Source organism: Catenulispora sp. EB89, assembly GCF_041261445.1.
Taxonomy (GTDB): domain Bacteria; phylum Actinomycetota; class Actinomycetes; order Streptomycetales; family Catenulisporaceae; genus Catenulispora.
Window position 1 is genome coordinate 344,608 of sequence record NZ_JBGCCU010000002.1, and the last position, 56,971, is coordinate 401,578.

At 71.0% G+C, this 56,971-nt stretch carries 49 protein-coding genes and 1 tRNA gene (2 of these 50 running past the window's edge); 17 read left to right on the forward strand and 33 right to left on the reverse strand.

Annotated elements, in window-relative coordinates:
- The 13 genes from ABH920_RS05080 to ABH920_RS05140 form a co-directional block, all read right to left on the reverse strand.
- Positions 1 to 794, reverse strand: partial view of a 3-hydroxybutyrate dehydrogenase gene (locus tag ABH920_RS05080; protein ID WP_370347302.1) — the 5' portion only. Its footprint begins 16 nt before the window's first position; 794 of the gene's 810 nt are visible here — the first part of the coding sequence; its start codon is at positions 792 to 794; its stop codon lies beyond the left edge, outside the window.
- Between the two features lie 79 nt (positions 795 to 873).
- Positions 874 to 1,236: a nuclear transport factor 2 family protein gene (locus ABH920_RS05085; RefSeq protein WP_370347304.1), complete on the reverse strand. Its 363-nt coding sequence runs from the start codon at positions 1,234 to 1,236 to the stop codon at positions 874 to 876.
- 106 nt (positions 1,237 to 1,342) lie between these two features.
- A complete protein-coding gene (locus ABH920_RS05090) occupies positions 1,343 to 2,950 on the reverse strand; it encodes a ricin-type beta-trefoil lectin domain protein (RefSeq protein ID WP_370347306.1) in 1,608 nt (535 codons plus the stop codon).
- A gap of 9 nt (positions 2,951 to 2,959) precedes the next feature.
- Entirely contained in the window at positions 2,960 to 3,763 is an 804-nt protein-coding gene (locus ABH920_RS05095; protein WP_370347308.1) for a DeoR/GlpR family DNA-binding transcription regulator, read from the reverse strand.
- A gap of 67 nt (positions 3,764 to 3,830) precedes the next feature.
- A complete protein-coding gene (locus ABH920_RS05100; RefSeq protein WP_370347310.1) occupies positions 3,831 to 4,745 on the reverse strand; it encodes a carbohydrate ABC transporter permease in 915 nt (304 codons plus the stop codon).
- The gene (locus tag ABH920_RS05105; protein WP_370347312.1) at positions 4,742 to 5,746 is read right to left on the reverse strand and encodes a carbohydrate ABC transporter permease; all 1,005 of its coding nucleotides are present in this window, start codon (positions 5,744 to 5,746) and stop codon (positions 4,742 to 4,744) included. The genes ABH920_RS05100 and ABH920_RS05105 overlap by 4 nt, the downstream gene beginning before the upstream one ends.
- Positions 5,743 to 7,086, reverse strand: a complete 1,344-nt coding sequence (locus ABH920_RS05110) for an ABC transporter substrate-binding protein (RefSeq protein ID WP_370347314.1) — start codon at positions 7,084 to 7,086, stop codon at positions 5,743 to 5,745. The genes ABH920_RS05105 and ABH920_RS05110 overlap by 4 nt, the downstream gene beginning before the upstream one ends.
- Positions 7,087 to 7,496: 410 nt before the next feature.
- Positions 7,497 to 8,306, reverse strand: coding sequence for a sensor domain-containing protein (locus tag ABH920_RS05115; protein WP_370347316.1), 810 nt, complete (start codon positions 8,304 to 8,306; stop codon positions 7,497 to 7,499).
- Between the two features lie 86 nt (positions 8,307 to 8,392).
- A complete protein-coding gene (locus tag ABH920_RS05120; protein ID WP_370347318.1) occupies positions 8,393 to 10,801 on the reverse strand; it encodes an FtsX-like permease family protein in 2,409 nt (802 codons plus the stop codon).
- 11 nt (positions 10,802 to 10,812) lie between these two features.
- The gene (locus tag ABH920_RS05125; protein ID WP_370347320.1) at positions 10,813 to 11,499 is read right to left on the reverse strand and encodes an ABC transporter ATP-binding protein; all 687 of its coding nucleotides are present in this window, start codon (positions 11,497 to 11,499) and stop codon (positions 10,813 to 10,815) included.
- The gene (locus ABH920_RS05130; RefSeq protein ID WP_370347322.1) at positions 11,496 to 12,050 is read right to left on the reverse strand and encodes a PadR family transcriptional regulator; all 555 of its coding nucleotides are present in this window, start codon (positions 12,048 to 12,050) and stop codon (positions 11,496 to 11,498) included. The genes ABH920_RS05125 and ABH920_RS05130 overlap by 4 nt, the downstream gene beginning before the upstream one ends.
- Positions 12,051 to 12,263: 213 nt before the next feature.
- Positions 12,264 to 12,337, reverse strand: a tRNA-Met gene (locus ABH920_RS05135).
- 85 nt (positions 12,338 to 12,422) lie between these two features.
- Positions 12,423 to 15,398 carry a UPF0182 family protein gene (locus ABH920_RS05140; protein WP_370347324.1) on the reverse strand — a complete coding sequence of 992 codons (2,976 nt, stop codon included), beginning with the start codon at positions 15,396 to 15,398 and terminating at the stop codon, positions 12,423 to 12,425.
- A 247-nt stretch (positions 15,399 to 15,645) separates the two neighbouring features.
- On the opposite strand from ABH920_RS05140, the gene ABH920_RS05145 reads away from it, so the two are divergent.
- Entirely contained in the window at positions 15,646 to 16,194 is a 549-nt protein-coding gene (locus tag ABH920_RS05145; RefSeq protein WP_370347326.1) for a PPA1309 family protein, read from the forward strand.
- A gap of 154 nt (positions 16,195 to 16,348) precedes the next feature.
- Here ABH920_RS05145 and ABH920_RS05150 read toward each other — a convergent pair whose 3' ends face one another.
- The 4 genes from ABH920_RS05150 to ABH920_RS05165 form a co-directional block, all read right to left on the reverse strand.
- Positions 16,349 to 17,419 (reverse strand): PDZ domain-containing protein, encoded by a 1,071-nt coding sequence (locus ABH920_RS05150; protein ID WP_370347328.1) that lies wholly within the window; start codon positions 17,417 to 17,419, stop codon positions 16,349 to 16,351.
- 80 nt (positions 17,420 to 17,499) lie between these two features.
- Positions 17,500 to 17,688, reverse strand: a complete 189-nt coding sequence (locus ABH920_RS05155) for a hypothetical protein (RefSeq protein ID WP_194910167.1) — start codon at positions 17,686 to 17,688, stop codon at positions 17,500 to 17,502.
- A gap of 40 nt (positions 17,689 to 17,728) precedes the next feature.
- Positions 17,729 to 18,172, reverse strand: a complete 444-nt coding sequence (locus ABH920_RS05160) for a molybdenum cofactor biosynthesis protein MoaE (RefSeq protein ID WP_370347994.1) — start codon at positions 18,170 to 18,172, stop codon at positions 17,729 to 17,731.
- Between the two features lie 41 nt (positions 18,173 to 18,213).
- Positions 18,214 to 19,320 (reverse strand): NAD-dependent epimerase/dehydratase family protein, encoded by a 1,107-nt coding sequence (locus tag ABH920_RS05165; protein ID WP_370347330.1) that lies wholly within the window; start codon positions 19,318 to 19,320, stop codon positions 18,214 to 18,216.
- Positions 19,321 to 19,417: 97 nt separating this feature from the next.
- Here ABH920_RS05165 and ABH920_RS05170 point away from each other — a divergent pair, with 97 nt between their 5' ends.
- Positions 19,418 to 20,995, forward strand: a complete 1,578-nt coding sequence (locus ABH920_RS05170; RefSeq protein WP_370347332.1) for a zinc-dependent metalloprotease — start codon at positions 19,418 to 19,420, stop codon at positions 20,993 to 20,995.
- Positions 20,996 to 21,166: 171 nt separating this feature from the next.
- Here ABH920_RS05170 and ABH920_RS05175 read toward each other — a convergent pair whose 3' ends face one another.
- Together ABH920_RS05175 and ABH920_RS05180 are read right to left on the reverse strand one after the other, a co-directional pair.
- Positions 21,167 to 21,709 carry a M48 family metallopeptidase gene (locus ABH920_RS05175; RefSeq protein WP_370347334.1) on the reverse strand — a complete coding sequence of 181 codons (543 nt, stop codon included), beginning with the start codon at positions 21,707 to 21,709 and terminating at the stop codon, positions 21,167 to 21,169.
- A gap of 164 nt (positions 21,710 to 21,873) precedes the next feature.
- On the reverse strand, positions 21,874 to 22,677 hold the full coding sequence (locus ABH920_RS05180) for an enoyl-CoA hydratase/isomerase family protein (RefSeq protein WP_370347336.1): 804 nt from the start codon (positions 22,675 to 22,677) through the stop codon (positions 21,874 to 21,876).
- A 105-nt stretch (positions 22,678 to 22,782) separates the two neighbouring features.
- Here ABH920_RS05180 and ABH920_RS05185 point away from each other — a divergent pair, with 105 nt between their 5' ends.
- From ABH920_RS05185 to ABH920_RS05195, 3 genes are all read left to right on the forward strand, one after another.
- Positions 22,783 to 22,941 carry a DUF5679 domain-containing protein gene (locus ABH920_RS05185; RefSeq protein WP_015796484.1) on the forward strand — a complete coding sequence of 53 codons (159 nt, stop codon included), beginning with the start codon at positions 22,783 to 22,785 and terminating at the stop codon, positions 22,939 to 22,941.
- 157 nt (positions 22,942 to 23,098) lie between these two features.
- Positions 23,099 to 24,385, forward strand: a complete 1,287-nt coding sequence (locus tag ABH920_RS05190; protein WP_370347339.1) for a hypothetical protein — start codon at positions 23,099 to 23,101, stop codon at positions 24,383 to 24,385.
- Positions 24,386 to 24,523: 138 nt separating this feature from the next.
- Positions 24,524 to 26,674 (forward strand): hypothetical protein, encoded by a 2,151-nt coding sequence (locus ABH920_RS05195; RefSeq protein WP_370347341.1) that lies wholly within the window; start codon positions 24,524 to 24,526, stop codon positions 26,672 to 26,674.
- Between the two features lie 60 nt (positions 26,675 to 26,734).
- Here the strand turns inward: ABH920_RS05195 and ABH920_RS05200 are convergent, their stop codons facing one another.
- From ABH920_RS05200 to sigE, 5 genes are all read right to left on the reverse strand, one after another.
- Positions 26,735 to 27,895 (reverse strand): hypothetical protein, encoded by a 1,161-nt coding sequence (locus ABH920_RS05200; RefSeq protein ID WP_370347344.1) that lies wholly within the window; start codon positions 27,893 to 27,895, stop codon positions 26,735 to 26,737.
- Between the two features lie 159 nt (positions 27,896 to 28,054).
- The gene (locus tag ABH920_RS05205) at positions 28,055 to 28,795 is read right to left on the reverse strand and encodes a hypothetical protein (protein ID WP_370347346.1); all 741 of its coding nucleotides are present in this window, start codon (positions 28,793 to 28,795) and stop codon (positions 28,055 to 28,057) included.
- A 6-nt stretch (positions 28,796 to 28,801) separates the two neighbouring features.
- Positions 28,802 to 29,233 carry a sec-independent translocase gene (locus tag ABH920_RS05210; protein WP_194916008.1) on the reverse strand — a complete coding sequence of 144 codons (432 nt, stop codon included), beginning with the start codon at positions 29,231 to 29,233 and terminating at the stop codon, positions 28,802 to 28,804.
- Between the two features lie 199 nt (positions 29,234 to 29,432).
- Positions 29,433 to 29,975 (reverse strand): anti-sigma factor, encoded by a 543-nt coding sequence (locus ABH920_RS05215; RefSeq protein ID WP_370347348.1) that lies wholly within the window; start codon positions 29,973 to 29,975, stop codon positions 29,433 to 29,435.
- On the reverse strand, positions 29,972 to 30,775 hold the full coding sequence (sigE, locus tag ABH920_RS05220; protein WP_370347350.1) for an RNA polymerase sigma factor SigE: 804 nt from the start codon (positions 30,773 to 30,775) through the stop codon (positions 29,972 to 29,974). Before sigE ends, ABH920_RS05215 begins: the two co-directional genes overlap by 4 nt.
- Positions 30,776 to 31,133: 358 nt before the next feature.
- Here sigE and ABH920_RS05225 point away from each other — a divergent pair, with 358 nt between their 5' ends.
- Positions 31,134 to 31,769, forward strand: coding sequence for an O-methyltransferase (locus ABH920_RS05225; protein WP_370347996.1), 636 nt, complete (start codon positions 31,134 to 31,136; stop codon positions 31,767 to 31,769).
- 224 nt (positions 31,770 to 31,993) lie between these two features.
- Here ABH920_RS05225 and ABH920_RS05230 read toward each other — a convergent pair whose 3' ends face one another.
- A complete protein-coding gene (locus ABH920_RS05230; protein ID WP_015796491.1) occupies positions 31,994 to 32,161 on the reverse strand; it encodes a DUF3117 domain-containing protein in 168 nt (55 codons plus the stop codon).
- 187 nt (positions 32,162 to 32,348) lie between these two features.
- On the opposite strand from ABH920_RS05230, the gene ABH920_RS05235 reads away from it, so the two are divergent.
- The gene (locus tag ABH920_RS05235; RefSeq protein WP_370347353.1) at positions 32,349 to 33,134 is read left to right on the forward strand and encodes an enoyl-CoA hydratase-related protein; all 786 of its coding nucleotides are present in this window, start codon (positions 32,349 to 32,351) and stop codon (positions 33,132 to 33,134) included.
- 165 nt (positions 33,135 to 33,299) lie between these two features.
- Here the strand turns inward: ABH920_RS05235 and ABH920_RS05240 are convergent, their stop codons facing one another.
- On the reverse strand, positions 33,300 to 33,812 hold the full coding sequence (locus ABH920_RS05240) for a DivIVA domain-containing protein (RefSeq protein ID WP_370347355.1): 513 nt from the start codon (positions 33,810 to 33,812) through the stop codon (positions 33,300 to 33,302).
- Between the two features lie 175 nt (positions 33,813 to 33,987).
- On the opposite strand from ABH920_RS05240, the gene folP reads away from it, so the two are divergent.
- Entirely contained in the window at positions 33,988 to 34,803 is an 816-nt protein-coding gene (gene folP, locus ABH920_RS05245) for a dihydropteroate synthase (protein WP_370347998.1), read from the forward strand.
- Between the two features lie 279 nt (positions 34,804 to 35,082).
- The gene (locus ABH920_RS05250; protein ID WP_370347357.1) at positions 35,083 to 37,035 is read left to right on the forward strand and encodes a cell wall-binding repeat-containing protein; all 1,953 of its coding nucleotides are present in this window, start codon (positions 35,083 to 35,085) and stop codon (positions 37,033 to 37,035) included.
- Between the two features lie 225 nt (positions 37,036 to 37,260).
- Here the strand turns inward: ABH920_RS05250 and ABH920_RS05255 are convergent, their stop codons facing one another.
- The 4 genes from ABH920_RS05255 to ABH920_RS05270 all read right to left on the reverse strand — a co-directional run bounded on the left by ABH920_RS05255 (position 37,261) and on the right by ABH920_RS05270 (position 41,471).
- Positions 37,261 to 38,034 carry a TIGR00730 family Rossman fold protein gene (locus ABH920_RS05255; protein ID WP_370347359.1) on the reverse strand — a complete coding sequence of 258 codons (774 nt, stop codon included), beginning with the start codon at positions 38,032 to 38,034 and terminating at the stop codon, positions 37,261 to 37,263.
- A 104-nt stretch (positions 38,035 to 38,138) separates the two neighbouring features.
- A complete protein-coding gene (locus tag ABH920_RS05260) occupies positions 38,139 to 39,317 on the reverse strand; it encodes an alpha/beta hydrolase (RefSeq protein WP_370347361.1) in 1,179 nt (392 codons plus the stop codon).
- 166 nt (positions 39,318 to 39,483) lie between these two features.
- Positions 39,484 to 40,599, reverse strand: coding sequence for a succinyl-diaminopimelate desuccinylase (gene dapE / locus ABH920_RS05265; RefSeq protein ID WP_370347363.1), 1,116 nt, complete (start codon positions 40,597 to 40,599; stop codon positions 39,484 to 39,486).
- 20 nt (positions 40,600 to 40,619) lie between these two features.
- Positions 40,620 to 41,471, reverse strand: coding sequence for a 2,3,4,5-tetrahydropyridine-2,6-dicarboxylate N-succinyltransferase (locus tag ABH920_RS05270; protein WP_370347365.1), 852 nt, complete (start codon positions 41,469 to 41,471; stop codon positions 40,620 to 40,622).
- A gap of 91 nt (positions 41,472 to 41,562) precedes the next feature.
- Here ABH920_RS05270 and ABH920_RS05275 point away from each other — a divergent pair, with 91 nt between their 5' ends.
- From ABH920_RS05275 to fxsT, 7 genes are all read left to right on the forward strand, one after another.
- Positions 41,563 to 42,507 (forward strand): hypothetical protein, encoded by a 945-nt coding sequence (locus ABH920_RS05275; protein ID WP_370347367.1) that lies wholly within the window; start codon positions 41,563 to 41,565, stop codon positions 42,505 to 42,507.
- A 19-nt stretch (positions 42,508 to 42,526) separates the two neighbouring features.
- Entirely contained in the window at positions 42,527 to 43,147 is a 621-nt protein-coding gene (locus ABH920_RS05280) for an HAD family hydrolase (RefSeq protein ID WP_370347369.1), read from the forward strand.
- Positions 43,148 to 43,283: 136 nt separating this feature from the next.
- Positions 43,284 to 44,024, forward strand: a complete 741-nt coding sequence (locus ABH920_RS05285; protein WP_370347371.1) for a hypothetical protein — start codon at positions 43,284 to 43,286, stop codon at positions 44,022 to 44,024.
- 575 nt (positions 44,025 to 44,599) lie between these two features.
- Positions 44,600 to 44,797 carry a hypothetical protein gene (locus tag ABH920_RS05290; RefSeq protein ID WP_194915996.1) on the forward strand — a complete coding sequence of 66 codons (198 nt, stop codon included), beginning with the start codon at positions 44,600 to 44,602 and terminating at the stop codon, positions 44,795 to 44,797.
- A gap of 15 nt (positions 44,798 to 44,812) precedes the next feature.
- Positions 44,813 to 47,188, forward strand: a complete 2,376-nt coding sequence (locus tag ABH920_RS05295; protein ID WP_370347373.1) for an FxsB family cyclophane-forming radical SAM/SPASM peptide maturase — start codon at positions 44,813 to 44,815, stop codon at positions 47,186 to 47,188.
- Positions 47,189 to 47,298: 110 nt separating this feature from the next.
- Positions 47,299 to 48,465: a TIR-like protein FxsC gene (locus tag ABH920_RS05300; protein ID WP_370347375.1), complete on the forward strand. Its 1,167-nt coding sequence runs from the start codon at positions 47,299 to 47,301 to the stop codon at positions 48,463 to 48,465.
- Positions 48,455 to 52,438, forward strand: coding sequence for an FxSxx-COOH system tetratricopeptide repeat protein (gene fxsT / locus ABH920_RS05305; protein ID WP_370347377.1), 3,984 nt, complete (start codon positions 48,455 to 48,457; stop codon positions 52,436 to 52,438). Before ABH920_RS05300 ends, fxsT begins: the two co-directional genes overlap by 11 nt.
- Before the next feature lie 179 nt (positions 52,439 to 52,617).
- Here fxsT and ABH920_RS05310 read toward each other — a convergent pair whose 3' ends face one another.
- Positions 52,618 to 53,517 carry an alpha/beta fold hydrolase gene (locus tag ABH920_RS05310; protein WP_370347379.1) on the reverse strand — a complete coding sequence of 300 codons (900 nt, stop codon included), beginning with the start codon at positions 53,515 to 53,517 and terminating at the stop codon, positions 52,618 to 52,620.
- A gap of 97 nt (positions 53,518 to 53,614) precedes the next feature.
- On the opposite strand from ABH920_RS05310, the gene ABH920_RS05315 reads away from it, so the two are divergent.
- The gene (locus tag ABH920_RS05315; RefSeq protein WP_370347381.1) at positions 53,615 to 54,337 is read left to right on the forward strand and encodes a hypothetical protein; all 723 of its coding nucleotides are present in this window, start codon (positions 53,615 to 53,617) and stop codon (positions 54,335 to 54,337) included.
- A gap of 136 nt (positions 54,338 to 54,473) precedes the next feature.
- Here ABH920_RS05315 and ABH920_RS05320 read toward each other — a convergent pair whose 3' ends face one another.
- Positions 54,474 to 55,673 carry an ATP-grasp domain-containing protein gene (locus tag ABH920_RS05320; protein WP_370347383.1) on the reverse strand — a complete coding sequence of 400 codons (1,200 nt, stop codon included), beginning with the start codon at positions 55,671 to 55,673 and terminating at the stop codon, positions 54,474 to 54,476.
- Positions 55,674 to 55,908: 235 nt separating this feature from the next.
- Positions 55,909 to 56,971, reverse strand: the 3' portion of a protein-coding gene (gene dapC, locus ABH920_RS05325) for a succinyldiaminopimelate transaminase (RefSeq protein ID WP_370347385.1). It continues 35 nt past the right edge of the window; the window shows 1,063 of its 1,098 coding nt (coding positions 36-1,098); its start codon lies off the right edge, out of view — the gene reads right to left on this strand; it ends in the stop codon at positions 55,909 to 55,911.

Below are 56,971 nucleotides of genomic sequence, written 5' to 3' on the forward strand. Positions count from 1 at the left end.
CCGCCGTCCATGGCCAACGAGGCGCCGGAGACCGAGGCGGCGGCCGGTGAGCACAGGTAGGCCACGAGCTCGGCCACCTCGGCGGGCTCGATCAGACGCTTGATGGCCGAACGCTCCAACATGATCTTGGAGACCACCTCGTCCTCGGGGATGCCGTGCGCGGCGGCCTGGTCGGCGATCTGGTTCTCGACCAGCGGGGTGCGGACGTAGGCCGGGTTCACGCAGTTCGAGGTGACGCCGTACGGGGCGCCCTCCAGCGCCGTGACCTTCGACAGCCCCTCCAAGCCGTGCTTGGCCGTGACATAGGCGGCCTTGAACTCCGAGGCCCGCAGGCCGTGCGCCGAGGAGATGTTCACGACCCGGCCCCAGCCGCGCTCGTACATGTGCGGCAGCGACTCGCGGATCAGCCGGAACGGCGCCTCCAGCATCAGCCGCAGGATCAGTGAGAAACGCTCGACCGGGAACTCGTGAAGCGGCGCCACGTGCTGCAGTCCGGCGTTGTTCACCAGCACGTCCACGCCGCCGACCCGGTGCGGCAGCGCCGAAGCCTGGTCCAGGTCGCTCAGGTCGGCGACCAGCGCCACCCCGCCGATCCGCTCGGCGGCGGCGTGCGCGCCGTCGGCGCTGATGTCGGCCACCACCACCTTGGCCCCGGCCGCGGCCAGCCGCTCGGCGCAGGCCAGGCCGATGCCGCCGGCCGCGCCGGTGACCAGCGCGGTAAGGCCGGACAGGTCCAGGGGTGCCGGGGAGGCGGGGGAAGCCACGGAGGCGGCAGAAGTGGCGGCAGCGTCCATAGAAGGCGTCATACCCGATCACGCTAGAGAGCGGTCATCACGCTTCCCATGTCGGCCGCCGCCACATACCAGCGACGCCTCATGGCTGCCCCAGCCATGACGTGGGGTCGTACGGCGGTTCTCCCGCCTGACCGGTATCGAAGTGCGCGACCTTGCCGTCCACGACCTCGAAGTGCCAGCGGGTGTTCATGCCGCCCCACTGCTCGTTGGTGTACTCCGCGATCAGGTCGCGGCCGTCCGGGGACTGCACGATCACGTCCATCCGGCCGTGCGTGTCGTAGACCTCGCGCTGGAGCCAGTCCCCCAGCAGGCGCGGCGTCCCGTCGTCGGTCATCGTCGCGTTCCCGGTCATGGCGGCCTGCACGGCCGCCGGGTCGTTGGCGTTGAGCGCGTCGACGAACGTGCGCACCGCCGGGTCCACCAGCTCCGAGGTCGGCATCATGAGGCGATGATCGGACGCCTCGACGCCGCTCGCAACCGGGTGGACCCGGCGATGGGAACGCCTCAGGCGCTCACGCGCCGCGCGCTACCCCAGCCGGCAACCCCGGCTACCCCAGCTTCCACTGCTGGTTGGCGCCCCCGTTGCAGCCCCAGAGCTCGACCGGGGTGCCGTTGACGTTCCCGGAGGCCACGTTCCCGCCGGTCACATCCAGGCACAGGCCGGACTGCACGCCGGTGATCGTCCCGTCCGCGTTCGGGGTCCATCGTTGGTTGGTCTGGCCGTTGCAGGTCCAGATGATGACCTTGGTCCCGGCCGTCGTCCCCTGACCGCTCGCGTCCAGGCAGAGGCTGCCGTTGTAGACCCGCAGCTCGCCGGCCGCGGTCAGCGTGTACTCCTGGTTCGAGCCGGTGTTGCAGTCCCAGATGTCCAGCTGCGTGCCAGTCGTGGTGCTGTTGTTCGGCACGTCCAGGCATCGGCCGGACGACGCACCGACCAGCGGATGCGTGCTCCCGATGCTGCTCCCGCTCCCCGGCGACACGCGGTACATCACCGATCCGTGGGCCGGCACCGTGGCACTGATGGCACCGGTCGTCGAGCTGAGCTCCTTCGACCACAGGTTGTCCAGCGTGTACGAGGACGCCGACGCGATCCCGACGGCCGAGGTGGACGTCGAGATCGTCTGCGCCGAGGAGTTCTCGTTGAACAGCACGACCGCGACATCGCCGTTGGCCAGCGGCTTGGCCATCACGTCATTCCCGCCGGACGAGGCGATCTCGGTCCCGGCCTTGCCCAGCGAGTCCTGGTCGACGGCGATGACGTCCTTGTTCGTGTACAGCGACAGAGTCGCAGGCGTCGCGGTACGCAGATCGGTCCCGGAGATCAGCGGCGCGGCCATCTCCGCCCACAGCGACATCTCCGAGCGGTCCTCGGTGAACGACATCCCGTTGCCCACTTCGAGCATGTCCGGGTCGTTCCAGCCGCCCGGCCCGGCGTAGGACGCCAGCCCGACCGTGTTGTGGAAGTTGGACAGCATGCTGCTGAAGCCGGCGTTGATGTCGCCGGTGGTGCGCCACAGGTTGCCGACCCCGGCGCCCCACGTCCACACCGACTCCTGGCCCCAGTTGCACAGGCTGAAGACGATCTGCCGACCGGTTTTGGCCAGCGCGTCGCGCATCGCCGTGTACCGGGTCTGGGCCGGGATCCCCTGGTTGTTGCAGTTGTCGTACTTGAGGTAGTCCACGCCCCAGGACGCGAACGAGTTCGCGTCGGCCTGCTCGTGGTTCAGACTGCCGGGATAGCCGGCGCAGGTCGCGGTGCCGGCGCTCTCGTAGATCCCGAGCTTGAGGCCCTTGCTGTGCACGTACGCGGCGGTCCCCGAGATGCCGTCGGGGAACTTCGCGGGATCCGGGACGAGGTTGCCGTTCGCATCCCGGCTCGACGACATCCAGCAGTCGTCGATGTTCACGTACTGGTAGCCGGCATCCTTCATGCCGGACGAGACGATGAGGTCCGCCGTCTGCTCGACCAGGCTCTCCGAGACGTTGCACCCGAAGGAGTTCCAGTCGTTCCATCCCATCGGCGGGGTCAGCGCCAGACCGTTGCCGAGGGCGTGCGCGGGTGCCGATACCGCGACACCGAACACCGTCCCGGCGATGAGGGCGAGCGCTGCGAAGGCTGCGCGCAACTGTCGACTGCGCGGGGCCCGATCACGCATGGTGCCTCCCTAGTCTTCCTCCTCATTCGCCCCCGCCCCTTCGACGGGGACGACGATCAACTCCCCCACGGACTCGCGCAGCACCTGCCGCGCGCCCGAGCGCAGGCCGTCGTCGCTGACCAGCACCGAGGCGTCGTGCAGGGCGGCGATCTCGGACAGCCCGACCACGCCCCACTTCGTGTGGTCCGCCAGCACGACCAGCCGCCGCGCGGTGGACACCAGCATCCGGTTGGTCTCGGCCTCCATCAGGTTCGGACTGGTGAACCCGGCTTCGGCGTCGATGCCGTGCACGCCGATGAACACGCAGTCCAGGTGCAGGCGGCGGATCGCCTGGATCGCCACCGGCCCGACCAGCGCGTCGGAGATCGTGCGCACGCCGCCGGTGAGGATCACGGTCTGCGGCGGGCCGGGCAGCGCGTGGAGCAGGTCGGCCACCGGCGGCGAGTTGGTGACCACGGTCAGGTCCGGAACCCGGGCCAGTTGTTGCGCGAAGGCGTAGGTGGTCGACCCGGCCGACACCCCGATCGCCGTGCCCGGGCGCACCAGATCCGCGGCCGCCCGCGCGATCGCCTCCTTGGCCCGCCGCTGCCGGGCGGCCTTCACGCTGAACGCCGGCTCGTCGGTGGAGCTGCCGCCGCGCGCCGTGGCACCGCCGTGCACCTTGGTGACCAGGCCCTGCTCGGCCAGCGAGTCCAGGTCCCGGCGCACCGTCATGTCGGACACGCGCAGCGCCGAGACCAGCTCCGTGACCCGCACGGCACCGCGCTGCCGGACCTCCTGGAGGATCCACGCCTGCCGCTGAGCTGCCAGCATCCGCCGTCCCGCCCCTCGTGTCGCCCGCCCGCTGCGGGGGTGTCGCGATGTCGATCCCCAGACGAACTCAGCCCTTGCTGCTCCCCAGCGCCAGGCCGGCGATGAACTGCTTCTGCAGCAGCACGTACACGACCAGCGTCGGAATCGCGGCGATCATCGCGGCCGCGGCGATCAGGTTCTGGTTGCTCACGAACTGGCCCTGCAGGTTGGCCAGCGCGGAGGTGACGGGCCGCTTGTCGCCCGACGACATCAGGGTGATGGCCCAGAAGAAGTCGTTGTAGATCCAGGTCGTCAGCAGTGTCGCCAGGGCCGCCAGCGCCGGGCGGCACAGCGGGACCGTCAGCTTCCTGAACCGGGTCCACAGCCCCGCCCCGTCGACCAGCGCGGCCTCGTACATCTCGTCGGGGATCGACTTCATGTAGTTGCTCAGCACGAAGGTGCAGAACCCGAGCTGGAACGCGACGTTGATGACGATCAGGCCGGTGATCGAGTTGTACAGCAGCCCGCTGCCGGCCAGGAAGGTCGGCAGGTGGATCTGCAGGAAGATCCGGTACAGCGGCGTGATGATGACCTGCTGGGGCAGCAGGTTCCCGGCCGTGAACACGATCAGCAGAGCCACGTTGATCTTGACGTTCACCCGGGTCAGGACGAACGCGAGACCGGAGGCGAGCGCCAGGACGATGATCACCGAGGGCACGGTGATCAGCACCGAGTTCCAGAAGTAGTGCAGCATGTCCGACTGGGTCCACGCGTCGCTGAAGTTCTTCAGCGTCAGGTGGTGCGGCATCGACACATAGCCGTACTTCTGGGTCTCCGAATACGGACGCAGCGACACGTAGAGCGCGAAGGCGATCGGCAGCAGCCACAGCACACAAGCGCTGATCAGGAACGCCTGCGACGCGAGCTGTCCCCAGCGCGGCGCCTTCCGGCGGCCGCCGGCCGAGGCGCGGGGCGTCGTCCTGTGAATGGTCTGTGCAGTCATCGGGCGCCCTTGGGTTGGCTCTCGCGGCGGAACGTGAGGTACAGGAACGTACAAATCGGCACGAGGGAGATGACCAGCAGAACCACGCCGAGCGCCGACCCGAAGCCGACCCGCTGTGTCTCCCCGACGATGTTGGAGGTGACCAGAACCGACAACAGCTCCAGGCCGTTGATGCCCTTGTTGGTGATGTAGACCAGGTCGAAGGCACGCAGCGACTCGATGACGGTCACCACCATGACCACGATGTTGATCGGCCGCATGACCGGGAAGACCACTTTCCAGAAGGTCTGCCAGGCGTTGGTGCCGTCCATGACCGCCGCCTCACGGAGCTGCGGGTCCACGGCTTTGAGGCCGGCCAGATAGAGCACCATCACGTAGCCGGCCTGCCGCCACGTGGCCTCGACCAGCACCGACCAAAGATTCAGCTTCGGATTGCCGAGCCAGTCGATGGCGTTGCCGTTGTGGTTGTGCCCGATGACGGTGTTGATCAGGCCGTAGTTCTGGGAGTACATGAACTCCCAGATGATGCCGACCAGCGCCAGCGAGAGCATCACCGGCAGGAACAGGATGCTCTGGTACATCCGGCTGCCCTTGATGCCGCGGTCGATGAGGACGGCGAAGAGCATGCCGAGCGGGGTCGCGAAGAACACGAACACCGCCAGCCAGATCAGGTTGTGCCGGACCGCCGGCCAGAACTCGGGGTAGATCGTGGCGGCCTGGTGGTAGTTCTGGACGCCGTACAGGCATCCGTTGTTCAGGATCGAGGGGACGTTCGGCTGGCAGGTCTTCGTCGACAGACCGCCCACGCCGTTCCACTTCGTGAACGACAGGCCGATGGTGCCCAGCGTCGGGCCCCAGATGAACACGAGATCTATGAGGATGGGCAGGCCCAGCAGCACGGCCACCACGGCCTTGTCCCGGCCGCTGAGCCTGCCCAGCCGGCGACGGCGGGGCGCGCGGGGCGCCCCGACCGTCGCCGGGTCGAGTTCGTGATCGGTCATGACGTGTAGATCGACTTCGCCTGCTGCTCGGCGCTGCTCTGCAGACTGGTGATGTTGCCGGTGCTCGGGTCGTCGATGAACTTCTGGATGATCGAGATCATCGCGGTGGCCATCGCCGGGTCGGCGTCCCGGTCCATGAACTGCGCCACGGCCTTGCAGCTCGAGATCGCGGCCACCGACTTGGTCTGGATGGCGTCGTAGGACGGCGCCTGGAGCCCGGTGGCGACGCCGACGTCCCACTGGTCGGTCTTGAGGAAGGTCGACTCGGCGGCGGCCGTGCCTATGTACTCCAGGATCGCCTTGGCGCCGGCCGGGTTCTTCGCCTTCTTGCTGATCATGAAGCCGTCGGTCGGGGCGTCCATGTAGTCCTGGCCGTACGTCGGGTTGATCGACGGGTACGGGAAGAAGTCCAGGTCGGCCAGGTTCGCGTTGTCGGTGACGTACTGCGCGGCGACCTGGTTGGTGCCCTGGAACATCATGCCGGCCTGCTTCTGCTCCAGCGCCTTCGCCGCGTCCTGCCAGATGCGGCCGTTGGCGCCGGTCTGCATGTACGGCATCAGCTCGGCCCACTGGTTGAACACCGCCGCGACGCCCGGGTCGGTCCACGGCACCTGGTGCTTCATCAGCTTCTGGTGGTAGTCGTACCCGTTGATCCGCATGTTGAGGATGTCGAAGGTCCCCAGCGCGGGCCAGCCGTCCTTGTCGGCGAAGGCGAGCGGGACGATGCCGTCGGCCTTCATCTTCTTGCACAGCGCGATGAAGTCGTCCCAGGTGGTCGGGACGGTGTAGCCCTTCGAAGCGAAGTGGCTCTTGTTGTAGAAGACCACCCACGGGTAGTTGTAGATCGGCACGAAGTACTGGTGGCCGTCCAGGCCCGTGCACAGCGTCTTCACCGAGGCGCTGAAGTTGCCGCCGATCTTCGCCCAGACGTCGTCGAGGGGCAGCGCCAGTCCCTGCGCCGCGAAGTACTGCATGCGGTAGCCGGCGAACCAGGTGAACAGGTCGTCCGGGGTGCCCTGCAGGTAGCTGGTGATGTTCGTCTGGAACGTGTTGTGGTCGACCGTGTTGATGGTCACCTTGGGGCCGCCGGCCGCCGTGGCCGCCGCGCACAGCGCCGCGAACGCCGCCTTCGGGCTGGCGTCGGAGTAGTTGGATCCGAACGTCACCGGGGAGGTGACCGAGCCGGCGTTGCCGCCCGAGGAGCCCGAGCTCTTACTCGAGGAACAGGCAGCCAGCGCGCCCGGCACCGTCGCGAACGCCGCAGCCGCGCCCATCCCCTTGAGCAGGCCTCGACGTGCGAGGGGCCGTTCGAAGTTTTGGGGAATCCGAGGGGAAGTCATGTGGAAGGTCTCCCTGCCGAGTGAGAATGCCACCAGGATCGAACATGAACGAACAGGTGCCGCACATCACACTCGGCTGGGCGGGTACTGTCAAGATCCCGTAACACTCCGGAAGCCATCCGTTACCCAGTTGCAACCGGGCCCGGGGCGGTGTCGGGACCATGTTCGTGGCCGAACATGTCCGGAAGTGTTGGGTTCTTGAGCATCCGGGCTGGTCACGGGCCACCGGGTGCTCGCCGTGCCCTGACTGGGGCGTCCTACCGCAGCTCGCGAGGGTTTACGGCCGAGCTCGCGGAGCGCACGAAGCCCCTTGACACCGCTGGCACGGGGGAAGCCGCAGGTTGTTGGAAGCTGTTAACAATTTTGGTTTCTGTTGACGTCGGACGACGATTCCCGGGGTATTGCCGCTGTCAGCTCAGGCCCTGCGCGGCCTTCAGCCGCGCCACCTGGACGTCGGACAGATGCGAGAGCTGCTTGCCGCCCATCTGCTGCAACAGCGCGGGATCGTTGCTCATCGGGCCGATGAAGGCGACCACCGAGACCGCCGTCCCGACGTGCACGAGGTCGGCCGCCAACAGTTCGGTTTTGCCGCCGGCGCTCATGTAGTCGATGTAGCCGGCCTGGCCGTCCTTGGTCAGTTCCGGGATCGCGCTGGGAGTCATGACGACCGAGACCGTGCCGGACTGGGTGATGGCCAGGTTCTTACAGGTCTTCAGACCTGTGGCCAGATCGCTGATCATCGCCGCGGCCTTGTCGGCGGATGGGAAGGCGATCACTGAGGACTCGATCCCGATGGCCACGTTCGGCTTAGAGAGCTGGCGGTCGACCTCGGCGGTGGTGCCGTACTTCGTGGACAGGGCTTCCTCGGCGTCCACGAACGTCTGGCAGGCCGCGCCTCCGGTGGTCACGGTGTCCTGGGCGGTCGTGACCGCGGTGCCGTCCTGGGAGGCGTTGAAGGTGTAGCCGGCGTCGTCCTTGTCGGTCAGCAGGAGTGCGCTGATCTGGGCCGTCGTCAGGCTGCCGCCGGGAGCACCGGTCGGGGCGCCGCTGGAGGTCGCGGCCGACGTGGTCGCTGTGGCCGATCCGGCCGAGGTGCCCGACCCGGTGCTGGAGGTCGCGGGCGGCGCGGCGGCCTTCTTCGCCGACCCCCCGCAAGCCGCCGTGGCCAGCACGACTGCGGTGAGCACGGCTATGGAAACGCCTTTGGTCCCGGTCGGCATGGCGGTCAACATAGCAGCACACAGAGACGGCCGGGCAGACACGAAGTGTCCGGTCCCGGCCGTCTCCCCCCGTTTGTGCGCCCCCGCTATTCGAACCGTGCGTACTCCGAGCGCGTCATCCGGCTCAGCAGCGTCATCGAGCCGAGGATCACGCCGAGGGCGGCGACGAGCACGACGGACACGCTGATCGAATACGTCGCCAGCGGGAAGGACATCGAGACGCCCTTCGCCATGGTCCGCACGGCGATCAGTGCCATGGCGTAGGCGGCCAGGCCCGCCAGGACCGAGACCGCGACCAGGGGCAGCGCCGACTCCAGGAACACCACCCGGCGCAGCACCGCGAGCGGGGCGCCGGACAGCCGGAGCAGGGTGAACGGCCGTTTGCGCTCGACCAGGCTGCCCGCGGTGGCCACGGCGATGCCGCAGCCCGCGACGAACAGGGTCAGGCCGACGACGAACATGATCATCTGCTGTGCCGCGCGGTACTGCTCCTCGCGGACCGAGGCGACCTCGCCGAAGGTCATGGGTCCCGCGGCGTTGGTGGACCACTGGTCCGGGCTGCCCATGCCGATCAGAACCGGGGCGTGGACGTCCAGGTAGGTGCGGGCACGCTCCAGTGTCGCGGGGTTGGCGGCGGCAACCATCAGGGTCGTGACGTCCAGCTTGGACAGGTCCAGGTCGGACGGGACGGACGCGGTCGTACCTTCGCCGGACACGCGGTCCACGTCGCTGTACCCCATCACGGGGAGGTGCAGCATCAGCGGATTGTCGATGAACAGCTCGTCGCCGGCGATCACCGAGACGGTCCGGCCCGGAGCACAGCTGCCCAACGCCGGGAGCACCTTCACGTCCGCGCAGCTCACGTACTGCATCGGCGGCTGCCAGCCGAGCGGCGGCGGGGTGCCGCTGTCCGGGCTCCAGCCCGACGTGTCGGCGCCGAGGTAGATCGGGATGGCCGACACGCCCGGCATCGCGCGCAGGTCGGCCAGGGTGGTCGTGGCCTGTGCGGGAGTGAGACCGCCCGGCTGTCCCGGCCCGCCCATGTCGTAGCGCAGGCGCAGCACGTCCGTCAGCGGTGCCCGCTGGCCGGAGGTCTCGGCCGCGACGGCGGTCGGGAGCACCCCGGCCACGGCCGTTCCGACGAAGACCGCCACGGTCACGCCGGCGACCGTGCGGAACGTCGCCCTCGGGTCGTCGGCCAGGCGCCGGGCGGCCAGGGTGGTGGCCGCGCCGCCGCCGATGCGGGCCAGCAGGCGGGAGGCCCACATGGTGACCCAGGGCCCGGCGAAGACGACGCCCCACATCGTGAGGATCAGCGAAGGGTAGACCACGGCGTCGGTGTTGGAGGTGGCCGGCATGTTGACGGCGACCACGAACAGCGCCACGCCGAGCACCAGCGGGATCAGGCGCTTGACGGTCGGCGGCTTCGGCGTAGCCTTGCGGGTGACGGCCAGCGGGTCGTACTGCACCCGGCGCAGCGAGCGCACAGCGGCGAAGGCGGCGACCACGGGGACCAGGATCAGGGTCCCGAGATACCCGAGCAGTCCCGGGGACACCTCGGAGGGGAAGAACAGCGTCCCGGTGACGTTGACCTTCGCGACCTGCGAGCTCACCGCGAGATAGACGAGCGTGCCGAGGACCGCGCCCAGCGCCGCGCCGACGAAGGACTCGACCGAGGCGACCGTCGCCACCTGCCTCGGCGTGGCCCCGACCAGGCGCATCGCGGCGTAGCGCTCCTCGCGGCGGGCCGCGGACAGCCGGGTGGCGGTGCCGACCATGATGATGATCGGGAGCAGCAGCGCGACGGTGCCGAAGGCGAAGGCGAACCGGTAGATGGTGGTGGTGCCCTTCACCTCCTTGACCGTCGACATCGCGGTGATCGACTCGGTGGCCGGGCGCTTCGCGAGGTCGGCCGGGGTGTGGCCGATGACGATGGCCAGTTCCTGCGGGCTGTAGAGCGCGGTCTTCGGGATGAGGCCGACCTGGTGGCCGGGGAAGCGGGCGCCGAGTTCCGCGGCCGGGACGGTGGCGAGCAGGTGCGACAGGGCCGGGGAGACGTAGTACTCGCCGGCGGCGGGCACCGCGGTCATGCCGGGCAGGGTCGGGGCGTCGGCGGTGAGCGCCGCGACGTCCAGGCGGCGCAGCTCCGTGCCCTGGTAGAAGTCCTGGGAGAAGTTCCACAGCTCCTTGGCGCCGGCCTGCTCGGCGGCCGCCACGTTGATCGTGCCGTCGGGGTTCGTGTCGGCGTTCGTCGCGCCGTTCGCCCCGTTCGCTCCGTTCGCGCCGGCGCCGCGATGCGGGCCCGAGGCCGCGTTCGAGGTCCCGACTCCCGTCGGCGAGCACTCCCAGCACTGCCGGGCGGTGGTGCTCTGGTAGGCGTTGAACAGGCTGAAGACGCCGAGCATGACGGCGACCCCGACGGCCACCGCGAGCGACGTCACGACCAGCCGGACCACGGCCTCGCGGCCGCCGCGCAGCGTCAGGCGCATCCCCATGCGGATCATGGTCAGGCCACCGCCGAGCTCGGAGTGGTGAGCGCGCGGCCGTCGCGCACCACGATCTCGCGGTCGGCGTAGGCGGCCACCCGGGCGTCGTGGGTGACCAGCACGACCGTGGTGCCCTCCTCGCGGACCGTGTTGACCAGCAGGTTCATCACGGTCTCGCCGGTCAGCGTGTCCAGCGCTCCGGTGGGCTCGTCGGCGAACAGCACGCGCGGCTTGTGCACCAGCGCGCGGGCCAGCGCGACGCGCTGCGCCTGGCCGCCGGACAGCTCCCCGCTGCGGTGGTCGCCGTGCTCCTGCAGGCCGAGGCGTTCCAGCCACGGCGCGGCCTGCGCGTACGCCTGCTTGCGCGGCTTCTTGGCCAGCAGCAGCGGCAGCGCGATGTTGTCCAGGGCGGTCAGCTCCGGCACCAGCTGGCCGAACTGGAACACGAACCCGAAGGCGTCACGCCGCAGCTCGGTGCGCTTGGTCTCGTTCAGCGTGTCGACCCGTGCGCCGTCGAACCACACCTCGCCCTGGTTCGGCGTGTAGATGCCGGCCAGGCAGTGCAGCAGCGTCGACTTCCCGGAGCCGGACGGCCCCATGATCGCCAGCAGCTCTCCGCGCTCCACGGCGACACTCGCCCCGCGCAGCGCCTGCGTCTGGCCGAACGCGCGGTGCACGTCCCGCGCTTCGAGGATGTATTGGCTCATCGCACTTCCCCCTGTTGCTTCCGGTCATCACTCACGACGCGGGCCAGGGCGGTCAGCCTGGCCGAGGTCAGCTCGATCCAGCGCAGATCGGCTTCGAGGTGGAACAGCCCGTAGTCGGCGAGCAGCGCGTCGACCGTCGGGCCGGTCCGCTTGAGCTCGGTGAGCTCGCGCATGCGCTTGAGGTGGGCGGCCCGCTGGGCGTCGAGGTAGCCCTCGGCGTCCTCGCCGAGCATGAGCGCCAGCACGACCTTGGAGAACAGGACCGTCTGCAGGTGCGGCTCGGGCTCCACGGTCTGCGACAGCCAGTCCATGACCTCGCCGCGCCCCAGATCGGTGATCGTGTAGCGCTTGCGGTCCGGCCCGTCCCCCGGCTCGGCCTCGCCGCCGACGACCTTCCCGTCCCGCGCCAGCCGGCCCAGGGTCGAGTAGACCTGGCCGTAGGGCAGCGGCTTGCCGTTGGCGAAGTGGCTGTCGTAGTCGCGCTTGAGGTCGTAGCCGTGGGTCGGCTGGCCTCGGGCCAGCAGGCCCAGCAGAGTCAGAGGGACGCTCACGGGAAGGACTATACACCCGAGGTATAACCCGAGTGAATAGTCTGTCCCGAGGGTGGGATCCGGCTGGTCAGCGGGATTTCCGTCGATGAGGCGGTCGAAGGCGACCGCGACGGGCCGGCTGCGGCGAAGACGCCGCAGGGCGTCCGAGAACACTTCGGGAACACTCGGGAAAAGCGAAAGGCCCGGTTCGGAGAGAACCGGGCCTTTCCCTAGTAGCGGGGACAGGATTTGAACCTGCGACCTCTGGGTTATGAGCCCAGCGAGCTACCGAGCTGCTCCACCCCGCGTCGGTGAATCAAAGGTAACCCGCGGGGGGCCGTCAGAGCAAATCGACCAAGCGCCGCACCATCCGGCCCCCGCGCCACACGCGTGTCACTTCGGCGGCGGCTGGCCGTTCTCGATGGCCTGAGCTCGGGCGAGGGCCTGCTGGACGGCTTGTTCGGCCTCGCCGAAGGTCTTCCAGTCCGGGGGCGACTTCGCCAGGGCCGCGGCCGCGGTGTTCTGGGCGGCGACGGCGTCCGCGAGGGCCTTCTTCAGGGCGTCGGCCTGGGGGCCGCTGGGAAGCGGGGACGCCGTGGAGCCCGGGGGTGCGGGGTTCTCGCCGGTGGTGGCGCCGGAGCTGCCGCCGAAGATCTCGTCGAGGCCCTGTTGCAGCGTGGGTTCATAGGCCGTCTTGCCGCCGAAGGCGACCAGGACGCCCTTCAGCAGCGGGGCTGTCGTCGGGCCGGCGAGGGGTGGCGCGTAGACCGGCTCCACGGACAGCAGGCCGCCGCCGACCGGGAACGTCAGCAGGTTGCCCTCGACCGTCTTCGGGGCGCTCAGCTGGCTCGCGTAGGTGCTGCGGAACGTGTTCTGGAGCTGTCCGGGGCCCGGCGCCGTAGTACCGGGAGGAAGTTCCAGCACTCTGATCTTGCCGTAGTCCGGGCCGGGGTCGGAGTCCACCGCCATGACCGCCGCCAGGGTGCCGCCGTTGGCCGAGGCCAGGGTCGAGGTGAGGGAGAACGTCGGCGCGCTCTGGCCGGGCATCTGGAGCGTCACGTAGGACGGCGACTGCGGGGGCGGACCGTCGGCGCCGTCCTTCGTCGGGTCGGCCGGGACGTTCCAGAACTCGGTGCCGGCGAAGAACTCCGAGGCCGTGAGCACGTGGTAGCGGCCGAGGAGGTCGCGCTGGGCGGTGAACAGGTCCTGCGGGTAGCGCAGGTGCGCCAGCAGGTCGGGGCTGATCGCCGAACGCGGCTTCACGGTGCCGGGGAAGGCCTTCATCCAGGTCTTCAGGATCGGGTCGCTCTCGTCCCAGGCGTAGAGGGTCACCGTGCCGTCGTAGGCGTCGACCGTGGCCTTCACCGCGTCGCGGACGTAGTTGACCTTGCCGCCGAGCTGCGTCGTCGTCGAGTACGGATACGCCGCCGTGCTCGTGTAGCCGTCCACCACCCACAGGATGCGGCCGCCCTCGACCACCGGGTACGGTGCCGCGTCGACGGTCAGCCACGGCGCCACGGCCCGCACGCGCTGCCCGGGGTCGCGGTCGTACATGATCCGCGAGTCCCTGTTCACCTGGTTGGAGAGCAGGATCTTCGGCTCCCGGAACTTCGCCGCGTACAGCAGCTTCTTCATGAACGAGTTGACCTGCACCCCGCCGTTGCCGCTGTACGTGGTGCTCTGCTGCGACGTCGGCGAGGCGTTGTCGGGATGGTCGAACTCGACCGGCGCGGCCTTCGGCAGGCCGCCGACGATCGAGTAGTCCGGCAGCCCCGGGCCGAAGTAGACGCGCTCCTCGTAGCCGGCGGGGGCGCCGGGGTCCGGGAGGCCCTGCTCGACGTAGTCCGGTGAGCCGTCGGCCAGCACGGCGTCGGTCTTGGCGGCCACGACGCCGTAGCCGTGGGTGTACTTCAGGTGGTCGTCGATCCACGTGTGCTGGGAGCCCGGCACCCCGGAGGGCTTGAGGCCGCGCACGCCGATGACGGTGTCCTGCGTCTTGCTCCCGACCTGGTAGCGGTCCACGGTCAGGTTGTCGGGGAAGCTGTAGAAGCCCTGGCCCTGCTGCTCGTCGAAGGCCTGCGAGACCACCGAGGGATCCACGACCGGGATCTGCGCGACCGTCTTGGCGTCGCCGGACAGCTGGTTCTTCGCGGCACCGGTCGTCGCCGGGTACGGGATCGGCTGGACGCCGTCCAGTCCGTAGGCGGCCCGCGTGGCGTCGATGTTCCGCTGGATGTACGGCGCCTCCTTCGTGCCCTGGCTCGGGTTCACCTGGAGCTGCTGCACCGCCAGCGGGTAGACCCCGCCTATCACCACCGCGGCCAGCACCATCAGCGAGACCCCGAGCGCCGGCAGGGCCCAGACGTGGCCGCCCCGGTCGATGTCCGGCGTCTGGGCCCGGACCAGCAGGCGCACGGCGTTGCCGAGGAACAGCAGCGCGCACAGCACGGCGATCACCAGGAGGATCTCCTTCGCCGGGATGACCGCGTGCACGTCCTTGTACGTCGGGCCGGCCCAGCCGCTGGTGATGGTGGAGGTGGCGACGGACAGCGAGTACCGGTCGAGCCAGTAGGCGTAGGCCTTCACCAGGACCAGGCAGCCGAGCAGGACCGAGATGTGCACCTGCGCGGCGCGGGTCGCCCGGGAGCCGAGGAACCTGCCGGCGGTGCGGGTGCCGGTCGGCGGGGTCAGGGCGACGCCGGCGAACAGGTAGTGCGTGAGGAGCGAGACCAGCAGGCTGAGGAGCACGGCCGCGACCAGGAAGCCCTGAATGTGGCGCAGCCAGGGCAGCGTGAAGACGTAGAAGCCGACATCCTTGTGGAACTGCGGGTCCTCGGTGCCGAACGGGACGGCGTTGGCCCACAGCATGTAGGTGCGCCACGACCCGGCGGAGGACGCGCCGGCGGCGATGCCGAACAGGACCGACACCCCGACCAGGATCCAGGCCAGGAACGGCGCCAGGCCCATGCGGTAGCGGTCCAGCGCCTGCTGCTCCATCGAGACCCCGGTCAGCGGCGGCCGGAAGCGGTAGGCGAGCCAGACGTTGGTGCCGACGGCGGCCGCCATCAGCGCGCCGAAGACCAGGAACAGCACGATCTGGGTGAGCGTCCGGGTCCGGTAGACCGGCCCCGCACCGACCGAGTGGTACCAGAGGTAGGAGGTGTAGACGCCGTCGAAGAGCAGGAAGAGCACGACCAGCACGGCCATGATCACGATGGTGATGGCCAGCACTCTGGTCCGGCGGGGCGGAACGCCGAACGCCACCCGATGGCCGCCCGCGGAACCGAACCTTCCGGATGATCCGGCCGGGTGCCCGCTCCCGTCGCCCCCGGCGTCCCTGTCATCCCCGCCGAAGTTCTCGAACGCCACGGCCTCAGCGTACGCCGAGGGCGGGGCCGGACGGCGGGCGCCGCACGGTGTGTTCGTCATATGGAAAGGCCGGAGCGGCTCGGACGTCGCTGGGGGGCTCCGCGGGGGCGGCACGGCGCGTGGACGGACGTCTCGCCGGCGGCCGGCCGACACCGAGTCGGCGGTCCGCCGCCGCGCAGTCGCCGCTCAGTCGATGCCCGGTCGGCGCCCGTTCGGCGGCATCGGCGAGCCGAGGGACAATGGCGCCATGAGTTCTGTCGCCAGCGTGGCCCTGATGCAGTCCGTCGTCGAGATCGAGCAGCACGTCGCCGCCGACGGCTGGAACCAGCGCCCGCGCATGTTCGCCCTGGTGCCGACGGCCGAACTGCTGATCACGCAGCCCCGGATGGCCGCGGCCCTGGGCCTCACCGACGAGGCCAAGGAGTCCGGCGGCATCCCCACTCTGACCTCGATCGAGCAGGACGGCCTGGCCCTGGACCAGCCCCTGGACGAGATGCTGGCCAAGATGGTCTGGCCGAAGACGGTCGAGGGCTGCGCGCTGGTCATCGAGTCGCAGATGCTGCCGCCGAGCGCCGAGGCGCAGATCCCGCAGGACCTGGAGGGCGCGGCGCTGGAGCGCTGGGTGGCGAAGCACCCGGAGCGGCAGGACGTGCGGATGGCGGTGGCCGTGTTGCGCGACGGGACGCGGCAGGCCGCGATCCGGCTGCGGTCGAAGGACTCGGACATGGAGGTGCTGTCCGGTCCCGACCTGGTGCCGAACCTGGCGACCGCGCTGCTGGGGACGTTCGAGGAGTGAGCGGGCTCCGGGGCGAGAGCAGGCTCCGGAAGGCGCGAGAGCTCCGGGACTAAAGCGAGCTTCGGGAAGTGAACAAGTAAGGGCGGCAGGCCGTATCGGCCCACCGCCCACGTTCCGAGGCCGCCGCGGTCGTCGCCGCAGCGGCCGGGCTACCTCAGCTGCATCCCTGGGGCGTCCCGCCGGCCCGCAGCGTGTTCAGCGCGTTCAGCGCGTCCTGCAGCGTGTTCACCTTCACCAGGCGCAGCCCGCTCGGGGCGTTCTTGGCCGCGTCCGCGCAGTTGTCGGCCGGGGTCAGGAAGACGGTCGCGCCGTCCCGCTTGGCGGCCAGCGTCTTCATCTGCACGCCGCCGATCGGGCCGACCTTGCCGGTGGCGTCGATGGTGCCGGTCCCGGCGATCTTCAGGCCGCCGGTCAGGTCCTGCTGCGAGAGCTCGTCGATGATGCCGAGCGCGAACATCATGCCGGCGCTGGGGCCGCCGACGTTGTCCAGCTGGATCTTCACGCTGAACGGGAAGACGTTCTGGGTGCCCGGCAGGAAGCCGACCAGCGCCCGGGAAGGGCCGCTGTCGTGCGACTGCGTCGTGACCACCGAGACCTGCTGCTGCTTGCCGTCCCGGGTCACGGTGAACACCACGGTGTCGCCCGGCTTGTGCTTCTGGATCAGGGTGTGGACGTCGTCGGGGTTCACCAGCGCGGTGCCGTCCACCGCGTCGATCACGTCCTGCGGCTGCAGCTTGCCGTCGGCCGGGCTGCCGGGCGTCACCGAGTCCACGATCACCTCGGTCTTCACCGGCTTGATCCCCTTGGCGGCCAGCGCCGCGGTGATCGCCTGGTCTTCGGAGTCGTCGAACATCGCGGTGTTCTGCTGGGTCGCCTCCTGCGCGGTCTGGCCCGCGGGGTAGATGACCGTGCGCGGGACCACGATCTTGTCGCTGGACAGCCAGCCGGACAGGACCTCGACGCTGTTCGGCTTGTAGTCCGCGCGGGACACCTCGACGGTGACCATGCGCAGCTGCCCGCCGCTGCCGTGCGGGAAGGTCTGGGTGCCGCTGATGTCGATGACCGGCTTGGCCGGCTGCCCGGAATCCGTGGAGTAGCTGCCCAGCGTGTCGTACGTCGGGCCCGGCGACATCTCCGCGTAGGGCGTCGGGATCAGGAATGCCGACGCCGTGAGCAGGGCGACCGTCGTTCCGGCAAGACTCAGGGTGAGGGCACGGCGCTGCATTCCACAGATGCTATCTGTTGCAGTCTGAAGCGGCGCTGAGACCGGGGTCACGGCCTGCGCGGTGGCACCGTCCGCACGGCCTACACGGGAGGCGCGGCCTCGGCCACCGCGATCGGGTCCTCGTTGGAGATGGCCTCGCGGAATCGCCGGTAGGCGTGGATCGTGTCGTCGTCACTGGGCCGCCGCACGCGGCGGGCAAGGGCGGACACGGCCGCCGCCAGGACCACGGCGCCGACCGGGATCGCCCACCAAGCCAGGATCGACAGCACACCGTGACTGTAACGTACGGATACGTCACCCGCAGTGAACCTAGCAGCCGACCCACTCATGGTCGCCGTCGGCGAACTCCTCGCGCTTCCAGATCGGCACCTGCTCCTTGAGCGTGTCGATGAAGGCGCGGCAGGCCGCGAAGGCCTCGGCCCGGTGCGGCGCGGAGGCCCCGACCACGACCGCGAGGTCGCCGACGGCCAGTGCGCCCACTCGGTGGATCGCGGAGAGCGCGACCACGTCCGGGTGGTCTGCGGCGACGTCCTCCGCGACTTTCCTCAGCAGGTCCGCGGCGGAAGGATGCGCGCTGTAGTCCAGAGAGGTGACGGACCGGCCGTGATCGTGGTCGCGGACGACCCCGAGGAACAGCGCGATGCCGCCGGCGGTCTGGTGCGAGACCGCGGCGACGACCTCGTCGACGGACAGCGGCTCCTCGCGGACGTCGGTGTGGATGGCGGTGTGGATGGCGCTGCGCTCCGCCGCCACGGCCGACTTCTTCTCCTCGATCTCCTCGATCGCGTTGTCGATCACGTCACTGATCCTCCCCCACGGCGCTTGCGCCGTGCCCGCCGCACCAGCGCCGCGGTGCCGACCAGCGCCACGGTGGCGCCGGCCGCGCCGAGACCGGCCGCGGCGTCCTTCTTGCCCAGGCGCCGGGCCAGCGCGGCGTGGTGTCCGTCGATGTCCTCGAGAAGCTGGCCGAACGCTTCCTCGTTCGTAAAGACAGGTTCCCACCCGGCTTCACGGAGCTTCTTGTTCGAGACTGCCCAAGGATGCATCACGTACTGCAGGTCGCTCGCGGGAGCCGGGGTGAGGTGGAGGCGGTGCAGCCGCTCGGCGGCGCCGACCGCGAGGCCTTCGGGGAGCTCCATCCGGCGCATCCCGGAGATCTCCTCGATCTCCTCCTGCGTGAGCCAGCCGTCGGAGGCGACCGGGACGACCCCGTTCACCTTTCCCAACGCCGCGTACTCCAGGGCCGAGAGCAGGTCGTCGATGTGGCAGAATTGCCAGACCGGCTTGGTCCCGCGGACCACCAGCAGGCGCGGCGCCTCGAAGTGCCGGGTCAGATAGGTGTCCACGCCCGGACCGACTATGGCCGCCGGGCGGAGCACGGTGACTGTGAGGCCGGGGTGCGCGCGCGGGGCGATCGCCGCCAGCCGCTCGATCTCCAGCAGGTCGCCGACCAGGGTGCCGTCCGGGGTGGCGCGCAGCGGGGCGTCGTCCTCCAGCGGGAGCGGGTTGTCCGGCAGCGCGCCGTAGACCATGGCCGTGGACAGCAGGACCACATGGTGGACGCCGGCGGCGGCGGCCGCGGTGATCGCGGTCTGCGCGGCGCGGACATTGCGCGCGGTCCGCTCGCGCGGCTCGGAGTTCAGGTCGGAGTCCACCGCCAGGTGCACCAGCGTGTCCACCCCGGACAGACGTTCGGCCAGGTGGGGGTCGGTGACCTCGCCCAGGCGCCAGGTCGCCGGGGCGGCCCCGCGCTCGGCGTCCAGCCCCACCACCCGGCGCACTTCGCCGCCGAAAGCGAGCTTGCCGGTCAGCGCTTCACCCAGCCGGGCGGCCGCGCCGGTGACGGCGATGGTGGGCTTGCTGGTGCGGCCGGGGCGCTTGCGGTCCGGCGAGGAACTCACTGAGGCTCTCCTGTGGTTACGTTAGATGTATAGAGGAAGTCAGTCTCCGCGCTGTTAAACCGATCCTTCTCCCCCGTCGTCCGTGAGGTCGCCCGCCGTGAACAAGAACCCCGAAGACCACAACCCCTCGGACGACGACGAGTCGCAGAACCAGGGTAAGCGCCCGGACGGCCCCGTTGATCCGTTGGGGGCCATGTTCCAGCAGATGTTCGGCGGAACCGGGGCGCAGTCCCCGGGCTCGAACATCCCGGGCATGCCGGACCCGCAGATGCTGCAGATGGTGTTCAGCCAGATCCAGGCCCTGATGACCGGCGGCGGCGACGGCGCCGTGAACTGGGACCTGGCCAAGACCATGGCGCGCAACGCCGTGGCCTCCGCCGGCCCGGACCCCTCGCCCACCGACGGCGAGCAGCGCACCTACGACGGCGCCGTCCAGCTCGCCGAGCACTGGCTGGACCAGGTCACCTCGCTCCCGGCCGGCACCGCGGGCACCCGCGTGTGGTCGCGCGCGCAGTGGATCGAGGAGACCCTCCCGGTCTGGAAGCAGCTGGTCGAGCCGGTCGCCGAGCGGATCACCGCGGCGATGGGCGAGGCCGTCGGCGGCGCGGTCGGCGAACTCGGCATGCCGGAGAACCCGGAGGCGGCGGGCCTGCCGCCGGGGATGGGCGACATGCTGGGCAACCTGTTCGGCGGCGGCGCGGCCCCGGGCGCCGGCTCCGAGGCCGGCCAGCCCGGCGGCGCGAACCCGCTCGGCGGCATGCTCAAGCAGATGGGCACCGCGATGTTCGGCTCCCAGGTCGGCCAGGCCCTGGCCTCGCTGGCCGGCGAGGTGGTGTCCGGCAGCGACATCGGCCTGCCGCTGGGCCCGGAGGGCAAGGCGGTCCTGCTCCCGGCGAACGTGGACGCCTTCGCCGAAGGCCTGGAGATCGACATCGAGCAGGTCCGCCTCTACCTGGCGCTGCGCGAGGCCGCCTACCAGCGCCTGTTCTCGCACGTGCCGTGGCTCAAGCCCCGCCTGCTCGGCGCGGTCGAGGAGTACGCCCGCGGCATCACCGTCGACGCCTCCAAGTTCAGCGAACTGGCGCAGCAGGCCGAGCAGATGGACCTGTCGAACCTGGACCCCTCCCAGCTGGAGAACATGCTGGGCGGCGGCGGCCTGTTCACCCCGGTCGACTCCCCGGCCCAGAAGGCCGCCCTGGCTCGCCTGGAGACCCTGCTCGCCCTGGCCGAGGGCTGGGTGGACGCGGTGGTGCACGCCGCCGCGGCCCCGCAGCTGTCGGCGGCGGACGCCCTGCGCGAGACCCTGCGCCGCCGCCGCGCGGCCGGCGGCCCGGCGGAGCAGACGTTCTCGGCCCTGGTGGGCCTGGAGCTGCGGCCGCGGCGGCTGCGCGACGCGTCGCGTCTGTGGGCGTCCCTGACCGACGCGCGCGGGCTGGAGGGACGCGACGCGGTCTGGTCACACCCGGACCTGCTGCCGACCTCGGCCGACCTGGACGACCCGGACGGGTTCGTGCACGGCCGGGACTCCGAGGACGGGCTGGAGTTCGACTTCTCCGGGCTGGACGAGCTGCTGGGAGGCGGCACCGGGAATGAGGCCAAGGGCGAGTCGAAGGGCGAGACGAAGGGCGACGACAAGGGCCCGGACACCGACGGCGAGGACAAGCCCAAGCAGTAGCGCTGCGTAACAGAAGAGGGCAGGCCCCGCCCACCCAAGGGGGCAGCCCACCCTGATAGATGGAGCGCGCGACGCCGACCAGCCCAGGATGGCATCGTGCGCTCCGTCGGCGTCAACGAAATCGCCGTGAAGTTGCGTCGAACAGGCGAACGGGCGGCTCCCGGCCGCGCCTCAGTCCGCGTCGTCCCCAGCCGCCCCGCCGCCCGCGCTCGCGAACCCCTCCAGAAACCCGCGAGCCCGCTCCGTCTTCGGATACACGCTCATCAGCTCCCAGAACCGCGGCCCGTGGCTGGGCACCAGCAGGTGCGCGAGCTCGTGCAGCAGGACGTAGTCCAGCACGTACTCCGGCATGCCGCGCACCCGGTCGGAGATCCGGATGGTCCCGTCCACAGGCGTGCACGAGCCCCAGCGGGTCTGCTGGTTCGCGACCCAGCGCACGCTGGAGGGCACGGCGCGGCCGTCGAAGTAGCGCATGGACAGGTCACGGGCGCGGCGGGACAGCTCCTCGTCGTCCGGCCGGCGCTTGCGCTCCTGGTCGGCGAGGCGGGCGAGCATCTTGTCGACCCACTGCTTCTCCTCCGCGCGCGTCATCTGCGCAGGGATCAGCACTACGGTCTTGTCGCCGTCCCGGTACGCAGAGACGGTGCGCCGCCGCCGGTTGCTGCGCCGCACCTCGATCTGGGCGCCCTGGTGGGGGGCTTCGTCGAGTCCCACGGCAAGGGACCCTAGCGCGTGGCACCCCCTCATGGCGTTACCGAAATGACACTACGGGGCGTCGGGAACGGCGGAAATCGGATTGTCCACATGCCATGCACAGGTTATCCACAGAGTTATCCACAGGGAGTTCGATCCTGTGGGTTTCCTAACACAAAGGGTGATCACCGGCCGGTGAAGCGTGGCGCGCGCCGCTCCCGCTGGGCCGCGAGACCTTCCTGGAGGTCCTCGGTGGCCATCGTGATCGGCTGCGCCAGAGCCTCCCAGCGCAGCGCCGCCTCGAAGGACTCGTGACCGGCGCCGATCAGCGCCTGCTTGGTGAGCTTCACCGCGACCGGGGCGCCGGCCGCCACGTCGGCGGCGATTCGTTCGATCTCCCCAGGGAAGTCCCCGGCGGGGAACACCCTGTTGTAGACGCCGAGCGCGACCGCTTCGGCGCCGCTCACAGCGCGGTTTGTGTAAAGCAGTTCCCGCGCGTTGGCCATCCCCACAACCTCCGGCAGCAGCCACGTCGCGGCCATCCCGGGGTGCATGCCGAGCTTGGTGAACGGCACCGCGAACTTCGCCGTGTCCACCGCGTAGCGCAGGTCGCAGGCCAGGGCCAGGCACGCGCCGGCGCCCACCGCGGGCCCGTTCACCGCCGCGATGGTCGGCACCGGCAGGTCCCGCAGGCTCAGCCAGATCCGGTAGAACGGCAGCATCTTGTCGCGGAGTTTTTCCACAGGCGCGCCCGGCTCCGCGCCGATCCACCCGAGATCGCCGCCGGCGCAGAAGGCGGAGCCGGCGCCGGTGACGACCACACAGCGCACTTCCTCGTCCTGCGCGATTTCCTGCATAAGCCGCTTCCACGACTCGGTCATCGGCGCGGTCATCGCGTTGCGCCGGTCCGGGTCGTCCAACATCACGGTCAGCACACCATCCGACGTGCGGTTAACGGCCAGGAGGGGATATTCGCGCGACTCAGGCATGGCGTCAGCGTAGCGGTGCGGTTTGGGCCCCGCGCTGCCGTATGGTGTTCCGCGTTCGGGGTGAAAGGTACGTATGGCCTCAGATACGGAAGGTAGTGACAAACCATGGCGGAGTCGTACACCGGGGACGCCTACTGCGTGAAGTGCAAGGAGAAGAAGAACTTCACCGGCGAGGTGAAGGTCAGCGACTCGGGCCGGCGGATGGCGCAGGGCATCTGCCCGACCTGCGGGACCAAGCTCAACCGGATCCTGGGCAAGGCCTGAGGTTCGGCGCACGCAGGCGGCGGCCGGTCCACCGGCCGCCGTACGGGTGAATTAGAGAGCTGACAGGTGCGGGGACCGGGGCGGGTGCCGCAGGCTGGAAGGCAGCGGGTGAGTACGGCAACGGAATGCTTGGGCTGGCACGGTGGGAGGTCGGGGCGTGCGTCCGGTGCTGAAGGCGGGGCTGCGCAGACTGTGGCGGCCCGGCGGCGCGCTGCAGGTGGGGGTGACGCCGGGGCGGTCGTTGCTGCTGAACGGACTGGGCCCGGCCGCGACCGCGTTCGTGGGCGCGCTGGACGGCCGCCGGGACATCGCCGGCCTGCTGGCCCTGGCCGAGGAGATCGGGCTGCCCGGGGCGCAGGCCACGACCCTGCTCGACGTGCTGGCCCGGGCCGGATTCCTGGACGACGCCGGCTACGATCCGGGCCCCGCGCTGCGCGCCCTGGACGTCGCCGAGACCGACCGGCTGGCCCCGGACATGGCGGCGCTGGCGCTGGGCTACCTGGTTCCGGGCGGCGCGGTGCGCGCGATGACCCGGCGGCGCACGGCGGTGATCGCCGTCTACGGATGCGGACGCGTCGGCGCGTCGGTCGCGCACATGCTGGCCGCGGCCGGAGTGGGATGCGTGGTGCCGATCGACGGCGGAAGGGCGCGACCCGCGGACGCGGCGCCGGCCGGGTTCGGCAATCCGCGCGGGCTGAGCCATCGGGACGAGCGGGACGTTCCGGGGCCGCGGCGGGGACGTCCGGCGCAGGCAGCTGACAAGCAGGCGGCCGACAGGACAGCTGCCGCAGCAGAGGCTGACATCAACTCTGATCTCGCCGCCGAATCCGCCGAACCTGCCGAATCCGGTGAATCCGCCGAATCCCCGCTCGCCGCTCCCCCACCGCGTCGCCAGGACCTGGTCCGAGCCCTGATCCGCGGCACGGCACCCGCGACCCGCACCACGCTGCCGACCAACCGCCAGCACCCCGACGTCGCGATCCTGGCCCCGATCGCCGACGGCTACCCCGCGCTGGCCGCCTCGCTCCAGGCCGACGGCGTCCCGCACCTGTCGGTCGAGGTGCACGAGACCACCGGAGTGCTCGGGCCGTTCGTGCAGCCGGGGCGCACCTCGTGCCTGCGCTGCCGCGACCTGTACCGGACGGCGCGCGATCCCGGATGGCCGCGGGCGATGGTGCCGTTCGGCGGCGTGGACGCGGTGCCGGCGGTGGAGGACCGCGCGTGCGACGTCATGCTGGCCACGCTGGTGGCGGTCCAGGCCGCGCTGCACGTCCTGGCCTTCGTCGAGGGCGACCCGCCGCCGACGGTGAACGCCACGCTGGAAGTGGTGCCGCCGTTCGGCGCGCAGACCCGGTACGACCGGCCGTCCCATCCGGACTGCGGGTGCCTGGTCGCCGGAGCCGAGGCGGCGACCGTCGCGCCCACGCCGCTGGTCCGCAACTGACGCCGCGCTCTCGTCCACAGTTGCCAGGGAATTCGTCTGGCCGCAGTGAGTGGACACCTGTCCGTCTCTGAACCCTGTCATTACTCTCCGACGTGTTCGTGGTCCGACTCAGGCACATCACGACGGAGGGGAACACAGATGCGCACAAAGCGCAGCTACGCGGCCGCGGCCGCGCTGGCCGTGGTCGCGGCGACCGCCGGCAGCACGGCGGCGATGACCGGCACGGCCCAGGCACACACCATCGGCGGGGGCGGGGCGGGAGCCGGCGGCTGCCAGCTCGGCGCCGGCGGCTCGGCGGTGAAGCACGTGATCTACCTGCAGTTCGACAACGTGCACTTCACCCGGGACAACCCGAACGTCCCCAGCGACCTGGAGCAGATGCCGCACCTGCTGAACTTCCTGGAGTCGCAGGGCACCCTGGACGACAACCACCACACCCCGCTGATCGCGCACACCGGCAACGACATCCTCACGTCGCTGACCGGCGTCTACGGGGACAAGCACGGCCAGCCGATCGCGAACTCCTACCGGTACTACAACCCGGCCGGGGTGTCGCAGGCCGCCGGGACGTTCGCGTACTGGACCGACGGTGTGGACGACTTCAACACCAGCAACCCGACCGACACCACGCCGACCATGGTCGACCAGAACGGCAAGATCGCCCCGGCGCCGTGGGTGGCCTACACCCGCGCCGGCTGCGACTTCGGGTCGGTCGGCACGGCGAACACGGTGCTGGAGAACACCGGGCCGGACGTGCCGAAGGTGTTCGGCGCCAACTCCCCGGAGGCCGCCGAGGCCGCGGACCCGACCAACCAGAACCTGGCGCAGACCGACTTCGTGGGCATCGGCGTGCACTGCGCGAAGAGCTCCAAGGTGTGCGCCGCGGCCGGCCAGAACGCCAAGCCGGACCTGCTGCCCGACGAGCCCGGCGGCTACACCGGCTACGACGGCCTGTTCGGGGCGAAGTACACCGACCCGGCGATCGACCCGAAGGGCCCGGTCAAGGACGTCTCCGGCGGCACCACGATCGCCGACAGCCTGGGCCGTCCCGGGTTCCCCGGCTTCGACAGCATGTCGGCGGCGAACTCGCTGGGCTACGTCGCGCAGATGCAGGAGGCCGGGGTCCCGGTCACGTACGCCTACATCTCCGACGCGCACGACAACCACGCGGTCGGCGGCGACGCGTACGGGCCCGGCGAGGCCGGGTACGTGGCGCAGCTGAAGGCGTACGACACCGCGTTCGGCCAGTTCTTCCAGCGGCTCGCCAAGGACCACATCAACGCCTCGAACACGATGTTCGTGGTCACCTCGGACGAGAACGACCACTTCGTCGGCGGCAAGCCGAGCCCGGCGAACTGCGACGGCGTGACCGTGCCGTGCACGTACACGCAGACCGGTGAGCTGAACGCGAACGTCAAGGGGCTGCTGGCGACGCAGACCGGGGACAAGACCGCGTACGGCATCCACGCCGACTCCGCGCCGAACTTCTGGGTGAACGGGAACCCGGCGGCGGACGCCCCGCAGACCCGCAGCTTCGAGCACGACCTCGCCGGGCTGACCGCGGACAACCCGCTGACCGGCAAACCGCAGCTCATGGCGAACTACCTGGCCGACCAGACCGAGATGAAGCTGCTGCACATGGTCACCTCCGACCCGCTGCGCACGCCCACCGTCACGGAGTTCGCCGACCCGGACTACTACGTGTACTCCGGCGCGCCGAACTGCTCGTCGCCATGCGTGCAGGAGGAGAACGCCTACGCGTGGAACCACGGCGACTTCTCGCCGGACATCAACACGACCTGGGCCGGCTTCGTCGGGCCGACGTTCCGGAAGCTGGGCGTGACGAACGCGGTGTGGTCCGACCACACGGACCTGCGCCCGACGATGCTGACGGCACTGGGGCTGCGGGACGACTACGTGCACGACGGTGTCCCGCTGGTGCAGTTCATCCGCGCCGACGCGCTGCCCGGCGGCCTGCACGGCGACCAGGTCACGGATCTGGAGGCGGCGTACAAGCAGCTGGACGCGAGCGTCGGGACCTTCGGCTCGGACACGCTGAAGGCGGCGACCGCCGGCATCGAGTCGACCACGCCGAACGACGCGAAGTTCAAGGCCACCGAGGCGGCGCTGACGAAGCTGGGCACGGAGCGCGACGCGCTGGCGCAGCGGATCGCGGACGCGCTGGACCGCGCGGCGTTCCACCACGGGCACGTCGGCGGCGCCGAGGCGTGGGTGCTGACGGCGCAGGCGGACTGCCTGCTGGCGCAGGCTCACACGCTGGCGAGCTGAGCTCGGCCGAGGAAGTGGCGAGGGCCCCGCTCCGGGTGGAGCGGGGCCCTTGCCGATGGTCTAGAGCACGCCGCCGACGACGAGGACGCCGATGACCAGGAGTGTGGCGACGGTGAGGAGGGTGGCACGCTCCTCGATCCAGGGCGCGGTCAGCCGGCGGGCGCCGGTGGCGGCGGCGAGGGTGAGGCCGACCATGACGGCGACGGTGGCGAGGGCGAAGGCGGCGAGGACGCCGAGCGCGGGTCCGATGCCGAGCGCGCCGGCGGTGAGGAAGAGCGGGAGGATGGTGAGGTCGGGGCTGGCGGCGGCGCCGAAGGGGGCCAGGGCGGTCAGCAGGCTGCGGTGGTGGGGCGGCTCGGGGGCGGAGCCGGGTGAGGTGTGGGGCAGGGTCGGCAGGGTGCGGCGGCGGCTGGGGTGGGTTGCGAAGTTTGCCGGGTCGGGTGATAACGGCAGCTCGCGGCGGGGCGCATGATTCTCAGAGCGCGGTGCGCGGCCCGGCAGCAGACTGCGGCGAGGCGCATGATCCTCAGAGCGCGGTGCGCGGCCCGGCAGCAGACTGCGGCGAGGCGCATGATCCTCGGAACGCGGTGCGCGGCCCGGCAGCAGACTGCGGCGAGGCGCATGATCCTCGGAACGCGGTGCGCGGCCCGGCAGCAGACTGCGGCGAGGCGCATGATTCTCAGAGCGCGGTGCGCGGCCCAGCAGCAGACTGCGGCGGGGTGCGTGGGTCGCGGCGTGCGCTGCCGGAGATGGCAGTGGCGGCGAGCCGCGGTGCGGTTCGAGTTCGGGTGTGGCGATCGGTCGTTCGAGCACTGCGGCGCTGCGGCCCGACCGGCGAGTGGCTTGAGCTGGCAGGTGCGGTGTCGCGGCGGCGGGCAGGTCGGCGAGTTCGTGCTCGTGCTCGTCGGCGCAGGAGTGCGCATGCTGATGCCCGCGCCCCGCGACCTCCAACACCGCCAGCGCCACGGCCGTCGCCACCAGCACTCCGCCGACCGCGAGGTCGGCGTGGCGTGCCACTGTCTCGCGGAAGCGGAGGCCCACCGCGGCCAGGGCGGTGCCGAGCAGAACCGACACCACCACGTGCGTCACCGCTGCGGCCAGGGCCAGGCGGGCTGTGCGGCGGGGCGGGTAGTTCCTGGTGCGGGCCAGGAGGGCCAGGGGCATCCAGTGGTCGGGGAGGATCGCGTGGCCGATGCCGATGCCGGTGGCGGCCAGGAGCATGGGGAGGATCGTCACGGCTGCCCCTTGGTGGTCGTCCTCGGCTGGGCGGGGACGCGATGGCGTGCGGGGTCGGGAGGCGGGAACGACGGTGCGGGCGGTGCGAGGGCTGGGCCGGTCTCGGCTTGGCTGGGCTGGACCGGGCCGCCGAGCTCGGCCCGGTCAGCGCGGCAGCGCCTCGTACGCCTCCCAGGCGTCCAGGGTGACCTGCTCGAAGCCCAGGCCGTAGGCCGTCACGCCGCGGCCGTAGGCGCCGAGCCAGCATTCGCGCAGCTCCGCCGCCAGGACCCAGCCGTACTCGCTCTCGCGGTAGCGGAAGCGGGTGGGCTTGCCGTCGACCGGGAGTTGGACCGCTCGCCAGGGGGCGTCGTCCAGGTTCTCGGCGACTTCGTAGGCGAGCTCTGTCTGCTGGTGCAGCCAGTCGCCGCGGAGTGCTTTGTCCACGGCCCAGGGCCAGGCGTCCGACAGCAGGCCGAGGCCCGCGACGGCCGCGAGGGTGGACAGGGTGGTCGGCTCCAGGATGGTCGCGCCGCCTCCGGGGCGGCGGTCCAGGCGGGCCATCGTGACCACGCCGCAGAAGCGGCGGGGGGACAGGTCGTCGGGGCGGCGGGCCGGGTGGTCGCCGTGGCCCAGGGTGCCGTATTCGGCGACGCCGTCGGGACCGAGCATGATCGAGCCCAGCCAGCGCTCGCCCGACCAGGCCTCGTCCAGGCCGTACCACGGGACCGCGGTGCGCTGGCCGGGCCAGGCGTCGGGTTCTGAGGCCGCCAGCGCGGCAGCGGAGATCGAGGCCACCGGCGGGCCGGGGACATGGTCGTCGTCCGCGACCGGCGGCACAGGGCCCGGCTGCGAGGCCGGGCCGACGGGGTTGGGGAAGTCTTCAGTTGAGATGGTGCTGCTCATGGAACCTCACGTCGCATCCGCGTCAAACGGCGGGCGCTCGCCCGCGGCCAGGCGCGGGGCGGGGGCCCGGTAGAGGGCATCGTCCGGGGTCGCGTCGTCCGCGGCGAGGGGCCGTCGGGCTCCCTCGGCCGCACCGCGTATCTCGCTGTTGAGCGAGTCGGTGATGTCCCTGATCTCGCGGAAGTCGCCGTCTTCGGGTCCGAGCACGTGCTTGCGCACGAAGTTCTTCGGGTGCAGGTCGGTCAGCTCCAGATCCTGGAACTCCGGACCCAGTTCCTTCTTCAGGTCGTTCTGGGCGTTGCGGGTGAACTCCCGGAACTGCCGCAGCGTGCGTGCCAGGCCCTGCACCGCGCTGGGCAGCTTGTCCGGGCCGAACAGCATGACGGCCAGGGCCAGCAGCGCGATCAGCTCCAGCGGGCTGATGTCGAGAAACGGCACGGTGGGGGGCTCCTGCTCTGGCGGGCGCGGCCGGTGGCTTTTCCGGTGCTAGCGCTAGCGTAACTCCCGGCCGGGTGGATGCTGGACCCCCGGCGGGTGGATATTCGTCGATCCTTACGCGTCAAGGCTCGGCAATGCCGAGCCTTGACGTCAAGAGCTAGCGCTCGATCACGGTGGGGCCGCGACCTGAGATGTCCGGCTAGTGTCCCGGTCCGTAGGTCACGACCTGAGCCGGCGCCGGCTGGGCCGGCGGGTGCGAGGGGCTGGCGCTGGCGCTGAAGTCGCCGACCAGCCACACCCCGGTCCCCAGCGCCGCCAGCGACACCGCGCCGATCGCCGCGGCCCGCAGGCGCTGCGGGCGCACCGGGGAGCGGCCGGCCGTGGGGCGGCCGGCCGCCGGAGCCGCCGGCGGGCGGATCGGCACGGTCTGGAACGAGAACGGGGTCGGGGCGTTGCCGGGCGCGCCGGTGGGCGAACCGCCGCCGCCTCCGGGCAGCTGCCCGGAGGCCGCGCCGGCCCCGGTGCCGCGGGTGGTGTCCAGGCTCAACAGCCCGAGCATCAGCTCCACCGGCACCTGGGGCGCCGCCATCGCGCCGAGCCGCGACTTCACCTGCCGTTCGACGTCGGCCTCGGCCCGGCACTCGTCGCACTGCGCGAGGTGTCCGAGCATGCGGTCGCGGGTGCCGTGGTCCAGTTCGCCGTCGATCAGCGCGGTCAGGCGGTCTCCGAGGTGCCTGGTCACCGGCGGCCCTCCTTCCCGCCGGACGCCGCGGCGCCGCCGGGGGCCCGGTGTTCCAGGGCGGCGCGCAGCTGGGAGCGGCCGCGGTGGATGCGCGAGCGCACGGTGCCGAGCTTCACGTCCAGGGTGGCCGCGATCTCCTCGTAGGACAGGCCCTCGATGTCGCACAGCACCACGGCGGCCCGGAACTCCGGCGCCAGCGCGGCCAGCGCGGCCTCGATGTCGGCGTCCATGTGCGAGTCGACGAAGATCCGCTCCGGTGACGGCTCGCGGCCGGGCAGCCGGTCGTCGGCGTCCTCGCCCAGGGAGTCGAAGCGGATGCGGGCCCGGCGGCGCACCATGTCCAGGAACAGGTTGGTGGTGATCCGGTGCAGCCAGCCCTCGAAGGTGCCCGGCTGGTAGCTGGACAGCGAGCGGAAGACCCGGATGAAGACCTCCTGCGTGAGGTCCTCGGCGTCGTGCTGGTTGCCGGTCAGGCGGTACGCCAGCCGGTAGACCCGCTGCGAATGGGTCCGGACGATCTCGTCCCAGCTGGGCGGCTCCCAGCCGACGGCCGCGGCGTCCAGGGGCTGCGTCTCCCCCACGCTCGCGACGGCCTCGGCGGGCGTCGTGGTATCGGGGATCGCCTCGCCCCGGCGGTTCTTTTCCAGGGCGGCCTTGCGGGCCGCACGCCGACGACGAAGTTCCCCGAGATCGATCCGCGGTCCAATGGTGTTGACCGGGACGGCTCCAGGATTGCGGGCGCTGTTGGCGTCAGCCACGACGTCCCCACCTCCTATTTCCAGTACCGCACTCATCACCATAGACGCCTGCCTCGCTGCTAAAGGCTGAAAGGAACCTGAGATCGGTCTAAGATCTCCCGGCTCTCCAGACCGTGAGCCACTGTCGAGGACAGAACGGCCGGTCACCGACATGAAGTTCCCGGGGTACGGGTTCCCCCTCGGTGTCCGCTTAGAGCGATCAGACAACCCGATCCCGCCGGCCCCGGAACCGGCCGCCCGCTGCGGCGCGCCCGCCGCCGGCGTCCCGCGGACTGTCCGCCGGACAGTCCGACGTGGTATGCGCGCGGCCGGGTGGCTACGCTCTTGATGCCCAGTAGCAACCAACCGACCAGATCCCGGCCGACCCCGGCGCCGGGACCCGCGACCCTCGGAGGCCGTCATCCCCAGTCACCGGCACGCCAGCCTGGCGTATGCGGAGGGGTACGTCGCCGAGGACGACGTCCTGGTCTCCGCGCGCCGCGAGGCGCGGCGGCTGGGCATCGTCCCGGTCGAGCCCGGCACCGGCGCGGCCCTGCGGCTGCTGGCCGCCACGCTCGCCGCCCGGTCGGTGGTCGACGTCGGCACCGGCGCCGGCGTGTCGGGGATATACCTGCTGCGCGGGATGCGCCCGGACGGGGTGCTGACCACCGTGGACGAGGACACTCAGGGTTCGCAGGCGGCCCGCCGGGCCTTCGCCGACGCCGGCTTCGCGGCCAGCCGCACCCGGGTGATCGGCGGCGCGTCCGGCTCGGTGCTGCCGCGGCTCGCCGACGGCGGCTACGACATGGTGTTCTGCGGCGGGCCCGGGACCGACCACCTGGCCGGCTACGAAGAGGCCCTGCGCCTGCTGCGGCCCGGCGGACTCGTGGCCTTCGACGGGGCGCTCGGCCAGGACCGCGTGGTCGACCCGTCGATCCGGGACGCGCGCACCTCCGCGCTGCGGTACCTGCACCGCCAGGTCGCCGAGGACACCCGCCTGCTGCCGGCGCTGCTGCCCACCGGCGACGGGTTGCTGTGCGCGGTGAAACGCCCGTAGGAAACCGAGAACCCCGCACGATGCCGCGTCGCGGCCCGGCGGGGAAACCCGGGAAACCGGCGTCGGCACCGGACCCGACACGGAAGGCTCTGACCGAGTGGGGCTCGGTCCGGCCGGGTGGCGGAGTGAGAAGGAACACGTGGTAGGGGACGCCGGACCCCGGCCGTTCGGGGGCCAGACGTCACTGGTGGGACGAACGGGGTGGCACGAATGGCGGCGCCGGGCTAACCGACGACCCCCTTGATCGCCTCGCCGAGCGCCGCGGCCTCCTCTGCCGACAGCTCAACCACGAGCCGGCCGCCGCCTTCCAGCGGAACCCGCATCACGATGCCCCGTCCCTCTTTGGTCACCTCAAGCGGGCCGTCACCCGTCCGCGGCTTCATCGCCGCCATGCTCGTTCCCCTTCCTAGGAGCCAGCTCTCAACCAATCCATTATCCCGCACGCGCCCGGATTGGGTTCCGGTGTCGCCGCGGGAGGCCCGACTGAGTAGCTTCGTCAGAGTCTGCAAACAGTTCTACCGGACGCGACCAACACTGGTACATGCCTGGAAGCCGATAAGGCGGAGAGTGGGACCCCCTATGTCCGACAACGTTGTCTACGACGTCACCGAGGGTGTCGGCACCATCACCCTGAATCGCCCGGACGCGCTGAACTCGCTCGACAGTGCGACGAAGGCGGCGCTGCGGGACGCGGCGACAGCGGCGGCGGCGGACGGCTCCGTTCGCGTGATCGTGCTGCGCGCCACCGGGCGCGCCTTCTGCGTCGGACAGGACCTGCGGGAGCACGCGGCCTCGCTGGAGGCCGGCACCGGGCTGGCGGACACCGTGCGCGAGCACTACAACCCGCTGCTGCGGGCCCTGACCTCGGCCCCCAAGCCGGTGATCGCCGCGGTGAACGGCGTGGCGGCCGGCGCCGGCGCGGCCCTGGCCTTCGCCGCCGACCTGCGGATCGCCTCCGACAAGGCGGCCTTCAACCTGGCCTTCGCCAACATCGGGCTGACCGCCGACTCCGGCGGTTCCTGGACGCTGCCGCGCCTGGTCGGCCCGGCCAAGGCGCTGGAGCTGCTGATGCTGCCGGAGACGATCGGCATCGAGCAGGCCGCCGAGCTGGGGCTGGTGCACCGGGTGGTGCCGGCCGCGGACTTCGACGCGGCGGTCGACGAGCTCGCGGCGCGGATGGCGGCCGGGCCGACCGCGGCCTACGCGGCGCTGAAGCAGGCGGTCGGCTTCGCGCTGACGCACACCCTGGACGAGACCCTCGACCTGGAGGCCGACCTGCAGGACGCGGCCGCCGCCACCGAGGACCACCGCAACGCGGTGCGGGCGTTCCTGGCCAAGGAGAAGCCGACCTTCACCGGGCGCTGACCGGCGAGCCCGGCGCAGCCGCCAGCACTGGGACAGCTACCGACACCGGCACACCTACCGGCACCGAAGCCGGCACCCCACCGACACCAATACAGTCACCGGATACTGCGACGGCCGGCCCCCCGTGGGGACCGGCCGTTCCGATGAGCTGAAAAACCGAAGACCCTATTGGTCGTTCTCCGGCCGCCGGTACCAGGCCGCCAGCGGGTTGCCGTCCTCAGGGTTCTGACCGTCCGCCGGACCCGGCTCGCCCGCGCCGGGCGCCACGCCCACGCCGGGGCCGAAGCCGGGCTGCACCACGGCCGTCGCGGTCGCCGCGCCGGACCCGCCCTCGACACCGGTCACCGCGTCCTGGACCCGCGCCACCGGCTCGTAGCCGACGCCCTCGCCGAACCGGCTGTCGGCCGGCCGCGTCAGGTCGGCGATCAGCCGGTCCCGGTGGTCGATCTCGGCGGCGAGCCGGTCCAGCAGCCGGTCGACCTGGTCCATGCGGTAGCCGCGGAACCCGACGGCGAAGCGGGCGCCGTCGATGTCCTCCCGGCCCAGCTGCCGATCGTCGGCCAGCGCGGGCTCCGGACGGTCCTGGCGCGGGTCGTCCAGACCCCCGCCACGGCCCGCGGCCACCCACGCGATCGCACCGAACACCGCCGCGACGACCAGAAATTGGAAGTACAGCACGCGGACATCGTGCCATGCCCGGCCCCGCGCCGTCGCCGTTAGGCTGATCTCCATGTCATCGAACGCGGACGGCGCCGCCGGCGACCGCACCGAGAACGCCCCGCCGCCGGCCGCCGTCCCGCAGGGCACGCTGCGCCTGGGACCGTACGAGTACCGCCCCGACCAGCGGCTCGTGATGGCGATCGTGAACCGGACCCCGGACTCGTTCTACGACAAGGGCGCCACCTTCGGCGACGCCGCCGCGCTGGACCGCGTGGAGAAGGCCTTGAGCGACGGCGCGGATCTGGTGGACATCGGCGGCGTGAAGGCCGGCCCCGGCGACGTCGTGGACACCGCCGAGGAGATGCGCCGGGTGGTCCCGTTCGTCGCCGAGGTCCGCAAGCGCTTCCCGGAGGCCGTGATCTCCGTGGACACCTGGCGCGCCGAGGTCGGGGACGCGGTGTGCGCCGAGGGCGCGGACGTCCTGAACGACGCCTGGGGCGGCTGGGACCCGCGGCTGGCGGAGGTCACGGCCCGGCACGCGGTGGCGCTGGTGTGCACGCACGCCGGCGGCGTCGAACCGCGCACCCGCCCGCACCGCATCGGATACCCCGACGTGATGGCGGACATCCTGGAGCGCACCGTCCACGGCGAGGCCGAGCGCGCGGCGGCCCTGGGCGTCCCGCGCGACCGCATCCTGATCGACCCCGGCCACGACTTCGGCAAGAACACCCGCCACTCGCTGGAGGCCACGCGGCGCCTGGCGGACATGACGGCCACGGGATGGCCGGTGCTGGTGTCGCTGTCGAACAAGGACTTCGTCGGCGAGACCCTGGACCGCCCCGTGAAGGAGCGGCTGATCGGCACGCTCGCCACCACCGCGGTGTCGGCGTGGCTCGGCGCGCGGGTGTACCGGGTGCACGAGGTCGCCGAGACCCGGCAGGTGCTCGACATGGTCGCGGCGATCCAGGGGCTGCGGGAGCCGGCGGTCGCCAAGCGGGGTCTGGCGTAGGACCCGGGAGCACCACACCCGAGACCTCGCACTTTCCGGGCGAAACCGACACATCACCCTGTCATCAACCCATTGACAGGAAAGTCCCAGCTCAGAGATCGAATCGTTACACCTTTTCGGCGATCTCAAGGTGTGGACGCCGTTTAGGCTGATCATCGGCGTCACCGCCTCCAGGGGGAATCGAGAACATCGAACCGAGGGGGAATAGCGCGCCGCCGTATCGGACGGCGGCGCCGGGAGGCGTCCGCTTCCTTCTCGGTCGAAAGAGCACCGCTACTCATGGCTCACTTCAGCCTGCGCAAGTCCCTTGCGCTCACCGCCGTCCTGGCCACCTCGGTCGGGGCCGTGCTGGCCACCTCCGCCTCGGCGAACGCCACCACCATGGGCAACCCGGGCAGCCCGGTCACCATCACGGCCGACGGCACGATCAACGTCGTCGGCGGCGGGACCGTCAGCCTGCCGGCCGGCGCGCACGACGTGTCCTGGGCCGGCCAGGCCGGCCGGTTCGCCTTCATCGGCGCGGACAACGGGATCTACACCGCCGACTACAACGGCGCGAACATCATCAAGATCGCGCAGGGCTCCGCCCCGTCGCACACCGTGTGGGACGCCTCCAGCCTGACCGTCTACTGGACCGAGGGCAGCGGCGTGAACGCGCGGATCGTCGGCGTGCCCGCCAGCGGCTCCGCCGCGAACGTCCCGTACCCGGTGGACGGCGTGATCCAGAACCGGCCGGCCGACACCGGCCTGAGCAACGCCGACGTGGCCGGGGACTTCAACGCCTCGATGGTGTTCCAGACGACCGACGTCATGAACCACGACGGCATCTCGGTCGCGTCCTACAACGCGCAGGGCCAGCAGGTCCTGACCCAGATCGTCGCCCCCGGCGACCTCTGGACCGGCGGCACCACCCCGACCATCTCCCCCGACGGCCGCACCGTGGTGTTCGTCCGCGACGACGCCACCAACAGCAAGCAGCTGTTCGCCTCGACCCTGAGCAACGGCGCGTGGTCCGCGCCGAAGCAGATCACCTGGGGCCCCGGCGACCACACCGCCCCGATCTTCGAGGGCGACAACGCCACCGTCGCCTTCGAGGCCGCGGGCGCGACCTTCCAGATCAGCGTGGCGGCCGGCCTGGCCTCGACGCAGGCGAACCCGACCCCGGAGACCAAGATCTCGGACCTGTCCGGCGGCCTGGCCGTGCGCACCGACAGCCCGGCGTTCGTCCACCGCCTCGGCGGCTTCGACCGGTTCGCGACCGCCGTGCAGGTCTCGCAGCAGCAGTTCCGCACCGCCGGCGCCGGCTCCGACCAGCGCTCCCAGGCGCAGGCCGTGGTGCTGAGCCGCTCGGACGAGTTCGCCGACGCGCTCGGCGGCTCGGCGCTGGCCGCGCACAAGAACGCGCCGCTGCTGCTGACCGAGACCGCCTCGCTGAACGCCGCCAGCCGCGCCGAGATCCAGCGCGTGCTGCCGGCCGGCGGCACGGTGTACGTGCTCGGCGGCGAGCAGGCGATCTCGCCGAACGTCGCCAACCAGCTCGCCGGGCTCGGCTACCACGTGCAGCGCATCGGCGGCTACGACCGCTTCGAGACCGCGGTGGACATGGCGAACATCTACGCGCCGAACGCCACCCAGGTCCTGACCGCCACCGGCATGAACTTCCCGGACGCGCTGTCCGCCGGCGCCGTGGCCGCGCAGGCCAACGGCATGGCGGTGCTGCTCACCGACGACACGGCCATGCCCGCGGTGACCGCGGACTACATCGCCTCCCGCATCAACGGCCACAGCCTGGCCTACCTCGCCGCGGTCGGCGGCCAGGCGGACAAGGCGCTGGCCGACGACGGCTTCGGCGGCTACGACAAGTTGGGCGGCGCGGACCGCTACGCCACGTCCTACAACGTCGCCTCCCACCTGTTCTCCGGCTTCACCGCCGTCGGCATCGCCACCGGCACGGACTGGCCGGACTCGCTGTCCGGCGGCGCGCTGATGGGCCGCTACGGCGGCCCGCTGGTCCTGGTCGACCCGACCTACGGCATCAACCCGGCCGAGTACACGCTGTTCGACGCCAACCGCGGCTCGGACAACTTCGGCTACGTGTTCGGCGGCGACCTGGCGCTGCCCGCGCGGATCGACAACCAGCTGGCCGCGGCGATCGACACCGCGACCGGCAGCTCGCACGTCGCCGCCGGAGGCGTCGCGACGCTGTCGACGCCGAACCTGACCGCCAAGTAGGACCGGCGCTCAGGTAGTAGCAGCGCACTTACGTAAGGCCGGCGCATAGGTAGGACCGGCGCATAGGTGAGCCTGGCGCTTAGGTGCGCAACGCCAAAGACGAAGACGAAGACGAAGACGAAGACGAAGACGAAGACGAAGACGAAGACGAAGACTCGGCCGCCGGAGCATCCCGCTCCGGCGGCCGAGTCTGTTGTCGACGAGTCCGTTGCCGAAGAGGGAGCCCTAGCCCCGCTCCCCCGGCTTCCCCATGATCGCGACCGCCTCGTCCGGGTCGTCGACGAGGTGGATCAGGTCCAGGTCGCCGGGGGCGATCTTGCCCGCCGGGACCATGGTGTCCCGGATCCAGTCCACCAGCCCGCCCCAGAATGCGCGGCCGACCAGGACCACCGGGAACGACGTCACCTTGTGCGTCTGCACCAGGGTGAGGGCTTCGAAGAGCTCGTCCATGGTGCCGAAGCCGCCGGGCAGGACCACGAAGCCCTGGGAGTACTTCAGGAACATGGTCTTGCGGACGAAGAAGTAGCGGAAGTTGATGCCCTGGTCGATGTAGCTGTTCAGGGACTGCTCGAAGGGCAGCTCGATGCCCAGGCCCACGGAGCGGCCGCCGGCGTCGAAGGCGCCCTTGTTCGCCGCCTCCATGGCGCCCGGGCCGCCGCCGGTGATGACGGTCCAGCCGGCCGCCGCCAGGCCGCGGCCGATCTGCTCGCCGACCAGGTACTCGGGGCTGCCGTTCGGGGTCCGGGCGGAGCCGAACACGGTGATGGCCGGGCCGGTGCGGGCCAAGGAGTCGAAGCCCTCGACGAACTCGCCCTGGATGCGCAGCACGCGCCAGGGGTCCTCGTCCTTCCAGTCCTTGCCGTAGGCATGGTCGAGCAGCTTCTGGTCGGCAGTGGCCGCCGGCAGCGGCTCCTGTCCCCGCCGCCGGGTCACCGCCCCCACGAAGCGCTCGGTGAACTTGCTGCCCGTCCCGTGTCCGTTGCCGCTGCCTTGACTCATAGTCGGCACACTACCGGCCGGGGTTGACCGGGCGACGGCTGACAGGCGACGAGCACGCCGCGCCCGGCCGACGTGCCGTGGCCTGCGGCAGGACCCCGGACCGGTCAGGACTGCGGGTGCACCTGCTCCAGGTGCTGGCTCAGCCAGCCGTAGGCCTGCGGCAGCCACTGCTTCCACACCGCGGTGTTGTGCGAGCCGTGGTCCTTCTTCAGCACGTCCACCACGTCCGGGGCGACCTGCTGCAGCGACAGCGCGTCGGAGAGCACGCTGCCGTGCGCGTCCTCGGCCGAGGCCGCGGCCAGCAGGGACACCGGCGGGTTGGGCTTGTGGTTCTGCAGGATCCACAGAGTGGAGTTCTGGTCGGCGAACGTCGCGCCGTACTTGGAGACGTAGCCGCCGGGCCGGATGTCGCCGCTCATCTGGACCGCGGCGCTGAACAGCTGCGGGTACTGGACCAGCAGCTTGCCGGCGCACAGGCCGCCCTCGGAGTAGCCCATCATGCCCCAGCCGGAGCGGTCGGTGGTGACCCGGAAGCTGCGCTCGATCATGTTCTTGACGTCGTCGGTGATGTAGGTCGCCACCTGCGGGCCGCCGGGGATGTCGGTGCAGTCCGTGTTCACGCCCTTGACCGGGGAGATGTTCACCGCGACCAGCACGAACGGCGTGGAAGCGTGCTGCTGGAGCAGCGTGCCCAGCTCCTTCTGCCCGGCCATGTTGCCGAACCAGGTCTGCGGGGTGCCCGGGTAGCCGGGGAAGAGCAGGACGACCGGGAAGGCGGCGTTCGCGTACGCCGGGTCGTTGTACTGCGGCGGGGTCCAGACGATCACGTCGTTCGTGCCGCCCAGCCCGGACTTGGGCCCGACGAAGCTGGTGACCACCGCGTCGTCGCCGTACTTCTTGAACTCCTGCGTGGGGCCGGCCGGCCGCTGGCGCGGCACCACCGGGACCACCTGGCCGCGACCGCCCTGGGCCCGGCCGTCGGTCAGGTCGCCGCCGGTGATCGGGGTGCCGGCCGCCGCGGTGTTCTCGTGGATGATGACGCCCGGGCTGCCGGTGTCGCCGAGCAGGTCGTCCCAGGACGCGTAGAGCCCGTAGTAGTTGTTGACGATCACGCCGCACAGCAGGATCGCCATGACCTGACTCACGCCGATCATCGACAACCGGGCGGCGGCGCGCACCGGGCGCGGGCCGCGGATGCGGTTCCACAACAGATACGTGCCGATCGGCGCGGCGACCGCCAGAAGGATCGCCGTCACCGTCATCGGCCAGCCGGTCGGGCTCATCGAAACTTCGGACCTCTCGGAACTTGCCTGGACAGCCGGGGCGTTCACGGGCTCCCATGGTCGTCCGGGGAGCTGCTCCGCCGCTGGTAAGACGCTGTTGAGTCCCAACCGGTTGCCTCCGGCGCGCATCTGTTGTGACGAGGTGCGCGCCGCCGCGGGTGTCAGGTCACGAGGCGGAGCCGAGCCAGCTTCTCATCCGCTCCGCGCATCGAACAACTTGCCCCAAGTCCACTGATTCATCGGGTTTGTGGGCCAGGGATCCGTCTCCCGGGCCGTAGTTCACGCCCGGAACGCCAAGTTCGGCGAACCGCGCGACATCGGTCCACCCGAATTTCGCCGTGGGTTCGGCGTCCGTTCCCGCCATCACCGCGCCGACGAACTCCGCCGCCAACGGCAGGTGCAGTCCGGGACGCGCGGCCGGGGCCGAGTCCGTGACGACGATCTCAGCGTCCAGATCCGCGAAGACCTCCCGGACGTGACGTTCCGCGTCGTCCTGACTGCGGTCCGGCGCGAAGCGGAAGTTCACGGTCACCGCGCACTCGTCGGGGATCACGTTGCCGGCCACGCCGCCGGTGATGCCGACCGCGTTCAGGCCCTCGCGGAACTCCAGGCCCTCCACCTCGACCCGGCGCGGCTGGTACTCGGCGAGCCGCCGCAGCGCGGCGCCGGCCTTGTGGATCGCGTTGTCGCCGAGCCAGGAGCGCGCCGAGTGCGCGCGGGCGCCGCGGAAGGTCAGCCGGGCCCGCATCGTGCCCTGGCAGCCGCCCTCGACGATGTTGTTGCTCGGCTCCAGCAGGACCGCGAAGTCGGCGGCGAACCACTCGGGCCGGGTGCGGATCAGCCGGCCCAGGCTGTTGCGCTCGGCCTCGACCTCCTCGCACTCGTAGAAGACGTACGTCACATCTCGGTTCGGCTCGGCGAGCGTGGCGGCCAGCACCAGCTGCACCGCGACGCCGGCCTTCATGTCGGACGTGCCGCAGCCGCGCAGCGTGCCGGTCTCCCAGTCGCCTTCCAGCAGCGAGGGCACGTTGCGGCGGCCGGTGCCGTCGACCGCGATCGGCACCGTGTCCAGGTGTCCGGCCAGGATCACGCGCTCGGCGCGGCCGAGGTTGGTGCGCGCCAGCACCGAGTCGCCGTCGCGCAGCACCTCCAGGTGCGCATGAACGCGCAGCGCCTCCTCGATCGCGTCGGCGAGCGCCTTCTCGTTCCCGCTCTCGGATTCGATGTCGACGAGCGCCGCGGTGAGGCGGGCCGCGCTCTGCGTGAGGTCCAGGCCGGACATCTGTCGGTCGCTCCCCGTCCTCAGCCGGTGAACCCGTTGTCGCGGAGCATGTCGTTGATCTGCAGCTTGTCGTGCGTCTCGCCGGGCTCCAGGCGGCGCAGCACCAGCAGGCAGGGAGTGGTGAACTCCCCGCCGGGGAACTTCTTCACCCGGGTCGAGCTGACGCACACCGACCAGGCCGGGGCCTCGCCGCGCGGCAGTTCCTCGCCGGTCTCGGCGTCGAACACCCGCATCGACTTGGTGAGGTTGGTGCCGGAGCCGAGCTTGGCGCCCCGGCGGACCCGGGCGCCCTCGACGACCATCGAGCGGGAGCCGATGAAGCAGTCGTCCTCGACCACGACCGGGACGGCGTTGGCCGGCTCCAGCACGCCGCCGATGCCGACGCCGCCGGAGAGGTGGACGTTCTTGCCGATCTGCGCGCAGGAGCCGATCGTGGCCCAGGTGTCGAGCATCGAGCCGGAGTCGAGGTAGCCGCCGATGTTGATGAAGCCGGGCATCACGATCGAGCCGGGGGCCAGGTAGGAGCCCCAGCGGACGACCGCGCCGGGGACCACGCGGGCGCCGTTGAGGTCGGTCTTGAGCGGCATCTTGTCGTGGTACCGGAAGTCCCCGGCGTTCGACTCGACCATGTCCAGGACCTTGAAGGAGAGCAGGATCGCGCGCTTGGCCCGCTCGTCCACCACGACCTCGTCACTGGCCTGGTCCACGAACGCCGCCCGCGCGGTGCCGGCGTCGATCAGGTCGACGGCCTCCACCACGGCCTTGCGGGCGTCGGAGTCCGCCGGGCTCAGCTCCGAGCGGCGCTCCCACAGCTCGTCGATGACGGCCGAGATCGGGGAGGCGAAATCCTGGGGGGTCGGTGCGTTCGTCATGGCCACCACGATATGTGTTTCAGCTACGGTGGCCTGGCGGTGTTCACACCGCAGGACGGATCTCAGACATTAGCGGACGGAACAGGACGGTATGGGTCAGAGAGGCCGCCCCCGAGGCAGGCAGGAACAGGCGCCGCGCAAGTCCCGGCACATCGGCGCGTGGGTAGTGACCGTGCTGCTGATCGGCGTGCTGGGCGCCGGAGGGCTCTTCGTGTACCGCGCGTTCACCGGCGGGCTCTCCTCGGAGAACTGCACAGCCGTCGGCGCGGACGGCCAGTCCTCCCAGATCTCCAACGAGCGGATGGCGAACGCGGCGACGATCGCCGCGGTGGCGCGGGCCAAAAGCCTGCCGGAGCGCGCGACGATAATCGCTCTGGCCACGGCCGAGCAGGAGTCGAAGATCCAGAACCTGACCGGCGGCGACCGCGACTCGCTCGGGCTGTTCCAGCAGCGGCCTTCGCAGGGCTGGGGCACCACGGACCAGATCATGGACCCCGTGTACTCCACCGGGCAGTTCTTCCACGCGCTGCTGAACGTGAACAACTGGGAGAGCATCTCCGTCGGCAAGGCCGCGCAGTCCGTGCAGCGCAGCGCGGACTCCTCCGGCGAGTCCTACGGGCAGTGGGAGGAGATGGCCACGGTCCTGGCCACCTCGCTGGACGCCAAGTCCGGCACCTCGCTGACCTGCACCTACAACGACCCGAAGGCCGCCGCCGAGACCCCGGGCTCGAACGGCCTGACGCCGCGCGCCTCGGCCCTGGGCCAGGCGCTGGTGAAGCAGTTCAGCGCGAACGGCGCCAACGCCGCTCCTCAGTACTCGCACACCAGCGACGGGCTGACGCTGCGGATAGCGTCCAGCAACGGGCTCTTCGACCCGCACGTGATCGCCGACTGGGCGGTCGCCTCGGCGAAGAACCTGACGGTGGACAAGGTCCAGTACGCCGACCAAGTGTGGACCCGCTCCTCCGGCAAGTGGAACTCGGCCTCCCCGGTGGCCGCCGGGACCGTCGAGGTCTCGGTGGTGAAGGGCGGCTGAGGCCTGGCACGCTGGGGCGATGACATGGATCGTGTTCGACTACGGCGAGGTCATCGCCCAGCGGCCGACACCGGAGGCCTTCGCGCGGCTGGCTGAGTCCGCGGAGGCTCCGGCTGCCGGTTTCACGGACGGCTACTGGCGGTTTCGCGACAAGTTCGACCGGGGCATGGACGCCCTGGAGTACTGGCAGGCGGTCGGCGACCGGGCCGGGGTCGAGGTCGGACCGGCGCAGGCCCGGAAGCTGAACGCCGCGGACGTCGAGCTGTGGAACACCCTCGACCCGCGGTCTGTGGCGTTGCTGGCCGAACTCGCGGCCGCCGGGCGGCGGCTGGCCTTGCTGTCGAACGCGCCGGTCGCGCACGGCACCGCGTTCCGGTCCCGGGAGTGGGCCGCGCCGTTCGAGCACTTCGTGATCTCCGGCGAGGTGGGGATCGCCAAGCCGGATCCCGCGATCTGGCGGGTCCTGCTGGACCGGCTCGGCGCGCCGGCCGGCGAAGTGCTCTTCCTGGACGACCGCGAGGTGAATGTCGCCGCGGCGCGGGAAGCCGGGATCAAAGCTTTCGTGTTCACCGGCGCCGACGATGCCCGGCGGCACATCGCGGAATTCGACGAGGAATTCCACTCTCCGACCGGGTTCTGATATCCAACGACTCGATCATTATCCGCAGATATTACATTCCCTTTACTCCCATCAGCGTTTCCCGGAGCGGGGTTCATCCGTTGGGCAGGGAGCTGTCGCGTCGACGTGGCAGCCCCGATCCTAGGAGAACCAGGCAATGAGCACCTTGAGCACCACGGTCCGGCGCGGCCTGGTCGTCACGGCGGCCGCGATGGCCGCCGGTCCCGTCGTCGGCGGCGTCGCCTCCGCGACGACCGGACCGACGACCAGCGCCCCGCTGGACGCCGCGCCGATCTCGACCGCTGCCGCAGACGCCTCCCAGCTGGCCACCGCGCCGCTGCCGGTGACCCGCTCGGCCCTGCCGCTGGCCGGCGGGCTCGGCTCGATCATGCCGCTGAACGGCGGCCTGGCCGCCCCGGTCAGCGGCCTCACCGGCGGCCTTCCGCTGAGCAACCTGGCCGGCGGGCTGCCGGTGAGCGGCCTGGCCGGCCAGCTGCCGGTAGTCGGGCCGATGGCCCAGAACCTGCCGGTGGTCGGCCAGCTGACCGGCGACCCGGCGCCGACCTCGCCGAACGCCGCCGCGGTCGGCGAGCAGGCGGCCTCGGACCTGAAGGCGTCCTTCCCGCCCCCGCACATGCCGACCCCGCCGGCCCTGATGACGCCGGCACACGCCGGCACCCGCAGCCGGACCGTCTCGCCGGTGGCGCCCGCGGTCACCGCGCCGGTCGGCGGCTACGCGATCCCCGCCGCGTCGGCCCAGCCGCCGGCGGCCGCGGCCCAGCCGCAGAGCTCGCTGCCGCTCATGGGCCAGCTGCCTACCGGCAACCTGCCGGTGGTCGGCGGGCTGACCTCGGGTCTGCCGGTGGGCAGCCTGACCGGGCTGCTCGGCCACTTCTAGGCCGGTTCCGGGCCGAAGCGGGCTCGCGGGCTCGAATCGGGCTCGCATCAGGCTCGAATCGGGGCCGGGTCCGCTTCACTTCCGGACCGATTGCGGCCCTGTCGCAGCCCGGTTCCGACCCGAATCCAGGCTGGATCCGGTCGGCTCCGGTCGGCTCCGGTCGGCTCCGACTGACGGCGGCGATCGGCGCGGAATCGGGGCCGGGTTCGCTTCGCTTCCAGCCGATTCCGGACATGTTCCGGCCCCGTTCCGGCCCGAATCCAGGCCGGCTCCGGTCGGCTCCAGCCACCGGCGGCGGTCGGCGCGGCGGAAGCGGCGCCGACTTCTGAAAGCCTTCCCTAAGACCCCTGGCATGCGCTTGAGCGTGCCAGGGGTCTTTCGCGCGCCGGCGGTGCGGCCATACGGGGGATTTCCGTCTGTCCGCTTGATCAGCGCGCTCTGATGTCACATAACCTGATGACAAGAGGAATCCCTCCTAGGAGCGATTATCCGCAACTCTTCGCATGCGGGCGCCGCGAAGGCGCAATGAATCGCCATGCCTGACAACGTGTGAACCGCCCCACCGGGAGCCACGGATGAAGCACCGCCACGGCAAGACGACAGGTGTCAGCTCGGGTCTGGTGGACCTGGCCGAGCAGTCCCTGGCCGATGTCTCGCGCTCGGTCTCGGCCGGCGAGGTGCGGTCCGAGGACGTCGACCGGCGCATCAGCCCGCCGCGCGACGGGGGGACCGCGACGGTGCCGGTGGCCGCGTCGTTCAACTCGGCCGTGTGACGGAAGGGCGGTGCCATGACGTCCGCGCCCGCGTTCCGGGAGTTCGTCCTGAAGGTGGCGAGCCGATGCGACCTGGCTTGTGACCACTGTTACGTGTACGAGGCCGCCGACACCTCGTGGCGTCACAAACCGCGGTTCATGTCCGAACAGACCGTGCGCCGCACCGCCGAGCGGATCGCTGAGCACGCAGCCGCGCATCGGCTTCCCGCTGTCGCCTTGGTCCTGCACGGCGGAGAGCCGCTGCTCTTGGGGCCGGCACGCATGCGGGAGGCGCTGAGGACGCTGCGCGAGGTCATCGAGAGCGCGGGCTGTGCGGTGGATCTGCGTGTCCACACCAATGGGGTTCGGCTCACCGGCGAATACTGCGAGCTGTTCCGTGAGCACCGCGTCCGCGTCGGAGTGTCGCTGGACGGCGACCGTGCGGCGAGCGACCGGCACCGGCGGTTCGTCAACGGAGCGTCCAGTCATATGGAGGCACTACGCGCGGTGTCACTATTGCGCGACGACTACCCGGATATCTATGCCGGAGTCCTGTGCACCATCGACGTCCGCAACGATCCGGTGGCCGTCTATGAGGCGGTACGTGATGCCGCTCCGCCGCGCGCCGATTTCCTTCTCCCGCACGCCACGCATAGCGATCAGCCGCTGAGAGCGGATACCGGTCGGGCCGAATACGCGGACTGGATGCTCGCGGTGTTCGACCGCTGGGATGACGAAGGCCGTCCGTTCCCGATCCGTTCGTTCACCTCTGTCCTGGACGCATTCCGTGGCCTGCCGAGCGGAACCGAGTCACTGGGGCTGAGCCCGGTCGACCTTGTGGTCGTGGAGACGGACGGGGCGCTGGAACAGACGGACTCGTTGAAGGCGGCCTATGACGGTGCGCCTGATACCGGCTTCACTGTCGCCGAGCACTCTTTCGACGAGGCTTCCGCGCATCCGGGCTTCGAGGCACGGCGCCACGGCTTGGCGGATCTGTGCGAGACCTGCCGACAGTGTCCTGTGGTCGCCGTATGCGGAGGGGGACTGCGCACCCATCGCTATAGAGCTCCCTCGCAAACCGCTCCAGAGGCCGATCCCTTTGAGAACCCAAGTGTCTACTGTCGCGATCTCAAGGAACTCATCTTGGGGATCAGGACCCGGACCCAGGCATCCGTCGTCGCGCGGGTCCCCGCGCAGCGGGCCCTCGGGCTGCCGGCGGATGTGCTGCATCAGCTGGCCCACGGATACGGCGACGCCAAAGCGATCGCCCACCTGAATCGCTTCCAGCGCTCACTGCGCATACTGCTGCTCGCCAAGGTATTCGCCGCGGCGGACGGCGCCAGCGGGGCCCGGCAGGAACTCGTGGACGCCGCGGTCGCCGCGCTGACGGCCCTCGACACTGACCACAAGGACGCGCTGCACGAAGTTCTCGGGCATCCCTACACGTCGGTCTGGGCTCTGCGCTGCCTCGACGACGCGCAATCCGGCCGGGCCGATCCCGAGGACTTCGCGCACCTGGCCGCGCTGGCCGCCGCGACCGCCGTCCGCGCCGGTGTCGACGCGGAGGTCGAGGTGCCGGTACGGCGGGGTGCCGTGTACCTCCCCACGCTCGGGCGCCTGGTCGTCGGCGCCGACGCGGGCCGGTCCGTCCGGCTGCGGATCTCCGGCGGCGAGTGCGACGTGTTCGCTCTGCAGGGGTGGCAGGGCGTCCGGCGTGTGGCCCTTCCGGTGTTCTCTGGAGGAGGTATCGCCTTAGAGGACACGGACCCGTTCCGCCGGTGCCATCACTGGGAGGTCGCGCAGCGGCTGCCCGACAGTGCGGCGGCGGCGTGGACGCGCACCGTCCCTGCGGCGTGGGAACTCCTCGCGCGGGACCACCACTCCTACGCGCCGGGCATCGCCGCCGGGCTGTCGACGATCGTGCCGTTGGCGCCGTCGTTGTCGGGGCGGGCCGTCAGCTCCACCGCGCGCCGGGCCTATGGAGCGATCGGTGCGGGCCTGCCGGTACTGCGCACGGGTACCGCCGATCCGTCCGCCTCCGCATTGGCGCTCCTGATGATCCATGAGTTCCAACACGCAAAGCTCGGCGCGGTGCTGGACATGGCGGACTTGCACGATCCGCACGACACCCGTCTGTTCGAGGCTCCGTGGCGGCAGGACCCGCGTCCGTTGGAAGGACTTCTGCAGGGGACGTACGCGCATGTCGGCGTCACCGACTTCTGGCGGGTTCGCCGGTTCACCGCGCCGGACCCTGAGGAGCGCGCGCACGCGGAGGCGGAGTTCGCACTCTGGTTCGGGCACACTCTGCGCGCCACGCATGTACTGGCCGGCTCCGGTTCCCTGACGCCTCTCGGCCTACGGTTCGTGGACGCGCTGCGAACCACGTTGGAAGCCTGGACGTCCAAGGTCTGACCGCGATACGCAACGTTGACGCCACCGATTACCCCGCGCAATCCTTCAAGAGACGCAGTGTGAGAACACAGTGAAGGTCACGGGGTGACCCGCCGGTTGCAGGGGGGCGGATGGCTGTGCCGAGTCGGGCGCCGAAAGGCGCCGAACACGGGTCGGCCCCGGTCTTCTTCCTCAGCTATGCCAGGCATCACCGCGCCCCTGAGGAAAAGTCCGGAACCGCCGAGGACCCGGACCGCTGGACGCTGCGGTTCTTCGACGACCTGACGTTCGAGGTCGCGGAGCTCACCGCGCTCCCCCGGCACGCCCGGCCCGGGTTCATGGACCGGGAGCTGCGGGTCGGGCAGGAGTGGCCGCGGCGGATCTCCGAGGCGCTGGCGGCGTGCCGGGTGTTCGTGCCGCTCTATACGCCGCGCTACTTCACGTCCCTTAGCTGCGCCAGCGAGTGGTACCTGTTCCAGGCCCGGCAGAGCGCGCACGAGCTGACCTCCGGTACCCGGCCCGAGGCGATCATCCCGGTGCTGTGGCTGCCGATGCCGGACACCGACCTCCCGCCGGCCGCGCAGGCACTCCAGTTCGACCACCACACGCTCGGCGAGGCCTACGCGCGCCTGGGCTTCCTTCAGCTGATCCGGCTGGCGCGCTTCAAGGACGAGTACCAGTTGGCGATCCACGCGCTGGCGCGGGAGGTCGTGCGGGTGGCGCTGAGCGGCTCGCCGCAGGCGGCGCAGCCGGTGGACTTCACGTGGCTGCGCGGGCGCTTCGAGAGCGCCGAGGGGCTCTTCGACGCGGCGCGGGAGTTGGTGCGGCGGGTCGGGGGCCGCACGGCGCTGTCGCTGCCGGGGCGGCGGCCGCTGGCGTTACCGGCCGGGCCGGCGATCGCGGACAAGCTCGCCGCCCCGCTTACGGAGGCACTCACGGACCCGCTCTCAGAGTCGTTGTCGGACCCGCTCTCGGGCTCGCCCGGTGAGCCCTCGCCGCTCCCTGTTCCCGTGCCCGATCGTCCCGAGAGCCCGCGCGGCTCGGCGGACGAGGCCGTGGCCGCGTACGTCCGCGCCGTGCAGGCGAAACTCACCGAGTGGTTCGCCAGCCGGCCCCACCAGATCGCGTCCTCGGACTTCGACGACTTCTACTTCCGAGAGGTGCATCCCGCCGCCAAGGCGGCACTGGTCCGCCACCTGATACCCCACGCACCGGACGGACCCTCCGCGCGGCCGCCACGTCTCCGCTCACTGCCCACCGCAGAGCGACCACAAGGAGAAGCGCCCGATGTCCTCTGACCCGGACGGCACCGTCATCACCTTCTACTCCTACAAGGGCGGCACCGGCCGCACCATGGCCCTGGCGAACGTGGCGTGGGTCCTGGCCGCGAACGGCCGGCGGGTGCTGGCCGTGGACTGGGACCTGGACTCGCCGGGGCTGCACCGCTTCTACCATCCGTTCCTGCCGCCCTCGGCGTTACAGTCCGCCGGCGGGGTCATCGACCTGATCGTCGACTACGCGTGGCAGGTGCACCAGCACCGGGAGGACCGGCCGACGGACTGGCACCGGCAGGCCGCGGAGGTGGCCCGGCACACGGTGGGCATCGACTGGCCGTTCCCCGGCAACGGGGCTCTGGACTTCCTTCCGGCGGGGCGCCAGAACCGCGACTACGCCTCGGCCATGGCGCCGCGCGGCTGGGACGACTTCTACGAGGAGATGGGCGGCGGCCTGTTCTTCCAGGCGATGCGCGAGGGGATGAAGGCGGCGTACGACTACATCCTCATCGACAGCCGCACGGGGCTGTCGGACATCGCCGACATCTGCACGCTTCAGCTGCCCGACGTCCTCGTGGACTGCTTCGCACTCAGCGACCAGAACATCGACGGGGCGCTCGGTGTGGCGCGCCGGGTGCGGGAGCACTGTCTGGACCGGCCTATACGGATCCTGCCTGTACCGATGCGTGTGGATGAGGCGGAGAAGGCCAAGGCGGACGCCGGGCGCGCGGTGGTGGCGTCCCGGTTCGGCGGGTTCCCGGCCGGCATGGACGACGAGCGCCGGACGCAGTACTGGGCCTCTGTAGAAATCCCCTACCGGCCCTTCTATGCGTACGAAGAGACCCTTGCCGTGTTCGGCGACACTCCCGGCCTGCCGACCTCGCTACTGGCCGCCTTCGAGCGGCTGACCGCTGAGATCACTATGGGCCGGGTCACCGGCCTTCCCGCTATGGAGGAGAACCGAAGGCAGCGGATTCTGGAGGGGTTCACTCGGCGGCAGACCACGAAGGTCCGTCCGTTGATCCACTACGTGGCCGAGGACCGGATGTGGGCCGACTGGGTCCGGGAGATCTTGGCGCAGGTAGAGGTTCCTGCGGATCTTGTAGGAGTGGGAATCGCTATAGCAAACTCCGACACAGCGTCCTCGGCAGAAGAACCTGGAGAGCCTGAAGGGGACCGACAGATACTCGCTATAGCGTCGCATGCGTATCTGCGTTCTGCCGAGGTGCACGCCGACTTACGGCGCCTTGGCGCGAGCGCGCTGTCGGCCGAGGGACGGTCGCCACGACGGGTCACCGCGGTGCGCGTGGCGGACGTCCGGCTGCCGGCGCAGTACCAGGCGAACTCGCCGATCGACTTGGCACGGCTCAGCGAACCGGAAGCTGTGGAGACGCTGCTGCGCGCCGTGGACCGGAACGCTTATGCGCAGTGGCGCGCACGCTCTCCCGACGCCCTGCCCTCCGCCCGCGCGCACGGCCCGCGCTTCCCCGGCGTCGATCCGCGCGTCTGGAACCTGCGCGGCCGCAACGCCACCTTCACCGGGCGCGACGACGTCCTGGAGCACGTCCGCGACCGGCTGCTGCACGGCTCGGCGGCCGGTTCCGCGCCGCCGCAGGCGCTGCACGGGCTGGGAGGCGTCGGCAAGACCCAGGTCGCGCTGGAGTACGCGCACCGGTTCAAGGGCGACTACGACCTGGTGTGGTGGCTGTCGGCGGACCAGCCGGAGCTGATCCCCACCGAACTGGCCCGCCTGGCCCGGCCGCTGGGGCTCGGCCTGCGTGCGGACAGCGGCATCGCCGAGACCGCGGCGGCCGTCCTGGAGGCGTTGCGGCGCGGGGATCCGGTGCGCCGCTGGCTGCTGGTCTACGACAACGCCGACGAACCCGGGGCGGTACGGCCGTACCTGCCGGAGAGCCGGCACGGGCACGTGCTGATCACGTCGCGGAACCCGGCGTGGGCACAGGAGGCGGCGCCCCTGGAAGTCGAGGTGTTCACCCGCGCCGAGAGCGTGGAGCACCTGCGACGCCGGGTCCCGGGACTGGCCATGGAGGACGCCGGCGCCCTGGCCGTCGCGCTGGGCGACCTGCCGCTGGCCGTGGAACAGGCGGCGGCATGGCTCACCGAGACCGGCACCCCGGTCGGCGAGTACCTGGCAGAGCTCCAGCGGCAGGCATCGGCGGTGCTGGCGCTGAACCAGCCCGGCGACTACCCGGTGCCGGTGGCCACGACGTGGACGATCTCGTTCGAGGCGCTGCGCGACCGCTCGCCAGCCGCCGTGCGGCTGTTGCAGCTGTGCTCTTTCCTGGCCCCGGAGCCGGTCTCGATGTCCTTGCTGCGCTCGGACGAGATGATCCAGGCGCTGATCCCCTACGACGAGGCGCTGCGCGACCGGATGATGATCGGCCGCGTGGTCCGCGAGGTCGGGCGTTTCGCGCTGGCCCGCGTGGACGCCGCCTCCAACACGCTCCAGGTGCACCGCTTGGTGCAGTCGGTGATCCGCGCGCAGATGAGCGAGGAGGAGCAGGAACAGGCGTGCCATGAGGTGCACCGTGTGCTGGTCGGCGCACGGCCCCGCGCAGGGGACACGGACGATCCCGAGAACTGGCCGCGCTACGACCAGATCTGGGCGCACTTGGGCCCGAGCCGTGCGCGGCTGTGCGCGGAGGGCGAGACGCTGCAACTGCTCATCGACCGGGTGCGGTACCTCTGGAAGCGCGGGGAGTTGGGAGCGGCTTTAGCGTTCGCCGAAGAGGTGGCCGCGGTCTGGGTCTCGCGGGGCCGCCCGCCGGACAAGGATCCGGACCTGCTGTCGCTGCGGTTCCATACGGCGAACGTCCTGTGGTCGATGGGGCGCTTTGAGGAGGCACGTGAGATCAACGCAGAGGTGCTGCGCGCGCAGGCTGCCGCGTTGGGCAACGACCATCGGCACACCCTGATGACCGCCGGCGGCCTCGCCGCAGCACTGCGCGGGCTGGGGCGGTTCGACGAGGCGTTGGCTCTGGATGAGCAGACGTATGCGCGGTTCGCGGAGAACTTCGGAGTGGACTTCCCACAGGCGCTGTCGTCGGCGAACAACCTGGCGATCTCGTACCGACTTGTCGGGGACTTCTCCAGAGCGGCCGAGATCGACCGGGAGGTGTTCGCGCGGCGGCGCGATGTCCTGGGGACGGGACACCCGTACACCCTGAGCTCGGCGGGATCCCTCGCGCGGGACATGATCGACGCCGGCCGCTTCGCGGAGGCGGTGGAGCTGCTGCGCGCGACTTTGGAGACGTACCGCGACGTCTTGGGGGACGACTTCGCGGAGACACTCCGGACGGCGAAGAGCCTGGCGGTCGCGCTGCGCAAGTGCGGGCGTCTTGAGGAAGCGCAGGAGCTGACGGAGGCAACATACGAGCGCTACCTGCAACGCTTCGGCGCACGGCACCCCGACACCCGGGCCTGCGCCCTGAACCGCGCCGCAGACCTCGCGGCACAGGACCGCGACGCGGAGGCGGTAGCGATCAGCACGGACTGCCTGGCCCTCTACGAGGCGGAGTTGGGCGAACGCCACCCCTACACACTCGTGGCGGTGAACAACCTGGCGGTCTACGAACGCGCGGCAGGCAACGTGGCACGAGCCCGAACCCACGCCGAGCGCACACTGGCCGGCTTCGACGCGGCACTCGGCGCATCGCACCCCTTCACCCTCGCCGCAGCAGGCAACCTCGCGAACTGCCTGGCGGACGACGGAGAACTCGCGGCAGCACTGTCACTGGAGGAGCGAGTCCTGGCGGGATCGCGCGAACGCCTAGGCGACGGACACGTGTACACACTCACCGCAGAGGCGAACCACGCGGCAACACTGCGCGCGACAGGCCGCACCGCCGAAGCCGAGATGACGACAGCCCGCTGCCTCGACCGCCTCGGCGCCGCACTCGGCGAAGGCCACCCGGTGTGCACGCGGGTGCGAGGCGGGGCGCGGGTGGGGCGGGATCTGGAGGCGGCGGCTTATTGAGGTGGCCGGGCGCCAACACATCTCTGCGCAGAGCCCTGGCTCAGCACCGCGCCGGCTTGTCACTGTGCCCCCTAGCGAACGCTGCTGCTCAAGGTGGCGACTCACTCACGTGGCGACTCGCTAAGGCAGCCGTTCCCCAAAACAGCAGCTCACTCAGCCGGCGGCCGAAAGCCAGGGCGCTACCCCCCAAGCGCCACCGCCGCGTCCCACGAAACCCGCGCGCCGGACCACACGATCACCTGCGGCATCCGCAGCAGTGCGCTGAAGTGCGACGCGCGCGGTTCCAGGTCGACCGTCGCGCGGGGGATGCGCTCCCCCAGCCAGCGCGTGTGGCTTGCCGGGGAGAAGCGGTCCTCGGCTCCGTGCCAGAGGTAGACCGGGACGCGGATGTCCGCTGGGTCGAAGCCCCATGGTGCCGCGAGGGCCAGGGCGTCGTCGTACCAGCCGTCGGCTGAGTGGGACACCGCTGCTGCGTAGGCCGCTACGAGTTCGTGGCGGATGTTCGCTTGGCGGATCACCGCGCGGTCCGCGGGTTCGAGGCCTTCGTCGATGTTCGCCAGGAGGCTTGCGGGGTCGGCGCGGATGCGGGCCGCGCGGTCGTCCAGGACGCGGCGGAGGGCTTCGGGGTTCGTGAGGGCTTGGGTGTAGGCCTCGACGTTGCCCGGTGTCATGCCGGCGAACCAGGCGGTGCCCATTGCGTCGCGGGGGGCTAGGGCGACCATGGCCGCCGCCTTTGTCACGCGGTCTGGGAGCAGGGCCGCGCAGGCCAGAGCGTGGGGGCCGCCGCCGGAGCGGCCGAGGACGGCGAAGTGTTCCACGTCCAGGGCGTCAGCGACTGTGCGGGCGTCCTCCGCGACTGAGGCGACGGTGCGGCCGGGCTGCCGGTCGGAGTCGCCGAAGCCGGGGCGGTCGAAGGTCAGGAGTCGGATTCCGGACGCGTGGAGGGTCATCGGCCGCGGGACGGGGCCGAGTCTGCTGCCCGGGGTGCCGTGGAACAGCATCACCGGGGCCCCGTGGGGGTCTCCGCGCTGGGAGACCGCCAGGCGGCGGCCGTCCGGGGTGCGGACTGTGCGGATCATGGCCTCTCCTCCGTTGGGCGGCTACCCGGGGCGCCGGCGCCGGAAACCGCCGCCTCCGGCGCGCCAGGGGCGGACGCCCGGCGGGTAATCTCGGGGCATGCCGCTGTTCGGGGCGCGCCCGCCGGTCGAGGACCGGGAGCGCCAGTGGATCGAGAAGATGCTGGGTTGGTGCGTCGAGCGGTTCGGGCGCGCCGCGTTGGAGGCGGAGGTGCTCACACCCACACCTTCGTTCTTCCCCGGGAGTTATCGGGGCACTCCGGACGATGTGCTCGGCGTCGTCGACCTCGTCCGCGCCCACCTGCGCATCGACCCGGCGGAGATCGCGGTCGCCATGTACGACGGCCGGCCTCCGGTGCAGCCCGGCCCCGGCGGCGGTGTTGTCGGGTCCAAGAGTGTCGCCGGCCACTACAGCATTCGCGAGGGGCTCGGGGTCATCGCGATCGGGACGGACAACGCGTCCGACCCTCGCCGGGTCGTGGCGGTCGCCGCCCACGAACTGTGCCACCACAAGCTGCTCTACCGGGGGCTGTCCAGCTCCGCCGAGGGCGACCACGAGCCGCTGACGGACCTGGCCACGGTGTTCTTCGGCCTCGGCATCTTCACCGCCAACGCCGCCTTCACGTTCTCCCAGGGCCGGGGCGGCTGGCAGCGGCAGCAGCTCGGCTACATCAACCAGCCGATGTTCGGCTACGCGCTGGCGCGGGTCGCGTGGATGCGCGGGGAGCGGGATCCCGCGTGGGCCCGGTATCTGGACACGAACCCGCGCGGATACTACAAGCAGGCGATGCGGTATTTCGAGAAAGAGCCGCCGACCGCCTGAGAGTCTCGCAATGGTCGGCGTCCGGACCGCGCATATGTCGCGCGGCCCGGACGCCGGGCGCCAAGCCCCAGACGCCAGACGCCAGACGCCAGACGCCAGACGCCAAGAGAGCACGTCAGAAGACGGCCTCAGCCGCTCACTCCACCCGCGTGACGACCTCGATCAGCTCCGCCGCCGCCATCGCCAGCCGCAGCGCCTCGGCCGGCGTGTCCGCGGTCACCGCGGCGAAGGCGGGCCGGTCGCCGGAGCTGCGCAGCTCGTTCAGCCGGTCGCCGACCTCCACGACGGTGTCGGCGTAGAAGACCCCCTCGGACTCGCGGGCCGCGTCCAGGCCGCGGATCTCGGTGACCAGGCCCGGCTGCGCCGTGCTGTAGTGGATCGACGCCGCGCGCTTGGCCTGGGCCGGCAGTTCGACCGAGATCGTCCGGCCGGCCAGGATGTCCATGTAGGCGGGCAGGATGTCGACCGGGTAGGCCTGCCGGATCATGTCGAGGATCCCGTCGCCGGCGCCCCGGCCGGCGCACTCCACCAGGTACGGGACCCCGTCGTCGACGATCCACTCGCAGTGCACGATGCCGTCGGCGAAGCCCACCGCCTCGACCACCCGCTCGGTCTGCTCGACCAGCAGGTCCCTCAGCTCCGGGGCGATGTCCGCGGGGATCACGTGGCCCTTCTCCACCGGCCGCGGTCCGGGGTACAGCAGCTTGGCGGTGACGTTGGCGAACACGCCCGCGCCGCCCTGCACGAGCATCTCGACGCTGAGCTCGTCGCCGGTCACGAACCGCTCGGCCAGCATGAGCGCGCTGGGCCCGAGCGAGGCGTCGTCCTCGTCGCGCAGCGACTGCCAGACCCCGTCGATCTCGGCGGGGTCGTGGACCACGAGCGTGGCCACCGAGCCCTGCCCGGCGCCCGGCTTGATCACGATCGGGCCGGTCCCGGCCGCCATGAACGCCCGCGCCTGCGCGGCGTCGGCCACCACGGCCGACTCCGGGTTCGGTATCCCGGCGGCCCGGGTGATCCCGCGCAGCCGGTACTTGTCCCGCAGCGCCTGCGCCGCGCCGAAGCCGGACCCGGGCAGGCCGTAGCGCTCGGCCAGGCGGGCCGCGAACAGGACTCCGGCCTCGGTGACCGGGACGACCGCGACCGGGTCCAGGCCGCGGTGCGCCAGGAAGAACTCGTCGGCCTTGCCCGGCTGCTCGTGGTCCCACTCGATGATCTCGCGGACCAGCGGCGACCAGCTGACGGACGCCTGGGCGTCGCGCTTGCGCGCGTACTCCCCCTCCTCGACGACGATCACGGACTTCGCCGGGAGCACGTCGCCGTAGGCGAACAGCATGATGGCGCTGAAACCGCAGAAGATGACAGGTCTGACTGCTTGCTCCGTTGGAACCGGCTCCTCAGTTGGCATTACTCCCCCTCGGTGGCGGATGTGCACGAGTACAGACCGAACCGGGCCCCGTCCGTGGGGCCCGGTGATCAGACTACTGAGGCATATGCGGGTTCGTACTATGTCTGGTACGACAGTACGAAAGTCGTGATGTTCGCCTGCTCAAGAGGCGGTCAGCCGGTCGTCACGCCACGGTGAGCCGTGCGGCCGCGGCGGCGACCCGCTCGTCGGTCGCGGTCAGCGCGACCCGCACGTGCCGCGCCCCGGCCTCGCCGTAGAAGTCCCCGGGAGCCACCAGGATGCCGCGCTCGGAGAGCCAGTCCACGGTGCTCCAGCAGTCCTCGTCGCGCGTGGACCACAGGTACAGCCCGGCCTCGGAGTGGTCGATCCGGAAGCCCGCGCGCTCCAGCGCCTCGCGCAGCACCTGGCGGCGCCTGCGGTAACGCTCCTTCTGCTCGGCGGCGTGGACGTCGTCGGTCAGGGCGGCCGTCATCGCGTCCTGCACCGGCTGCGGCATGATCAGGCCGGCGTGCTTGCGCACCTCCAGCAGATCGGCCACGAGCGCGGGATCGCCGGTGACGAAGCCGGCGCGGTAGCCGGCCAGGTTCGAACGCTTCGACAGGGAGTGCACGGCCAGCAGGCCCGCGTGGCTGCCGCCGCAGATGTCCGGGTGCAGCAGCGAGACCGGCTCGGATTCCCAGGCCAGCTCGATGTAGCACTCGTCGGAGGCCACGACGGTCCCGGACTCCCGGGCCGCCTCGACCACGGCGCGCAGCTCGGCGGCGGGGGCGACCCGGCCGTTCGGGTTGGCCGGGGAGTTGAGCCAGATGAGTTTCGGGCGGCGCGCGCGGATCAGGTCCGCAGCGTCCTCCGGGGCGGCCACGAGGGTGTCGGCGCCGGCGATCCGGGCGCCGACGTCGTAGGTCGGGTAGGCCACCGACGGGATGGCCACCTGGTCGCCGGGGCCCAGGCCCAGCAGCGTCGGGAGCCAGGCCACCAGTTCCTTGGTGCCGATCACCGGCAGCACGGCCGCCGGGGCGGTTCCGGTCACGCCGAGCCGGCGCGCCATCCAGCCGACCGCCGCCTCGCGCAGGGCGGGGGTGCCGTGGGTGAGCGGGTAGCCGGGCGCGTCGGACCCGGTGCGCAGCGCGTCTTGGACGACGGCCGGCACCGAGTCGACAGGCGTGCCGACGGACAGGTCGACGATCCCGTCCGGGTGTTGGCCGGCCCGTGCCTTGGCGGGCGCG

Bases quoted from the DNA above. Each gene is read 5' to 3' on its own strand.
- ABH920_RS05280 (WP_370347369.1), top strand. From the start codon at position 42,527: ATGACATGGATCGTGTTCGACTACGGCGAGGTCATCGCCCAGCGGCCG.
- ABH920_RS05200 (WP_370347344.1), bottom strand. From the start codon at position 27,895: ATGCTCCTGGCCGCCACCGGCATCGGCATCGGCCACGCGATCCTCCCC.
- ABH920_RS05285 (WP_370347371.1), top strand. From the start codon at position 43,284: ATGAGCACCTTGAGCACCACGGTCCGGCGCGGCCTGGTCGTCACGGCG.
- ABH920_RS05270 (WP_370347365.1), bottom strand. From the start codon at position 41,471: ATGACGAACGCACCGACCCCCCAGGATTTCGCCTCCCCGATCTCGGCC.
- ABH920_RS05185 (WP_015796484.1), top strand. From the start codon at position 22,783: ATGGCGGAGTCGTACACCGGGGACGCCTACTGCGTGAAGTGCAAGGAG.
- ABH920_RS05300 (WP_370347375.1), top strand. From the start codon at position 47,299: ATGGCTGTGCCGAGTCGGGCGCCGAAAGGCGCCGAACACGGGTCGGCC.
- ABH920_RS05260 (WP_370347361.1), bottom strand. From the start codon at position 39,317: ATGAGCCCGACCGGCTGGCCGATGACGGTGACGGCGATCCTTCTGGCG.
- ABH920_RS05230 (WP_015796491.1), bottom strand. From the start codon at position 32,161: ATGGCGGCGATGAAGCCGCGGACGGGTGACGGCCCGCTTGAGGTGACC.
- ABH920_RS05310 (WP_370347379.1), bottom strand. From the start codon at position 53,517: ATGATCCGCACAGTCCGCACCCCGGACGGCCGCCGCCTGGCGGTCTCC.
- ABH920_RS05090 (WP_370347306.1), bottom strand. From the start codon at position 2,950: ATGCGTGATCGGGCCCCGCGCAGTCGACAGTTGCGCGCAGCCTTCGCA.
- ABH920_RS05105 (WP_370347312.1), bottom strand. From the start codon at position 5,746: ATGACCGATCACGAACTCGACCCGGCGACGGTCGGGGCGCCCCGCGCG.
- fxsT (WP_370347377.1), top strand. From the start codon at position 48,455: ATGTCCTCTGACCCGGACGGCACCGTCATCACCTTCTACTCCTACAAG.
- ABH920_RS05125 (WP_370347320.1), bottom strand. From the start codon at position 11,499: ATGAGCCAATACATCCTCGAAGCGCGGGACGTGCACCGCGCGTTCGGC.
- sigE (WP_370347350.1), bottom strand. From the start codon at position 30,775: ATGGTGATGAGTGCGGTACTGGAAATAGGAGGTGGGGACGTCGTGGCT.
- ABH920_RS05275 (WP_370347367.1), top strand. From the start codon at position 41,563: ATGGGTCAGAGAGGCCGCCCCCGAGGCAGGCAGGAACAGGCGCCGCGC.
- ABH920_RS05295 (WP_370347373.1), top strand. From the start codon at position 44,813: ATGACGTCCGCGCCCGCGTTCCGGGAGTTCGTCCTGAAGGTGGCGAGC.
- ABH920_RS05100 (WP_370347310.1), bottom strand. From the start codon at position 4,745: ATGACTGCACAGACCATTCACAGGACGACGCCCCGCGCCTCGGCCGGC.
- ABH920_RS05315 (WP_370347381.1), top strand. From the start codon at position 53,615: ATGCCGCTGTTCGGGGCGCGCCCGCCGGTCGAGGACCGGGAGCGCCAG.
- ABH920_RS05195 (WP_370347341.1), top strand. From the start codon at position 24,524: ATGCGCACAAAGCGCAGCTACGCGGCCGCGGCCGCGCTGGCCGTGGTC.
- ABH920_RS05290 (WP_194915996.1), top strand. From the start codon at position 44,600: ATGAAGCACCGCCACGGCAAGACGACAGGTGTCAGCTCGGGTCTGGTG.
- ABH920_RS05205 (WP_370347346.1), bottom strand. From the start codon at position 28,795: ATGAGCAGCACCATCTCAACTGAAGACTTCCCCAACCCCGTCGGCCCG.
- ABH920_RS05085 (WP_370347304.1), bottom strand. From the start codon at position 1,236: ATGATGCCGACCTCGGAGCTGGTGGACCCGGCGGTGCGCACGTTCGTC.
- ABH920_RS05235 (WP_370347353.1), top strand. From the start codon at position 32,349: ATGTCCGACAACGTTGTCTACGACGTCACCGAGGGTGTCGGCACCATC.
- ABH920_RS05180 (WP_370347336.1), bottom strand. From the start codon at position 22,677: ATGCCTGAGTCGCGCGAATATCCCCTCCTGGCCGTTAACCGCACGTCG.
- ABH920_RS05110 (WP_370347314.1), bottom strand. From the start codon at position 7,086: ATGACTTCCCCTCGGATTCCCCAAAACTTCGAACGGCCCCTCGCACGT.
- ABH920_RS05150 (WP_370347328.1), bottom strand. From the start codon at position 17,419: ATGCAGCGCCGTGCCCTCACCCTGAGTCTTGCCGGAACGACGGTCGCC.
- ABH920_RS05095 (WP_370347308.1), bottom strand. From the start codon at position 3,763: ATGCTGGCAGCTCAGCGGCAGGCGTGGATCCTCCAGGAGGTCCGGCAG.
- folP (WP_370347998.1), top strand. From the start codon at position 33,988: ATGGCGATCGTGAACCGGACCCCGGACTCGTTCTACGACAAGGGCGCC.
- ABH920_RS05120 (WP_370347318.1), bottom strand. From the start codon at position 10,801: ATGGGGATGCGCCTGACGCTGCGCGGCGGCCGCGAGGCCGTGGTCCGG.
- ABH920_RS05250 (WP_370347357.1), top strand. From the start codon at position 35,083: ATGGCTCACTTCAGCCTGCGCAAGTCCCTTGCGCTCACCGCCGTCCTG.
- ABH920_RS05255 (WP_370347359.1), bottom strand. From the start codon at position 38,034: ATGAGTCAAGGCAGCGGCAACGGACACGGGACGGGCAGCAAGTTCACC.
- dapE (WP_370347363.1), bottom strand. From the start codon at position 40,599: ATGTCCGGCCTGGACCTCACGCAGAGCGCGGCCCGCCTCACCGCGGCG.
- ABH920_RS05115 (WP_370347316.1), bottom strand. From the start codon at position 8,306: ATGCCGACCGGGACCAAAGGCGTTTCCATAGCCGTGCTCACCGCAGTC.
- ABH920_RS05145 (WP_370347326.1), top strand. From the start codon at position 15,646: ATGAGTTCTGTCGCCAGCGTGGCCCTGATGCAGTCCGTCGTCGAGATC.
- ABH920_RS05320 (WP_370347383.1), bottom strand. From the start codon at position 55,673: ATGCTGTTCGCCTACGGCGACGTGCTCCCGGCGAAGTCCGTGATCGTC.